The sequence below is a fragment of the Fangia hongkongensis FSC776 = DSM 21703 genome, assembly GCF_000379445.1.
Taxonomy (GTDB): domain Bacteria; phylum Pseudomonadota; class Gammaproteobacteria; order Francisellales; family Francisellaceae; genus Fangia; species Fangia hongkongensis.
In genome coordinates this window covers 115343-173013 of record NZ_KB902251.1, presented here as the reverse complement: position 1 = coordinate 173013, position 57671 = coordinate 115343, and the positions used below count along the sequence as shown (strand labels likewise).

Here is a 57671-nt window from a genome sequence, read left to right as displayed (position 1 = left end):
TAACAGCAATGGTTAAATGGCTTCAACAAGTACTGCTAGAAGATAATAAGGCCTTGCAGAGCTATGATTTCCCTGCGCTTATTGATCTTTTCTCTTTGCCGTCTATTAAACGCAAAGATGCGCTTTTGTTATTAGAGTTAATTGAAATCATCAAAGATGAGCGCTGAGTATCACCAAGCGGTTGTACTGCATACAAGGCCTTATAAAGAATCCTCTTTATTAGTGCATGCATGGCTTCAAGATCATGGTAAAATTTCAGCAATCTATCGTGGTGCAAAATCAAAGAAAAAACCCAATTTATGCCAGAGCTTTGCGCTATTACAGCTTAAAGTTAAATTGCCCACTTCACATGATGGGCTCGCCCTGATTCAAGATATTGAGCAAGAGAGAATCTATCCTCAAGGCAGCTACCTTTCACAGTTATCAAGGCTTTATTTGAATGAGCTTTTATATTGGCTTTTGCCTATTGATCATCATGATGATGCTTTATTTATGCATTATTTAGAGACAATTGATGCTCTTAAAGATGACAATGTTTCAAGGGCACTGCGTTATTTTGAGGTGAGCTTATTATCAAGCCTTGGTTATAGCTTTCAATGTGATCATGATGATAAAGGGCAGCCCATTGAAAAAGAGCATTACTATTTTATGCAGCCGCTATCTGCGTTTTATCTTAGCTCTCATCATCAAGGGATCAAGGGTGAGTTTATTCAAAAGCTGGACGGTGATTTGACTCGGTTATCAGATGATGAGTTTAAAATATTGAAAAAGCTCACCAGAATCAATTTAGATGCTTGTTTGCAAGGAAGAGAAATGAAGACACGGGATTTACTTAGGAATTATTTAAAAGCGTAAAATAATCAGCTTGAGTACTTGTTTAACGCGGTTGCCTTTGTTAAGATTTGCAGCGAGTTAAGTAGCCGTGGCTACTTTTTTCCTGGAGGGGTGTCCGAGTGGTTGAAGGAGCACGCCTGGAAAGCGTGTATACGTTAACACGTATCGAGAGTTCGAATCTCTTCCCCTCCGCCAGATAGATTATTCTTTAGGACTTACATCACACTTTTCAAGCGGAATGACTTTTGATTTTTTAATCAGCTTATAACCAACCAGTAATAGTAAAAAGAGAATAAAACCAATATAGGTTGCAAAGAACTTCTCCCAAGTGATATGACCTGAAAAAATGTCAGTGAACTCTTGCCCAAGGATAATGATGGCAATCACAATCATAGAAATAACAGGCGCTAGAGGGAAAAATTTTGCTTTATAGGGCAAATCGCCTAGGTTTAAGTTTTGTTTCTTGTAAGCGCGTCTAAAGCGATAGTGGCTAAGGGCAATACCAAACCAAGCAATAAATCCTGCTAAAGAGGAGATGTTTACTAGCCAAACAAAAACAGTGCCATTATCTAAAAATGAGGTTAAAAAGAAAAAACAGCCGACTAATGCAGTAATTAAAAGTGCATTGATTGGAACACCGCGTGGGCTGATTTTTGCAAAAACGCGCGGTGCTTGTTTGGTGTTGGCTAAGTGCCACATAATTCGCGTAGCAGAGTACATGCTGGCGTTGCAAGCAGATAAAATAGCGATCAAAATGACGGCGTTCATAATTGTTGCAGCATACGTGAGCCCTGCATTTTTAAAGACGATGGTAAATGGGCTAATGGCAACATCAGAGTTTGCATTAACAAGAATATCGCTGGTGTACGGGATTAAAAAGCTAATAATACCGATGGCAATAATATAAAAAAGCACCAAACGCCAAAATGTGCGCTTAATCGCAAGTGGGATAGATTTTTTAGGATTATCAGCTTCACCGGCAGCAACACCAACAAGTTCAGTGCCTTGAAAGGAAAAGCCAGCGATTAAAAAGACAGCCATAAAGCCAACAAAACCACCGTGAAAAGGCGCATCGCCAATATGCCAGTTTTGAAAGCCAACAGGTCCGCCAACTCCTGTTACTCCAATGATAGTTAAGATACCAACGACAATGAAGATAATGACAAAAGCAACTTTCACAAAGGATAGCCAGTATTCTGTTTCGCCATATACCTTTACAGCAAATAGGTTCAAGCCAAAAATAAGGAGGAAGAATAACACGCTCCAAATAATAACGGGTACATCTGGAAACCAGTACTGCATGATAAGCGCAGCGGCGATAATCTCAGCTGAAATAGTAATCGCCCAGTTAAACCAGTAGTTCCATCCCATGGCAAAGCCAAAATCTTTACTGACATACTTACTGGAGTATTCGCAGAAAGTGCCGGTGGTGGGTGAATGTGCTGCCATCTCTCCAAGTGAGCACATTAAAAAATAGACCATTAATGAAATAATGACGTATGCTAACATCGCACCGCCGGGTCCTGCCTGAGCAATCGCGCTTCCACTTGCGAGAAAAAGCCCCGTTCCAATCGAGCCACCTAAGGCAATCATAATAAGGTGGCGTGTGTATAAGTTGCGTTTTAGATTATTTGACATGTTATCCTCGTTATTCCTTATCCTTTAAATATTCCAAATCTGTGACATAAAAATAAAGCCAAGCTTTTTGCTCATCTAAGCGTACCCCATATAATACTTATTGTTCTTAGGCAGATGTGTATTAATTTTCTAAACTTACTACAAGAGATTTGTTAGAATGATCCGCGCAGCACAAATTAACTGTTTTTTATGCAAATGTAAATGCTGTCAGCTTTGAATATGATATTCTAGAGGCAGATTGGTTTTGAAGTTATATCAAAAAGGGGACTATCGCCGTGGCGGTAAAGGACAAGAAAAACAAAGAAGTGAAAAGTAGAAAATCAACTTCTAGAGTAAAACGAAAGCCAGCTAAAGCTGCCAATGAAAAATTGGTCATTGATGAGGCAGCGAAAAGAGAGATCAATCATCTTTTGTGGGAGCGCATTAAGATTGCGTGGCTTGTAATTGTTGGCGCTGTAGCACTTTTTTTACTGTTATCACTCTTTTCCTATTCACATACAGACCCGGGTTGGACAGTTGCAAACTCAAATGCAACTATCGATAATTATGCAGGGATTGCTGGTGCCTATACGGCTAATTTTGTATTAGCTATTTTGGGGATTTTTGGCTTTTTACTGCCGTTTTTACTGGTTTATGGCATTTGGCTTTTTTTCCTGGAGAAGAAAAATTTTGCTGAAAGCAGTGTGCTTTTAATGCTATGCAGGGTGATCGGTGCTATTTTGCTTTTATGCGCAGGCAGCGGACTTGCCAATATTTCTCTGGCGGTTTTTAACGAGACGATGCCAGAGGGATCAGGCGGTATTTTAGGGCAAGAAATTGCAAAATATACCGTGCTATATTTAAGTACAGCTGGTGGTGTATTTGTTTTATTTGTGGCCTTTTTATTGGGTTTGACTTTATTCTCAGGTGGCTTTTGGATTCGTGCGCTCACAAAGGGCGTGAGCGTTTTTTGTGTCCAGTTAAAAAATATGCTCATTCGATTTTGTTTGAGTATTCAAAGCCTCTTTGCCAGAGATCCAAATAAACCTAAAAAGGAAAAACGAAAAAAAGAAGCGCCAGAGACAGCAAATAAGAGCGATCAATTTCAAGAGCATTTTGATGATGCGCATATAGAGGAGAATGTTGACACGCTGACATTCAATGACGCCTTAGCTGAAAAAATGCAAGATGAAAACACAGTTAAAAAAGCACAAGCCGAAGAGGAGGTTCTGCCAACATCACCAGAGCCATTTAATGAAGTGCTTGATTTTGATGAAATTCCAGATGATCGCATTCAAGGCAGATCAACGGTTGTGATGCCAAAGGAAGAGGATGAGCCTGTTAAAAAGCGGATCTTGCCAATTAAAAAAGCAATAAAGTTTAAAACCAATAAGGCAACGGGATTGCCAGATTTGGATTTGTTAGATGATCCTGAAGAAAAGCAAGAGATTGTCTCCAAGGCGTTTTTGGAAAAAATGGCACTTCTTGTGGAGGAAAAGCTTGCTGATTTTGGTGTGCAGGTGAAAGTGGTTGGTACTTACCCCGGTCCTGTGATCACCCGTTTTGAGGTTGAATTAGCCCCCGGTGTTAAAGTCAGTAAACTCACCGGTCTTGCACAGGATTTAGCCCGTTCTTTGTCCACTACGCGTGTTCGGGTGGTGGAGGTAATTCCTGGGAAGCCTTATGTTGGCTTGGAGCTTCCAAATCAAAAGCGCCAAATGGTGCGATTAAAGGAGGTGTTGTCACATAAGAAGTTCAAAGAGTCAAGCTCACCTTTGACTATGGGGCTTGGTGTTGATATTGCAGGAATGCCAGAGACGGCAAATCTTGCCAAAATGCCACACTTATTGGTTGCAGGAACAACAGGTTCAGGCAAATCAGTTGGTGTGAATGCGATGATCATTAGTATGCTGTATAAGTCTACCCCAGAGGATTTGCGCCTTATTATGATTGATCCTAAGATGCTTGAGCTGTCAATCTATGAAGGGATTCCACATCTTTTAACACCGGTTGTCACCGATATGAATGAGGCGGCAAATGCCCTTCGTTGGTGTGTTAAAGAGATGGATAGACGCTATGAGCTAATGGCTGCAGCAGGGGTGAGAAATATCGCAGGCTTAAATGATAAAATTAAGCAAGCAGAGAAAACAGACACGCCAATGAAAGATCCACTTTGGTTAAAGTTGCATCCGGGCCAAGAAGAAGATGCGCCAGTTCTGGAAAAGCTTCCATTTATTGTTGTAATTGCCGATGAGTTTGCAGATATGATGATGGTGGTGGGTAAGAAAGTAGAAGAGTTGATTGCACGTTTGGCACAAAAGGCTCGTGCAGCGGGAATTCATTTAATTCTCGCCACACAAAGACCATCAGTTGATGTTGTTACAGGGCTGATTAAGGCAAATATTCCAACAAGAATTGCCTTTCAGGTGTCATCAAAAATTGATTCAAGAACCATCTTGGATCAGCAAGGGGCAGAGCAGCTGTTAGGGCATGGTGATATGCTTTATCTGCCACCGGGTTCTGGTGTGCCAGCGCGTGTGCATGGTGCATTTGTTGATGATGATGAAGTCCACCGTGTTGTCGGGGCGTGGAAGGAAATGGGTGCACCTGATTATATTGATGATATTCTTGCAGGTGAATCTGAAGAAGGCGATGGCGCTGATGGCTCTGGCGCAAGCCAAGATCCACTTTATGATGATGCGGTAAAAATTGTACTTGAGACACAAAGAGCCTCGATATCAAATATTCAAAGGCGTCTTCGCATCGGTTATAACCGCTCTGCCAGATTGATTGAAGAGATGGAGGCGGCAGGGCTTGTTAGCGAAATGCAGTCAAATGGTATGCGAGAAGTATTAATTAAACGCTAAAACGTAGGAGTTGTATGAAACGATTGTTTGTAAAGGTTTGTTATTACACTTTGACGCTATTTCTTGTGTCATTGTCCTATGCGCAAAGTGAAAATGGCGTCAAAAGTCATGCGCAGACTGAAAATAAAGCCGCTCAAGCACTTTTTGCAAAAATCAGTGCACTTGATAATATGCACGCAGATTTTACTCAGGTGCTTCGTGATACAAATCAAGGTCAACTGCAAAAAAGCACAGGTCAAATTTGGATTAAAAAACCAAGTTATTTTAAGTGGCAAATTCTCTCACCGAATAAGCAGCTTTTGGTGTCTAATGGCAAAAAGCTTTGGAATTATGATGAAGATTTAGAGCAAGTGACAGTGCAAAGTGTGCCAACAGATGTCTCTCAAGCACCATATTTACTACTCCTGTCGGGGAATGAGTCAGTGCTTACAAAGGTCTTTTCAGTCAGTGCTTTATCAGAGGATAGCTATCGCTTAAAGCCCAAAGATGGCACAAACTCATTGATTCAATATGTTGATATGCGCTTTTCAGGGAAGAAGCTGACAGAGCTTGTGATTCAAAGTGAAACCGCTCAATCAACTGTGATTACATTTGATAATGTGAGTTTTCAGCCGATTTCTAAGCATACTTTTTATTTTACAGCGCCCAAAGGAGTTGATATTTTAGGTGCTTAGTGAAAGAAGACAGCAAAGCATAAAGCTGAAGTCCCTGCTTAAGTGGTGAGCTAAAAGCAAAACTAAAAGGAAAAATATATAAAATCTTCTGTGAGTAGTATATACTCCCACGCATTCTTTTTAAAAATATCATCAGTATAATTATGGCAATTCAACGTTTTGAAATTGAGCTTGTTTCAGCCAAAATGATTGCGCCGAATGTGAAGCATTTGGTGTTAAAAAAAGCAGATAATAGTGCATTTGACTTTGTCGCAGGACAATTTATTACCTTTTTGTTTGATCACGAAGATGGCAAAGTTAGAAGACGAAGCTATAGTGTGGCAACGATTAAAGGGGAATCTCAATATATTGAAATTGCCATTTCCTATGTCGATGGTGGCATTGCGACAGAGCATCTTTTTAATATGAAGCCGGGCGATAAGTTTAATGCGATGGGACCTGCTGGGCGTTTAGTGCTAAAAGAAGATGAAAAAGTGCGAAAGCTTCTTTTGGTCGGAACAGGAACAGGTATTGCGCCTTATCGTGCGATGTTGCCAGAGCTTGAGAAAATTGCAGGAAATGATGCCAAAGAGGTGCACGTTCTTTTAGGGGTTCAGTACCAACAAGATGCGATTTATGCAGAGGATTTTCGTGTTTATGCCAATAAGCTTGAGCATTTACATTTCAAAGCCTGTTTAAGTCGTGAAGAAAATAGCTTGCAGGCAGATGAAACAAAAGGTTATGTTCAACATCAGTTTGATCAGCTTGATTTAGACCCTGAGCAAGATGTGGTTTATTTGTGTGGGAATCCAAATATGATTGATCAGGCATTTGAAGCATTAACAACAGCAGGCTTTAATGCAAAAATGGTGCGCCGCGAGAAATATATCTCATCCAATTGATTAAATTTGATCAAAAAGTTCTTGAGTGTTGCGCGTGTTTTCGCTAAGATTTGTGAGCTTAGAATTGTGAGGTTGCGGTGCTTAAGATGGGCTTAAGTGGCGGCAACGACTAAAAAGAGGTTTTAATTATGAATAATGCGATTCAACCAAAATATGAAGAAATTACAGTAACATGTAGCTGTGGTAATACGTTTCAGACACGCTCAACAAAGAGCGAAGACTTACAGTTGGATGTATGCTCATCTTGCCATCCTTTCTACACTGGTAAGCAGCGTGTTGTTGATACAGCTGGACGTGTTGATAGCTTCCAAAAACGTTTCGGTAATATGAAAAAGCGTAAGCTATAAAACCCTTCCGTTTTAGCGAAATATATTATTCTAAAGGCCACATTTTTGTGGCTTTTTTATTGGTTTTTGGTGTCTTTTGGTGAAAATTTAACTTATTTTGCCGTAATTTTTTTATAGATTAGTTATCTTCTGTTATAATTTCTTCCAAGATGAGAGAGTCAGCATATGTATGGGGTCGTATGTTTATAAGTATTTGTATTCAAAGCAGTAGTATGACTACGCTTTATTGTGAAGCTTAATATTGCTAACTAAAGATAGGAGAAGGTTAATATGTTTGACACAATTACGGTTTATTCAGGCGGAACTTACTTTTTGAGTGAAGTTTAATTCTGTCAGGAGAATATTTGAATTTACGCTATCAACGCCATTATTCTATTATTGGTTTATCAGGACAAAATAAGCTGAGGCAAGCGTCTATCTGTATTGTCGGTTGTGGCGGTGTGGGCTCTCCTTTGGCGCTATATTTGGCAGCGGCAGGGGTCGGCAAGCTTGCGCTTATTGACTCGGATATTGTCTCGCTGTCAAATTTGCAGCGCCAAATTCTTTATTCGGAAAATGACATTGATTGCTCTAAGGTTGAGCGTGCGAAATCACGTTTAAATGCACTTAATTCAGAGATTGAAATCAAGGCCTATCATGAGCGCCTTAGCTTTGAGTGCGCTCAAACGCTTTTTGCTGAGTATGATCTAATTATCGATGGCACAGATAATTACAAGACGCGCTTTTTGATCAATGATGTATGCTGTCAGCTCAGAAAACCGTTTATTAGCGCAAGTGTGTTAAAGGCTGAAGCGCAGCTTGCATTTTTTGATGCTGAGCATGCCTGCTATCGTTGTCTTTATCCTGTAGCGCCGCCAGAGGGTATCTCACCTAGCTGTGCAGAGGCTGGTGTTGTTGGCGCGGTGGTTGGTGTTGTCGGTACAATGGCGGCAAATATGGCAATTAACTTTTGCTTGGGAAAAGAGATCCCACAAAAGCTAATGCGCTATAATAGTGAGAGTTTATCTTGGCAGAGCTTTTCTTTTTCTCAGCGAGAGGCTTGTCCTTCTTGCATATCTCAAGCATATACACCAGTTGAAAAGGCTTGTGAGCTTATGGATTTAGCTAAGCTTGAAATAGCTGAATTTGATCCAAAGGCGCTAGTTGTTGATGTGAGAGAAGATTGGGAGATAGAGCTTCACCCCTATGATCAAAGCTATATTCACATTCGTTTGAGTGATTTGTTGCAAGGCAAATTTGAGCTTAAAACGCTGAGAGAGGCAAAAAAGGTAATTTTTCTATGTAAAGCTGGTATTCGCAGCCTTAAGGCTGCAATATATTGCCAGAAAATTGCGCCTGATTTAGCGGTTTTTTCCTATACTGGTGGCATGCAAGCTTATTTGGCGCGTCAAAACAAGGTGTTATGTTATTAAACTCAGTTCGAGAGAGAAGCTCTGAAGAAACCTTAAAAATTATTCTGCCCTATGCAAAAGAAGCAGGGATTACAAGGCTTGCTGATTTAACGCACTTAGATCAGGCAAGTATTCCGGTTTATACTGCCATTAGACCCATGTCGAAGTCGCTGACAACCAGTCAAGGAAAATCTGAGAACCCTGTCGATGCAGTGGTTGGGGCATATATGGAATCATTAGAGGTTTATTTTGCAGAGAATGTACTTCCAGAGATCCAAGATAAAGCATTTACTAATGAGCCTTTATTTGTTGACCCAAATAAGCTTCCTTCAAATGTGACATATTCCTATGAATATCGCCATAACTGGTGTAAAGGGCAAAGCTTTATAACTGATCAGTCCTATTATATCCCGATGCAGTTTTTAAGTCTTGATACAACAAACCGTGAGGTTTTAATTCAAGCGGTGGATACTACAGGCGTTGCCTCTGGTAATAGTTATAATGAAGCGCTAGTTCATAGTTTGCTTGAGTGTATTGAAAGAAAATTCTGCACTAGCAATGCTAAAGCGCTTGGAGTTGATGCTGATTTTGCTTTATTAACTGAGCTTCAAAAAGCGCACAGAGTAAAGCTTAGTTATCATGCTAATTCTTATGATGTGTGTGTGATTAGTTGTGTTATTCAAAGCAAATATGACTATGATTCACAAATGACCTTTAGTGGTTATGGGGCGCATATGAATAAAGAGATTGCCTTGGCGCGTGCACTAACAGAGGCGATGCAGTCAAAAGTGACCACAGTTGCAGGCTCTCGAGATGATTTGCACAAATTAGTTTATACGCACCAAAATAAAGCGCTTGACGTTTCTGAACCAGAGATTTTATTCTCTGAGATAAGCGGAAATAAGCTCACGAGCGTCGCTGAGTGTGTCGCGCATTTAAAAACCGCGCTCAGTAAAAATAAGCAAGATGCATTTGTCTATTGTTATCATCAAGGGGATTTGACGTTCCTAAAGAGTATTTTGCTTGATTGCAATGTAATAAGCGAGGTGCAAAGATGAGCCAGTTTTCTCCACATAAAACCATTGTCTTTAGCGAAACAACGCTAAGTAAAAAAGAGGTGCACGTATATTTGCCGCAAGCAAAAGTTGTATCTTCAATTAAAACGGGGGATATGATTCAAGCGCTGAATGATGGCTTTAGCCTTGCAATTATTATTGATGGCAATTTTGATTTTGTCAGCTCGGTTTGGCATAAAGAGATTTTATATGCCATTGAAAAGGACATGATAGTTATCGGTGTCTCTTCAATGGGTGCGCTTCGTGCAGCTGAGCTTTACCCTTATGGTATGCTTGGATCTGGTTATGTATTTGAGAGTTATAAAAATAACGTTACAACAGATGATAGTGAGGTGGCAATTAGTTATTATCGGCTTGATGAAACACTCCAATCAACGCTGGCATTGATTAACATTCGCTATAGTTTGTCACAAATAAAAAATGTGGTACCACCTGTTCTAGAGAGCATTTTTAACAAAGCAAAGAGCATTTATTACAAAGGGCGAACATGGGCTGAGTTACAAGCAGCCTTAACTGAAAGTGAGTATGCACTTTTAAAGCAATCCTATGTGGATATTAAAGAGAAGGACGCAAAAGATGCGCTAAGAAATTTGACTAAAATCATTGAGTCATCTGCCTCTTGTGCAATCAAGGTGCCAAAGACCGTATTTCTGAAAAAACTGATACGTGATGTTAGCTATCAAGATGAAATCAAAGGCATTGTGGCAATCTTAAAAGAAAAATACCAACGAGAGGCTTTGGCGCTAAAAGAGACTCGAGTGGAATCAGCTGATGATGTTCAAGCCAATGAGTTGGCTAAGCTCTTGGAGGTGGATAAAGCGATTGCTGCATTTGCAATAAATTTAATTGCAGAGGGAAATATCAGCTTAACAGAGAAAGGGTTTCAGCAAAGTTTGGCGGTAGTGCGTAAAAACTTAGGTTTATTGGATGGTAATCAATTTAAAGAGTGGTGTTTAAACCATAATCTTGATTTCCAAGTGATTGAGCAAACTTTTCGTAGTTATTTATTGCTTCGAAGAGCTATCTATTAAAAATATCGGGATTTTTAAAGCTTAACCCTAACGTTCCGCTGAAGAAACTTGCTCTACTAGGTGTGGTGACATCATAGCCATCATTTTGGAAATCCTCGAGCTGCTGACAAAAACCAGGATCATATTCATCAATATCACTCAGTAGATAGGCTTTTCCTTGTTTATGCAAGCTGCCTTGACGTTCATGAATAATATCAATTTGGATATCTTGTGTAATGTCAAAAAAGAGATTGTTATGAGGGTGTGTTTGTTCACTTTTTTTAAAGGTGTCAGCATAAATTTCAAAAATATATTTGATATCTGAGCATATTTTCAAGGAGTTGTTTACCGAGTTAGGGCGGTAGCTTTCAGTGTGGTGTGAAGTGCTAAAGTAATGTATTTTATGTGCGTTTCGACAGAAGATGGATGGTGCTAAGATAAAAGGGGCTTGCTCTGTTTTGTAGATATCTAAGTAGGCCCGTTGAATATCATGGAGAGGTAAAGAGGTTTCATCTGTTGCTAGGCTGTGTATTGGTGTGTGGTCACATAGCGCTGAAAAAATATGTAAGACCATTTGACTTGTATATGCGCTATGAAATATTGAGTCAGTGTAGCTTCGTCTTATGCTGGATAAGAAGTATTGGTAGTATTCAGTATAGCGTGAGTAAGCTGTTCGCTTGAATGCATATAAGTGAATAAGATCTTTGAAGGGGTGTGCCTTTGACTCGCGAACCTTGGAAGCCCATTTTTTAGGGAAGCAGAGAAACTCTGCTCGCCAGTTGGAGTCAGTAAGTTTAGAAATTTCTCTTATGGTCTCTAAGTGCAAACTATTAGTGTAGGGGCGCGCGATATGCTTGTTGTAATGCTCGTGAAATCTCCTATGCTTTTTATCATCAGCGACACGGCAAGCAAAAATGGGCTGAATGGTGCCAGCACTAATCCAAAAATTAGAGGGAGCAAAGTAAGAAAAGTTATCTTTTGTGATATAGCTGGTATAAATAAAGTCGCCAGCTGTAAATGACATAAATATTTTGATGGGGTTGTTGTTTATATAAAAGTCAAACTGCTTAGATAAAAACATGCCAAAAGGGATGTTTTCTCTTACCCCTGTGCCATCTGGCAAGTAATGTGAGTGGACATCACCAACCATATCACCATATTTATATTGCCAGATCTCAAAATAATGATTTCTAATATCAGGATCATTATCTAAAATCTCAAATGCCTCTGGATTCACTGCTTTTACGCGCTCGGCAATCTCATCCCAGCTTACTTTAATAATGCTCATTACTGTATCGCTTATCTTCTATCCATTCATATTATATCATTGAAAGCCTCATTTGTGGTGAGGTATATCGCTGGCATAAAGGTGCCATGCTTTGAAAAAGCAACACAAAAATATATCAATCGATAGAGTTTGCAATATACCATGCGAATGATGTGGCCATTGTAAAATATGCAGGAGGGGGGTGGAATGGACACATCAAAATAATCGCAGGGGGTAAGTCGAGGATATCCTTGCCTTTGTGGTCCATTCGCAGGGGGGGATAAGTGGCGAATCCAACGGATGTATGCGGGGGAGCGTGAATTTCCGTTGAACCTATCCTCGTCTTACGCTTACTAATCTAACATGGGTAATTCGCGCTGTAAAACACTTTGAAAACGAAATTTTATCGTCATAATTTTCATCTGTTTTCTATCAATCGCCTTCGCTTTGATCGTGGGCTTTTCTTTCGTTTTTTTCTACATTTCTTGCATGCCAGTAAAGAATATCAAACATCATAATAGACCTCCAAAAAGCTTTAGGTTTTGTTCTGTCTACTACTAATTTAGTTGAATTTTGTGAAAAAAGCCGTTTCAGTGATGTTTCAGGGTGTATCTGTTTTGATACACATAAGCAACCATCCAGAGGTTGTCTTTTGAAAATGACGTTATACACTTAGATAAAAGGGTTCAGTAAAAGGAAGCGTCATGTTTGAATACAAAAAAATCGTTTATGCAGTGGATGTTAATGACAAGGGCTTGGATAATAAGATTACAGAAGTTTATGCTTATGCCAAAAGAAAAGGTGCTGAGTTGTCTGTGGTGAGTGTGCATAAAACTATTTTTGACTATGGTTATGGTGCTGGCATTAATTCGCTTTCACCGAATGAAGTGGTGAAAGAGCGTATGCAAAAGGCGCTTGATGCACTTGAAGAGCTGTATGTTGCTGACTCTGAAACTAAATTTTTATTGGTTGAGGCGGATTCTATTTCAGATGGGATTATTGAGCTTATTCATGAAAACGATATCGATCTATTAGTGCTAAATGGGCACCACCATGGGGTTTTGGGTAGAATGGGTTCTGTTGCAACTAAGATTGCCAATAATGCGCCTTGTGATGTTGTCATTCTAAAAAATGAGTAAGTCATTTTACAATAGCTTAATCCAAAAGATTGATGAGCATACACTTGTTATTGCAGCGACCAACCGTTTATCCGAGCACTTATTCACTATTTACTTAGAATATGCTCACGCTACTGGGAGTAAGGTGCTGTTTGATGAGAAAGTGTTTGGCTTTCGTGCTTGGCAGCAGCTGATGTATCAACAAATGTTGATTGAAAACAAGGGTGCTTTAGAGCTTCTTTCAAATGATGAGTCAAGTTATCTTTTTGAGCTGATTATCTCTAAGGATGAATCGGTGTTCTCAATTGGCAAAAAAGAGAGGGCTTTGATTGAGTCTGCCTATCAGATGATGTGCGAATGGAATATGCCATTAAGTTCGTTAAATGACTACACAGAAAATGTGAATGTTGCAAATTTTCTTCGTTGGAGTGAGGAGTTTGACAGGTATTGTCAGCGAAATAATGTTATTCATGAGGCTAAATTAGCTTCTTATTTGCTTGAGATGAATGCACTTGAGTCTTTTGTGGCTACAAAAGAGATCAGACAGGTTTTTTTTGTTGGCTTTGATACCTTTACCCCCATGATGGTTCAGTTGATACAATCACTTGCGAGCCTAGGGGTTTCAGTTAATTATTGGCAGCTTGCTACCGAAGAGAAAAGCTCATCTTACTATTATGCATTTGAGAATGATGAAAAAGAACTTGAAGCTGTCTCTAGAGAGGTCGAAAGACTCCATAAAAATGAACCTGATCTTAGTATTGGGGTTATTGTGCCCGATTTGCAAAGGCAATTTCGCACATTACAGCGCGTATTTGATCAAGCACTTTTGCCTGAGGAAATTAAAGCGCAATTAAGCATTGATAATTCACTTCGCCCTTATGTGATTTCAGGTGGCGTGCCTTTAGCTGAAATCCCTGTCATTTCACAATTGTTACTCTGGTTGCATCTAGATGACATGCAGGATTGTTCAAAGTTTTTTTTGGCGCTTTGTAGTCCGTATATTAAAGGTGCGCCTGAGTATCAAGCGGCGCGCCAGCAGTTGGTCTATCAATTTACCGATAAAATGATGGCGCAATCAGCGCTTAAAGAGGCGCTCTCCATGGATTTGTTTACCAGTGCAATGGATGAATCTCTTTTGATGCTGTTACAAGAATGCTCAGGGCTGTTAATGGCGAATGAGCATAAAAGATATAGCGCCTATGAGTTTATCGCTTTATTGAAAAAATTAATTAAGGTGATTGCATGGCCAGGGGAGATGGTGCTTGATAGCACAGAGTATCAGGCAGTGAATAAGTTTTATTTGGCGATAAATAACTTGATGAAATTTGAGCGGATGGCGCTTAATTTAAGCTATAGAGACTGGGTTTATCGCTTGCAGGCGCTTGTGCAGGCAACTGTGTTCCAAACTGAAAGTAACCTAAAGGCAAAAATTCATATTTTAGGGGTGTTGGAGTCAAGTGAAATTGCATTTGATAGGCTTTATGTTATTCGCATGAGTGATGCTAACTGGCCATCTCTAACGCCAGCGAATCCATTTTTACCTATCGGTTTTCAGCGAGAGCATAATATGCCGCATTCAAGCAGTGAAAAAGAGCTTGAGTTTGCTGAGTCAGTAACAAAAAGGCTGCTTAATCAATCAAAAGATGTTCGCTTTAGCTATGCTATGCTATCTCAAAAAATGCTTCAGTTACCCTCGCCTTTATTATCAGAGATAGCTGTTGAGCAAAAAGAAATAGAGCTAAATAACTCGTTAGTTTCGATTGTGCTAAAAGAGTGCAAAAACAAACTTTCGTCACTTGATGCTGAGGAGAAAACCTCTCTTAAAGGTGGCAGCTCCGTGCTTAAAAATATGGCTGAGTGTCCTTATCGTGCGCAACTGGTGCATAGGCTTTGTATCAAGCCATTTCCAAGTTATAAAAAACAGTTGGACTCCCTTGAAAAAGGGGTGCTGATTCATTATGTGTTGGAGTCAGTGTTTCGAGTGATCAAAGATGCATCCACGTTAAAATCTCTTAATGAAGGTGAACTTGATGCGCTTATTCGTGAGCATGTAGATAGTGCGCTTTTAGTGCACCAAGCTTATCTTCTATTTGTGCCTGATTTTATGCGTGAAGTGGAAAGAAAAAGGCTTATTGAGCTTGTGCGAAACTGGCTTCAGTATGAGAAATTGCGCGAGGTTGATTTTGAGGTTGTTGCGCTTGAGAAGCGTGTTGATGTAAAGATTTTTGGTGTAAATTTATCGCTTCGTGTTGATAGGGTTGACAGGTTAGTCACTGGGCATACGGTGGTGATTGATTATAAAACCTCAAAGAAATTTGAGCTAAAAAGATTACTGGATACGCCTGTTACAGAGCCGCAGTTGCCACTTTATGCAGTGTTTGAAGATGCCGATGCGATTGCTGTTGCGCTCGTTAACGCTGCAAAAGTGGAATTTAAAGCACTTTCAAATACAAGTAGTTGGATTTCTGAAAATGTACCAAAGGCTTTTCCAAGAGGTGTCAGGCATGATTTAGCAAAAGAGCTTGAAGCGTTCAGTGATTTAAAAGCACATTGGCGAGGTAACTTTGAATCTTTGATGCAGGCATTCGCCTCTGGAGATGATATGCTTAAGCCTTCAGCGCACACATGCAGGTATTGTGACTTTGGACGAATTTGCCGCCATAAGTATAACTAAATGTATGGGGTGGCTTTAGCTCTTTTGCATGTGCCTTAGCATAAGCATCGAGTACATCTCGCATAAGTTTCTGATAACCAGAGCGTTCTTTATCTTAAAATTTGAAGTAAAACTATATAGGCAAAAGAGCTGGAGCAAAAAAAGACAAAGGCGATGATGATGCCATTGATAGCAAAGTCACTTCGTTTTCGTAACAGTCCTTTTCTGGCTGAGGTGCGAAACAAGATGCGCGCTGCAATCCAAGCTATCGCAAGTGCAATAATCAAGGCAATCAAAAAAGAGAGAATCATAAGCTTCTAGTGATGCTGTAAAATTAACTTTTTATCGTAATCGGTTTGTTTTTTATAAGCAAGAAGTGATGTGAAATCAATATGTACAAAATGCTGCTAAATAGGTAGAATGTTTGCTCAATTAATCGCAATAAAGCAATGATAATATAATGGAAGTTAATGGTTATAGGGCGCAGCTAAAAGAAATGCGCACACGTCTAGATGCCCTTCGGGGGTATCTTTGACTTTGATCACAAAAAAGAGCGTTTAGCTGAAGTTTTAATGGAGCTGGAAAATCCCGATATTTGGAATGATCCTGATTACGCGCAAAAGCTGGGTAAAGAAAAGGCATCTTTAGAGATTGTCGTTGATAATATCGATGCTATATCAGTGCAGATCGAAGATGCTGATGGCTTGATAGATTTGGCAGTAGAAGAGCAAGATGAAGCAACTTTACTGGAAGTGGTTGAGGATATCTCTTCTTTAGAAAATGCGCTTGAGAAACTTGAATTTATGCGCATGTTTAGCCATGAGATGGATCCCAATGATGCTTTTTTAGATATCCAATCAGGCTCTGGTGGCACGGAGGCGCAAGATTGGGCTGAAATGCTTATGAGGATGTATCTTCGTTGGGGCGAGGCGCACGATTTTAAAACTGAAATTATTGAAGTATCTGATGGTGAAGTCGCGGGAATTAAAAGTGCGACGATACGTTTTCAGGGTGAATATGCTTATGGTTGGCTTAGAACAGAAACAGGTGTGCACCGTTTGGTGAGAAAATCACCGTTTGATTCGGGCAATAGACGCCATACTTCGTTTGCCTCTGTATTTGTTTCGCCTGAGGTCAGCGATGATATTGAGATTGAGATTAATCCAGCTGATTTGCGTATTGACACCTATCGGGCTTCTGGGGCTGGTGGGCAGCATGTTAACAGGACAGATTCCGCAGTTAGAATTACCCATGAACCAACGGGGACTGTGGTGCAGTGTCAAAATGATCGCTCTCAGCATAAAAATAAAGATCAAGCGATGAAGCAGTTGAAATCAAAACTCTATGAGCTTGAAATGCACAAGCGAAATCAAGAAAAACAAGCACTTGAAGAGACAAAATCAGATATTGGCTGGGGCAGTCAAATTCGCTCGTATGTGCTGGATCAGTCGCGTATTAAAGATTTGCGAACAGGTGTTGAAAACACAAACACGCAGGCTGTTTTAGATGGTGATTTGGATCGCTTTATTCAGGCAAGTTTAAAAATGGGTTTATAAGGTTAGATTAAAAAATTCAAGAGTAAGCAGGTAAGATATGTTAGAGAATAAATTAGAGCAGGAAGTGGAAAATACGCCAACCTTTGAAGAGCTGCAACAAGAAGAAAATAAGCAAATAGAAGTGCGTAAAGAAAAGCTAAGTGCGCACATTAAGGAAAATAATGGTGTTGGTTTTGCGAATGATTTTAAACCAACTGCTGTGGCAGCTTGTTTGCAGGCGCGTTATGGTTCGCTGTCAAAAGATGAGCTTGAAGCAATAGAGCAAAAAGAGCAAGTCAAAATATCAGGTCGTGTGATGCTAAGAAGGATCATGGGAAAAGCCTCATTTATTACGCTTCAAGATGTCTCAGGACGTATTCAAGCCTATATCCGTAAGAGTGATTTGCCCGAGGGTGAATATGCAAAATTTAAAGCAAATTGGGATTTGGGTGATATCGTCGCTATTGAAGGGACGCTTTTTAAAACCAATACTGGCGAGCTTTCGGTACATGCAAGTGATATTCGCTTATTGACAAAATCAATTCGTCCACTGCCAGATAAATTCCATGGTCTTGCTGATCAAGAGACACGTTATCGTCAAAGATATGTTGATTTAATGATGAATCAAAAATCACGTGATGTATTTAAAACGCGCTCTAAAATCATCTCCTTTATGCGCCGTTATTTTGATGAGCATCGCTTTATGGAAGTGGAAACGCCAATGATGCATGTGATCCCAGGGGGCGCTTCAGCAAAGCCATTTAACACGCACCATAATGCACTTGATATGCCGCTTTATTTGCGTGTTGCCCCAGAGTTGTACCTTAAACGATTGGTTGTCGGCGGGTTTGATCGTGTGTATGAAATTAATCGCAACTTCCGTAATGAAGGCTTATCAACGCGCCACAATCCTGAATTTACCATGGTTGAGTTTTATCAGGCCTATGCTGACTATAAGGATTTGATGAACCTGACAGAGGATCTTCTTAGAAAGATGTCCAAAGAAGTGCTTGGTGACACAAAACTTAACTATCAAGGTGTGGATTATGATCTCTCAAATCCATTTACACGCATAAGTTTATTTGATTCTATCTTGCACTTTAACGATGATATTGCAAAAGAAGATTTAATGACTCTTGAAAGTGCGAGCAAAATTGCTGAGCGTTTGGGTATTAAAGTTGAGCCGCATTATGGCTTAGGGAAAGTGCAAACAGAGATTTTTGAGGAAACAGTTGAGCATAGGCTGATTCAGCCAACCTTTATTACAGAGTATCCGGCTGAAGTATCACCGCTGGCAAGAAGAAATGATGAAAATCCATTTATTACTGATCGCTTTGAGTTCTTTGTTGGTGGGCGTGAGCTTGCTAATGGGTTTTCAGAGTTGAATGATGCTGAGGATCAAGCTGAGCGCTTTAAGGCGCAAGTTGCCGCAAAAGATGCAGGAGATGATGAGGCGATGTTCTATGATGCTGATTATATTCGCGCATTGGAGTACGGCATGCCGCCAACGGCTGGTGAGGGGATCGGTATTGACCGTTTGGTGATGTTTTTCACAGACAGTCCATCGATTCGTGATGTGATTTTATTTCCACACATGCGTCCAGAGTAGACGCTTATTTAAATCCTTTTATATTATGCGCTTAACACTGAGATTTAGTAGTGGTTATGCGCATTATTAGCCCCTTTTACCCTTCATGTGTTTCTGTTGTATTTGAAGTGGTCTTTTTGTCGTAAACTTTTAAAATGGTGTGAAGTCTTGGCATTAAATGTCTTGAGCAACTTGTTGAAGCTTTTGTAACAAGATGCAAGTTTTGGGTTCTGCTAGATAGTAAAGGTGATTATATGAGTAATGATGTTGTTGTAGAAAAAGAGCTATTTCTGGGTGTTGATTATTATCCTGAGCAGTGGTCTTCAGAGATGATAGAAGAAGATCTGTCTCTTATGGTGAGCTCAAAAGTCAACTATATTCGTATTGCAGAGTTTGCTTGGCATCTAATGGAGCCTAAAGAGGGCGAGTTTTCTTTTGATTATTTTAAGCACATATTAGACAGGGCGCATCACTATGGCTTGAAAGTTATGTTAGGGACGCCAACGGCAACTATGCCTGCATGGTTGGTGAGAAAACATCCTGATGTGTTGTCAGTTGATTATAATCAGCAAGTGCGTGCTTTTGGTGGAAGACGCCAAGCTTGTTTAAATGCGCCAGCGTATTTAAAAGCAGCAAGTGCTATTGTGTATCAAATGGCTAAAGCATATGGTGAACATCCAGCTGTAAATGCGTGGCAGATAGATAATGAACTAGGCCATGAGTTTAGTGATGAGTGTTATTGTCAGCATTGCAAAAAGGCATTTCAGCATTACCTTTTAGAAGTGTTTAATCATGATATTCAAGCGTTTAATGAGGCAATTGGTAGTGTTTTTTGGTCGCAGAGTTACAATAGTTTTGATGAGGTAGACCTTCCCTTAAAAACGATTCCAGCAATGAACCCTGGGCTTCAAATCTATTTTAAACGCTTTCGCTCCTATACGATAAAAAAGTTTATCCAGATGCAAATAGAGATTTTACGCCCTTTGATTTCTTTAAGCAGTATTACGCATAATTTTACAGGGGATTATTTCTCAAAGTCACAAGATCATACTGAATTGGCCGCGCCATTGGATGTGGTCTCTTTAAATAATTACCCTGTATGGGGCGGTTTGAGTAAACCTGTTTCCCCGTATAAACTTGCAATGAAATTAGACCAAACACGAGGCTTTTTGAAGAAGAACTTTTGGATCACTGAGCAAATTATTGGTGCGCAAGCACACACAATTATGGGCTATGTGCCACGACCAAATCAGGCAAGGCTTTGGTCGTGGCAGGCTTTGGCTCATGGCTGTGATCGATTGATTTATTTTCGTTGGAGAACTGCGGTTAAAGGTGCTGAGCAATTTTGTTATGGTGTTTTGGGTCATGATAATAAGCAAGGAAAACGCTATCAGGAGATGCTGACGGTTTTTGATGAAGCAGATGACTATAAAGACTTCCTCATGGGGGATATTCATTCAGATGTGGCGCTTATTTATGATATGGATAATATCTATAGTTGGCAAATCCAACCGCAATCTGAAAAGATGAATACTCAAGATGAGCATGCGCGATTGTATCAAGGGTTTTATAATTGTAACGTCCCTGTTGATGTGATTGATATTGAGCATGATTTCTCTCACTATAAGGTTTTATTGCTTCCCATCCCTTTATTAATTGAGGATAAAGATATGATGAGACTGAGAAGTTTTGTGGAAAGAGGCGGGCACGTTGTTTTTAGTTTCCGTGCTGGTTTGAAAAAATATCACAATGAGGTTCGCTTCGCTGAAGCTAACCCAGTTTTGTCCTTGGCGGGTGTTGAGGCTGAGTATTTTGAGGCGCTAAATGAAAAGGAGTGTCAGATTCGTTTAAATGATGGAGCTCTAGCTCAGGGCGCTGTGTGGCGCGATATGCTTGTAACATCTGATGAAAAAACTGAACTCTTAGCATACTACGAGGGTGAATTTTCAGAATATGGAGCCGTATCTTATCGCGCTATTGGTGATGGTGCAGTTTACTATGTGGGCTCGGGTATTGAAGATGTTCAGTTTTGGAATACGCTTTCAAGTAAAATCTTATCTGATACAGGGGTGGCGCATAACTTAACACAAGAGGGTGTGGAGTGTGTGATAAGAGAGAACGATAAGGGTGAGAAGCTGTATATTGTCATGAATCATAATGATAAGCGTTCAAGCTATATGGATCTTGATTTGGAGCCATATGAAGTTTGCTTTATTCGCGGTTGATAGGTGAGCTTTATGAGATATAATACACGTAAATGGAACCCATTTTTAATTGCTATTCCTGATATTGGTCTTGGTATGTTTTGGTCGCTGTCAGGCACGATTGGATCGTGGATTGCTTATTTGCATACAAACTCTGCGACTGAAGTCGGCATGCTTATCTCTATGTCTGCACTGCTTGGAATATTTGTTCAAGTGCTCTCTGGAATGATTTCAGATCGGACAAATTCACGTTTTGGTAAGCGGACGCCTTGGATTTTGTTGGCGCTTTTCGGCGCTTGTTTTTTTCAAATGTTATGGGCATTTGTCGATAGCTTTTGGATGCTGATGATCGTGGCGTTTTTTACATACTTTTTCGTGAACTTCTATCAGGCGCCTTATTATACTATGATCGTTGAGGTTGTGGATAAAGATCAGATACAGTTTGCAACCATGTTGGCGCGAACAACTGCGCAAGTTGGAACAATTGTTGTTGGCGCTGTTGCAGCAGTTATTTGGGCAGCTGGTGGTGCGCTTCTATCAACAATAGTTATTGTTTCTGTAATGCTTTTGACTACAATTGTAGTGATTCCATTCGTGGTTAAAGAGAAAAAAGATAATTACGCTGTGGCAAACTACCGTTTTAGCTTAAATGTGTTTTCAGATAAGCGTATTAATTTGGTTTTTGCTGCGACATTTTGTGTTTTATTTGCTTTTGGCGCTTATATTCCTTTGATGGCAAGTTATATGAATCATTATCTTTTATTCTCAGAGTCATTTACGAGCTCACTTGTGTTAACTTTCGGTATTTTTTGTGTGATTGCTGGATTTTTAGCGACAGTTTTTCTTTCTAATTACTCGCCCAAGTGGTTGATGTTTGTTGGAATGTTGTTATTTGCATTGGCTTTGTTGTATGCAAGTTTTGTGCATAGTGAAAGTGGCGTTTTTTATGCTATTAGTGCGGTTGTTGCGATTGGGTTTATATTGTGTCAAGTATCGTGTTATACCTTGGTGTCAATACTTGCGCCAAAAGGACGCTTGGGAGAGTATTTGGGGTGGCTGAATTTATTTTTTTCTTTGCCTCAATTTATTATCATGATCGTTGGTGGGCTATTTGTTGATATGGGTTATGGGGGGTGGATTTATCCAATAGCCGTTATTCTGTTATTGTTAGGCGCTTTAATGTTGCTCCGCTTACCATCGGATTCGTTATAGGATATACCACCCGCAAACCAATGACTCAAAACTATCAAAAACTTCTTCAACATTAAACACTGCAAAATGATTCGCGAGTGGTATATTGTTAAGCTGGTTTTTATGAGAGGCAAGGAATTTGCCATGGATAAGTGGTATGATTTCTGGTAGTTTATATCGAGTTTATTGAAATTTCTCTAGTGGATGTTATATGTCAAGAAAGTACTTTGGTACAGACGGTGTGCGTGGCCGAGTTGGTGTTTTTCCTGTGACTGCGGAGTTTGCCTTAAAGCTGGGTAACGCGGCAGGGCAAGTTTTAAAGGCACATGATAAGAGTGCAAAAACGATCGTTTTAGGTCAAGATACGCGTGTTTCGGGTGACATGTTAAAAGCAGCGTTTGTCTCAGGTATTACAGCTACTGGTATGGATGTAATTAATCTTGGAATCGTGCCAACGCCAGTTGTCGCATTTATGGTGAGAGCTTTAGAGGCGTCAGCCGGGGTGGTTTTAAGTGCCTCACATAATCCTTATTATGATAATGGTGTTAAGTTGTTCTCCAGTGAAGGAGAAAAGCTTTCCGATGAAATTGAGCTTGAGATTGAAGCGGCTTTAGACAAGGAGTTTGTCTCTGATGCTGATGGTAATTATGGGCAAATCGTCAGTAAAATTAATGAAATTTCGCCATATATAGGATACTGCGTTTCACTGTTTAAAGAGAAAATTGATTTAAGTGATAAGAAGATTATTGTTGACTGTGCACATGGGGCGATGTTTCGAGTGGCAGAAGAAGTGTTCTCAAGGCTTAAACTTCAATGTGTGAATATTGCATCAAATCCGGATGGGAAAAATATTAATGTTAACTGTGGCGCGGTTCATTTACAAATGCTTAAAGATCGCGTGATTGCAGAAAAAGCGTATCTTGGTATTGCCTTTGATGGTGATGGAGATCGCGTGATGTTTGTTGATGAGCTAGGCAATACAGTCGATGGTGATGATATTTTATACATTCTTTCTAAACATCCGAGTATTACTCAAGAAGTCGGCGGTGTTGTTGGCACCGTGATGACAAATCTTGCGATTGAGCAGGCATTTGATGATGCGAAAATTGCCTTTAAGCGCGCCAAAGTGGGCGATCGTTATGTGCTTGAGCAGTTGAATTTACTTCATTGGAAACTTGGCGGTGAGGCCTCTGGGCATGTGATTAATCTAAATTATAACACAACGGGTGATGGGCTTTTGGCAGCGCTGCAACTTTTAGCTGTATTAAGCCAGAGAGAACAAGCACTCTCAGCGCTTAGCGCGGTTAAAAAAATGCCGCAAGTAATGATTAATGTGCCACTATCTCGTAAAGTTGATGCAGATGATATGAGCTTATTGATTGAGGATGTAAGCTTTAGTGAAAAGGCACTCTCTGATAGCGGGCGTGTTGTATTAAGGCCTTCTGGAACAGAGCCTGTGTTGCGTGTAATGGTGGAAGCAAAAGATAAGAAGCTTGCCAGTAAGTGGGCTGAATATTTAGTGAAAAAAGTACAAGAAAAGCTTGTCAGCGTTTAGGAGTAAAATATGAGAAAACAGGTTATTTTGGGTAATTGGAAAATGAATGGCAATTTTGCTGAAATCAAATCACTGTGCGAGAGTTTAAATCGTGCTGTTAGTGATGATGCTAAAGCTGATGTGGCTGTTTGTGTCCCTTTTGTCTATGTTGATTATGTGCGTGCAAATGTTATTAAAAAAATTGGCTTGGGCGCGCAAAATGTTAGTGAGCATGATAATGGCGCTTACACAGGTGAGATAAGTGCATCAATGCTTAAGGATTTAAGTTGTGAGTATGTGATTGTTGGTCACTCAGAAAGACGCACGCTATTTCAAGAATCTAATCAGTTGGTTGCTAAAAAGGCAAAAAAAGCGATTGCTTCTGGTATGAAAGCGATTGTGTGTGTGGGTGAAACGCTAGCTGAGAGAAATGAAGGTGAGCTTGAGCGTGTGTTAACAGCGCAAGTTGAAATTCTATTTGATGTATTGTCAGAAAAAGAGCTTGAGGAAGTGATTATTGCTTATGAGCCAGTGTGGGCAATAGGAACAGGGCTTGCGGCGACTCCAGAGCAGGTGCAATCTGTACATAAATTTATCCGTTCAGTTGTGACAAAATCCAACGAATTACTTGCTAAAAGCATCAGAATTGTATATGGTGGCAGCCTGAAACCGTCGAATGCCAAGACGCTTCTTGCGCTTGAGGATGTTGATGGTGGATTAATAGGTGGGGCTTCGCTTAAAGGCGAAGACTTTGGTGAAATAATAAATCAGGCAAAATGCATAACATGTTAGCATTGGTGGTAACCGTTCATATTATCGTTGCGATTTTAATTATCGCAGTTGTGCTCCTTCAGCAAGGCAAAGGTGCGAACATGGGCGCATCCTTTGGCGCAGGATCATCTCAGACAGTTTTTGGCAGTCGTGGAGCGGCGCCTTTTCTCTTTAAATTTACTGCTTTTTTGGTGGCGGTTTTCTTTGTAACGAGCGTAGGTTTGAGCTATATTGGAAAGCACGCAGCAGTTGATGCTAAAGTGGCGTCCTCTCAGGGTGTTTCTCAGGCAGATTATCAACAGCAGCAGGCTAAACAACAGGCGCTTTTAGCTGGCGCAGCAGCGCATAGTCAGTCAAGCAAGCCTGTTGGGGTTGATGCAAGCACTCTTTTAGCACCTAAAGTGCCAACGCATAATACAAGTGTTGCAAAAGAAGACAGTAAAAAGGGTTCTGAACCTGCAACCAAAACAACCAAAGAAGCGCAATAACTTTTTTGTAAGTTTATATTTAGCCAAAGTGGTGGAATTGGTAGACACGCCATCTTGAGGGGGTGGTGACCGATAGGTCGTGCGGGTTCGAGTCCCGCCTTTGGCACCATAAAACGAAAGGAAATACAGCATGTTTCAACATAATGTATATCATGATTTTTTGCCTATTTTGATCTTTTTAATCGTTGCGCTTGCGATTGCTGTTGCGATGGCCGTTGGCGGAAAGATGCTTTCTATTATTGTCGGCGTTCATAAACCTTCTCCAGAGAAAAATGCACCATTTGAGTGCGGATTTGAAGAGTTTGAAGATGCGCGTATTAAATTTGATGTGCGCTTTTATTTGGTGGCGATTTTATTCCTTGTATTTGATCTAGAAGTTGCTTTTATGATTCCGTGGGGCGTTTTGGTTCGTGATACTGCTGGGGCAGCTGGGATCTCTTGGGCAGCTTTTATTGCAATGATGATTTTCTTGTTTATTTTACTTGTGGGCTTTATTTATGAGTGGAAAAAAGGAGCATTAGAATGGGAGTAGAAGAAGGCTTAAATGCAAATAAAGGCTTCGTCACTGCCAGTGCAGATGCTTTAGTAAATTGGGTGAGAACAGGCTCTTTGTGGCCGGTTACCTTTGGACTTGCTTGCTGTGCTGTTGAAATGATGCACGCAGGCGCAGCGCGTTATGATTTGGATCGCTTTGGTGTGGTGTTTAGACCAAGCCCAAGGCAATCAGATGTATTAATTGTCGCAGGCACGCTTTGTAATAAAATGGCGCCAGCGCTAAGAAAGGTATATGATCAAATGCCTAACCCTAAATGGGTGATTTCAATGGGCTCTTGTGCGAATGGCGGCGGCTATTATCACTATTCATATTCTGTTGTCAGAGGCTGTGATCGAATTATGCCTGTTGATATATATGTCCCTGGTTGTCCGCCAACAGCTGAGGCGCTGATTTATGGAATTATTCAACTACAAAATAAAATCAAACGTACAAATACAATTGCAAGGAAATAACCATGTCTTTTACAAAAGTTTTTGTTGAAGAGTTAAAAAGCGATTTTGGCGATCGGTTTATTTCAAGCACATTTCAGCACAGTGAATTCACAGTCAATGTTAAAAAAGATGACCTGATTACCGTATTAACGAGACTTAAAGAAGTTTATAAGTTTGAGCAGCTGATTGATGTCTCTGGTGTGGATTATCTTTGCTATGGTGAAGATGAATGGAAAACACACAGCGCCACTTCAAGTGGCTTCTCAAGAGGGGTTGTTCATGGCGAGCTGTTGCATAAAGAACCAAATGCATCAAAAGAGCGTTTTGCGGTGGTTTATCATCTTTTAAGCCTTTCTTTAAATGTTCGGATGCGAGTGAAAGTTCATTTAACTGAAGCAGATATGATGGTGCCAAGTGTTGTTGAAATTTGGCCATCTGCAAACTGGAATGAGCGTGAAGCATTTGATATGTTTGGGATTATTTTTGTCGGTCACCCTGATCTAAGAAGAATCCTGACAGATTATGGTTTTGTTGGCCACCCTTTTAGAAAAGACTTTCCGCAAAGTGGTCATGTTGAAATGCGTTATGATGAAAAACAAAAACGCGTTGTGTATGAACCGGTTGAAATTGATCCGAGAATCAATACTCCAAAGGTTATTCGTCAAGATAATCGCTATTTAAGCGATGATGAGAAGTAGGCTGAGCTATGGCAGAATTTAAAAACTATACCATGAACTTTGGTCCAGTGCATCCAGCAGCGCATGGGGTGTTGCGTTTGGTGCTGGAGCTTGATGGTGAGGTCGTTGTGCGCGCTGATCCGCATGTGGGGCTTTTGCACAGAGGAACAGAGAAACTTGCAGAATCAAAGCCATACAATCAAAGTATTGGCTATATGGATCGCTTGGATTATGTGTCGATGATGTGTAATGAGCATGCCTATGTGCTTGCAATTGAAAAGCTTTTGGATATTGATGTACCAAAACGCGCGCAATATATCCGTGTGATGTTTGCTGAGATTACCCGTATTTTAAATCATTTGTTATGGACGGCGGCAAACTCGCTTGATTTGGGCGCGATGACCATGTTTTTGTATGCGTTTCGTGAGCGTGAGGATTTGTTTGACTGCTATGAAGCTGTCTCCGGCGCTAGAATGCATGCAACTTATTTTAGACCTGGCGGTGTTGCACGTGATTTGCCTTTAGAAATGCCAAAATATGAAGCTTCTCGTTTTAGTTCAAAAAAGAAAACAAAAGCGCGAAATAAAGCACGCCAAGGTTCACTTCTAGATTTTATCTGGGACTTTACCGAGCGGTTCCCAAAATGTGTGGATGAATATGAGGCGCTTTTAACCAATAACCGTATTTGGAAGCAGCGTACCGTTGGTATTGGTGTGGTGACGCCAGAAAGAGCAAAGGCGCTTGGATTTGGTGGGCCGATGCTTAGAGCCTCTGGTATTGCTTGGGATTTGCGTAAAAAACAGCCGTATGATGTTTATGATGAAGTGGATTTTGATGTCCCAATTGGCAAAAATGGCGATTGCTATGATCGCTATTTGGTTAGGATGGCAGAGATGCGTGAATCGAATAAAATCATTCGTCAATGTGTTCAGTGGCTAAGAGAAAATGAAGGTCCGATTATGGCGGAGAATCATAAAGTGACGCCACCAAAGCGTGATGAGATGAAAAATTCGATGGAAGCGCTTATTCATCATTTTAAATTGTTCTCAGAAGGCTATTGTGTCCCTGAGGGTGAAGTTTATGTTGGTACAGAACACCCTAAAGGTGAGTTTGGTATATACTTGGTGTCAGATGGGGCTAATAAGCCATATCGTGTAAAAATTCGTGCGCCAGGGTTTACGCATTTAAGTGCAATGAATGAAATGCTAAGTGGTCATATGCTGTCGGATGTGCCAGCAATTATTGCCACGCAAGATATTGTGTTTGGTGATGTGGATAGATAATTTAGGTTTGTAAGATGTTAGAAAAAAGTGAGTTATTTTCACAAGAGATTATCAAGAAGCTGCAAGCTTGGGAATTAAGATATCCAAAAGATCAAAAACGTTCAGTAATTCTGCCTGGACTTCATGTGCTTCAGGATGAGCATGGCGGGTTTTTGACTACTGAGCTGATGGATAAACTTGCGCTTTATTTAGATGTGCCCGCACCTTCAGTATATGAGGTGGCCACTTTTTACAGCATGTATGATTTAGAAAAAGTCGGGCGACATAAGTTAAATGTATGCACGAATGTCTCTTGCATGTTAAATGGTGCCAAAAAAATTGTTTCCCATATTGAAGACAAGCTTGGCATTAAAGCTGGTGAAACCACTGAAGATGGTCGAATTACATTAAGATCGGTTGAATGCCAAGGGGCGTGTTGTGGCGCACCAATGTTAGAGGTGGATAAAGTCTTTTATGAGAATTTGACCATCGAAAAAGTAGATCAAATTATAGATTCATTGGAGTAGATTTATGGCTAATGAAGTATGTTTTCGTACACTCCATCTTGATAAGCCTTGGTCAATGCAAGCCTATGAATCAGTTGGTGGCTATTCTTATTGGCGTAAAATTTTAGCAGAGAAAATTCCACCAGAAGTCATTATAGAAGAGTTGAAAAAATCAGGTCTTCGTGGTCGAGGTGGTGCTGGTTTTCCAACAGGTTTGAAGTGGAGTTTTATGCCAAGAAATCTCCCGGGACAAAAATATGTTGTTTGTAACTCGGATGAGGGTGAGCCCGGAACGTGTAAAGATCGTGAAATATTACGCAATAATCCGCATCAATTAATTGAAGGCATGGCGATTGCAGGCTATGTCACCGGTTCAACAGTTGGCTATAACTATATTCGCGGTGAGTTTTACGAGCCAATTGCACGTTTTGAAGCCGCTTTAGAAGAAGCAAGAGCGCTTGGGCTACTGGGTAAAAACCTCAAAGGTTCGGGGATAGATTTTGAATTATTCTGCTCAATTGGTGCAGGTGCGTATATTTGTGGTGAAGAAACGGCACTTTTAAATTCACTTGAAGGCAAAAAAGGTCAACCGCGCTTTAAGCCGCCTTTCCCTGCAAACAAAGGCTTGTATGCAAAGCCAACCAATATTAATAATACCGAAACCTATGCATCTGTTCCTCCCATTATGGAGCATGGTGGTGAGTGGTTTCAGAAGTTTGGAACGGAAAAAAGTGGCGGTACAAAGCTTTTTTGTGTCTCTGGGCATGTGAATAACCCCGGCGTGTTTGAAGTTGGTTTGGGTACTCCTTTTACTAAGCTTTTAGAGCTAGCAGGTGGTGTAACAGGTGGCAAAAAAATTAAAGCGGTTATTCCCGGAGGAAGCTCATGTAAGATTCTCACAGGCGATGAGATGCTTGCGCTGACAATGGATTATGAAGCGATTGCAGCAGCAGGCTCAATGCTTGGATCAGGGGCAGTTGTTGTTATTGCTGAGGGAACATGCATGGTGAGTATATTGGCAAGGCTTGCCGAGTTTTACTATGATGAGTCATGTGGTCAGTGTACGCCTTGTCGTGAGGGTACGGGCTGGATGGCCAGAACTTTGGAGCGTATTTTGCATGGTGAAGGCAAAGAAAGTGATTTAGACAACCTTGAGCGTGTTGCTTGTAATATTGAAGGCAATACGATTTGTGGTTTAGGTGATGCTGCAGCTTGGCCTGTGCAAAGTTATATTAGAAAATTTAGAGATGAGTTTGCGTATATGATCAAACATAAGCGCAGTATTGTTTCAAATGAATCTGTTGAATTAAGCGATTGAGTTTAAAAGAGTAAATAATTTTAAGGGTGAGACCCGTGTCAGAAAAAGAAGCACAAAAACAGCTAACCATTGAAATTAATGACAAGGCTTATCATGCAGAGCCTGGTGAAATGGTGATTCAGGTTGCTGATAAACATGGTATTTATATTCCAAGATTCTGCTATCACAAAAAGCTCTCTGTTGCTGCGAATTGTCGCATGTGTCTGGTGGATATTGAAAATGCAAGAAAACCATCTCCAGCCTGTGCTACACCTGTGATGGATGGGATGAAGGTGTATACCAAATCGGCCAAAACACTTTCCTATCAGAAAAAAGTAATGGAGTTTCTATTAATTAACCATCCGCTTGATTGTCCGATATGTGATCAAGGCGGTGAGTGTGAGCTTCAGGATATGTCTGTTGGCTATGGCCCAGATGTCTCTAAGTATAGTGAAACAAAACGTGCATTTGATGATCCTGATTTGGGACCATTGGTTTCAACTGACATGACTCGCTGCATCCAGTGTACAAGATGTGTTCGCTTTGGTGAAGAGATCGCTGGTGAGAAAGAACTCGGTGCTATGGGGCGAGGTGATCATACTGAAATTACAACCTATGTTCAAAAAACGGTGAACTCAGAGCTTTCAGGAAATATTATTGATTTGTGTCCAGTGGGCGCACTGACATCAAAGCCTTTTCGTTTTCAGGCGCGCGCATGGGAGCTTCAGCAGGCTGCTAGCATCTCTCCAGCAGATCCAATCGGAGCGAGCATTTATGCGCACACACGCCGTGGCCAGTTAATGCGTCTTGTGCCAAAAGAAAATGAAAAAGCAAATGAAACTTGGTTGGCAGATAAAGATCGTTTTAGTTATATCGGTGTCAATGCTGAAGATCGCCTAAAGGCGCCAATGATTAAGAAAAATAACGAGTGGCATGAAGTCTCTTGGGAAGAGGCGCTTGATTTTGTTAAGGTTGCAATCGAGCAGACAAAAGCCGAATCTGGCGCTGAGTCAATCGCGGCAGTTGCTTCAGAGTCCCTGACAACAGAGTCACTTTATTTGCTACAAAAGCTGATGCGTCAGGTTGGCTCTAATAATATAGATACGCGCATTAAAGAAGGTGCTGTTGCTTCGGGTGTTTATAGCGGTTATGGAATCGATGGCTCCTTAGAAGATATTGAGAAAGCAGATACCGTTTTGCTTATTGGAAGCTTTTTGCGTAAAGAGGTTCCGCTTTTAAATCATCGTGTGCATAAGGCCGAAAAAAATGGTGCCAATGTATTTGCTATCAATAGCCAAGCTTATGATTTTAACTATCCGGTTCAAAGTGTAGTGGCTGAAGCCAATGAGCTTGTATATGCGCTAGCTGCATTATTAAAAGCACTCTCTCAACGTGTGTCAAAAGAATTGCCGTCAAAAGATATACTAAAAAAATGGCTTGCACCACTTGAAATCAGTGAAGCAATTGAAAATGTGGCGGTTAAACTTGCTGCATCGAATGCGCCGGTTGTGATTACAGGGTTTGATGCAATCTTAAATCCATATTTTGACAAGATCTACTTCTTAGCAAATGCGCTTCGCGAGCTTATTGGTGCTAAAGGTGGCATCTTAAGCTTTAATGCAAATGCAAAAGGCGCTTTATTGGCAGGGGCAACACCTGAGTATGAGGCTCAAGGTGTGAAGCATCCATCTTCTGGTATAACTGCTAAAGAAGTGCTTCAGGGCGTGGGTGACACTAAACTTTTATTATTAGCAGGTGTTGAGCCAGAGAAAGACAGTATTTTAGGTGCTGAATCACTTAAGGCACTTACAAAGACAGATATTGTTGTTTATATGAATGCATATGATAATGAGTATGCTAGAGAGTATGCTGATATTATGCTGCCAATGGCAACGCACTTTGAAACAGAAGGGTCATATTATAATATTGTTGGTGACTGTCAAAGCTTTGGCGCTGTTATTGCGCCTTGTCATGAGTCTAAGCCTTTGTGGAAAGTATTACGTGTGCTTGGTAACTTGTTATCACTTGAAGGCTTTGAGTACCAAACAAATAAAGAAGTCTTTGATGAGTTAGATGCGTTAGAAAAAGGTGAGTTTGAAGCCCCTTTAATTACTGTTTTAGGTGATGCTTTGCCAGAGCTCGATGATGAAATTAATTTGCTGTCTGTAGTTTCTATGTATCGCACGGACGCTCTTTTAAGGCGATCAAATGCACTTCAAAATACACAAGATGCCAAAGATGCCATGATTGTTAGAATCTCTCCTGAGATGGCAAAAAAACATCAAATCAAGCATGATGCATTGCAAGTGGAGATCTCCTTTGAGGATGGATCTTATCAATTTGATGTTAAGATTGATGAGAATATTGCAAATAGCACGATTGCAGTGCCTTTTGAGCTTCTTTCACCTTGTGCTTATCGTGGGGCTAGTGTTAAAATTAAGCCGGTTGAAGTAGAGGTGACAGTATCATGATTTTAAACATTATCTGGATCGTTTTAAAAATCTTATTGATTGTTATTCCTCTGATATTGGTCGTGGCATATTACACATATGCTGAGCGCAAAGTAATTGGCTATATGCAAGATAGGGTGGGACCAAACCGAGTTGGCTCATTTGGATTATTGCAGCCAATTGTTGATGCGGTAAAGCTATTATTAAAAGAGATTATCATCCCAACTAAATCAAATCGCTATTTGTTTTTTATTGCACCGATGTTGGCCTTTGCACCAGCTTATGCTGCATGGGCGGTGGTTCCTTTTGGGCAAGGGCTTGCGCTGTCTGATTTAAATTCAGGGGTGCTATATATTTTAGCCATGACTTCTATCGCTGTATACGGTGTGGTTATTGCGGGATGGGCGTCTAATTCAAAGTATGCTATGTTTGGTGCGCTTCGTGCTGCGGCGCAGGTTGTCTCTTATGAACTAGCAATGGGTTTTGCAATTGTCGGCGTGTTAATTGCAGCGGGTTCACTTAATTTGTCACATATAGTAGAAACGCAGCAAGGTGGAATTTGGCATTGGTATTTCATTCCGCTATTTCCTTTGTTTGTTGTTTATTTTATTTCAGGTGTTGCCGAGACGAACCGTGCACCATTTGATGTGGTTGAAGGGGAATCTGAGATTATTGCCGGTCACCATGTTGAATATTCAGGGGCGCGTTTTGCCTTATTCTTTTTGGCAGAATATGCCAATATGATTTTAATTAGCCTTTTAACGGCTGTGTTTTTCTTGGGTGGTTGGCTGTCTCCTTTTTCACATATTCCTGTTTTAGAGGATATTTTTTCATTTGTGCCGGGGATGATTTGGCTATTTATTAAAACCGGAATTTTCATGTTTATGTTTTTGTGGATTCGAGCAACTTTCCCACGCTATCGTTATGATCAATTGATGCGTCTTGGTTGGAAGGTGTTTATTCCATTAACATTGGTTTGGGTGATTGTCGTTGCCTTCATGGTCAAGTTGGGTCTTGGACCTTGGTGGTAGGTTAGGAGCGAATATGTTTAAAGCGATAAAACGCTATTGTAAGACCTTTTTATTATGGGAATTATTAAAAGGGTTGAAAATCACAGGAAAGCACTTTTTCACACGCAAGGTGACAGTGCAATATCCAGATGAAAAAACACCGCAGTCGGGGCGCTTTAGAGGGCTTCATGCACTAAGGCGTTATGAGAATGGCGAAGAGCGTTGTATTGCATGCAAGTTGTGTGAGGTGGTATGTCCTGCGCTGGCAATTACGATTGAAGCCGGTCCGCGCCAAGAAGATGGCTCTAGGCGAACAACAAAATATGAAATTGATCTCTTTAAATGTATTTTTTGTGGTTTTTGTGAAGAGTCATGTCCAGTTGACTCAATTGTTGAGACGCGTGTTTTTGAATACCATTTTGAAAATCGTGGTGAAAATATAATGACCAAGGCAAAGCTTCTGGCAATGGGTGATAAGTATGAACAAGAAATTGCGCATGACCGAGCAATGGATAAAGCATTTAGATAGGGGCGAAGATGACAGTTAATATTGTATTTTATATTTTTGCTGCCCTGACCATCATTGGTGCGCTATTGGTTGTCAGCTCAAGAAACCCCGTGCGAGCGGTCATTGCAAAAGTATTCACTTTCTTTGCAGCAGCTGGTGTTTGGATTACGATGCAGCAGGAGTATTTGGCTCTTTTGCTAATTGTAATTTATGTTGGCGCCGTGCTTGTGATGTTTTTATTTGTGGTGATGATGATAGATATCGATGTCGCGACAAAACAAAAGAAGCTGGTTTTTTATTGGCCAGTGGTGATTTTGTTATGTGCTGTTTTGGCGGTGCTTATTTCGATATTAGTGAGCCACACATTCGCCGGTAGTATGCTTTCAGGCGGTCATGGAACTGTTCGGGCGCTTGGAGAGGAGATGTTCTCTGATGGCTATTTGTATGCCTTTGAGCTTGCTGCAATGGTGCTTTTAGCTGCAATGGTAGCGGCAATCACATTGACTTTTCGAGGCAAAAAACCTGGCAATAAATCAATTAATCCTGCGATACAAATTAAGACAGATCCAAATGAGCGTTTAACCATGATTAAGATGAATGCTGAGAAAAAGCAAAACAAGCAAGATAAAGGAGCATCGAATGATGACTAGTATTCCTGTTCCAGCAACACACTATCTGATTTTTAGTGCCATTATCTTTTGTATTAGTATTGCTGGGATTATTATGAATCGACGCAATCTTTTGGTGCTGCTCATGTCAATTGAGCTCATGCTATTAGCAGTTAACACCAACTTTGTGACCTTCTCAAGCATGTTAAAGCAGAGCACAGGTGATGTGTTTGTCTTTTTCATATTAACTGTTGCAGCGGCAGAGGCGGCAATTGGACTTGCGATTGTAGTGGTTCTATTTAGAACGCGTAAAACAATTGATGTTAGTAAACTGAATACACTTAAGGGCTAGGCATGGATACTGATTTTATTATAGCTGTTATTCTTCTAGCACCAGCTTTAGGCGCGATTCTAGCAGGGTTTTTTCCAAAGAAGATTAAACTCTCAGGTGTCAATTTTGTTACGATTATTCTGGTTGGGCTTTCCTTTGTTTTGAGCTTGATGCTTGCCTATGGCGTATTTTTCCAAAATCAAACATTCACAGCGACCTATTTTGACTGGGCAATGTTTCCAAGCATTGGGATGAAAGTATCCTTTACAGTTGATCGTTTAAGTGTGTTTATGATGCTGATTGTGACCTTCGTTTCCATGCTGGTTCATATCTACTCTATGGGGTATATGCGTGGTGAAGAGGGTTATGCACGCTTTTTTGCATATATCTCAGGCTTTACTTTTGCGATGCTTTGCTTGGTGATGGGCAATAACTTCCTGCTGTTATTTTTCGGCTGGGAAGGTGTAGGGTTATTTTCATATCTATTAATTGGGTTTTACTTTAATAAAGACTCTGCAAATGAAGCAAGCCTTCGTGCTTTTATTATCAACCGCGTTGGTGATTTGGGCTTTTTATTAGGAATCGGAGCAGTCATCTACTATACAGGTTCAATTGATTACAATACGGTTTTCACAGCAGTTGCCAATCTTGATAATACGCATATGATCTCATTCTTGGGTATGGAGTTTAGCCCAATTACTTTGATGTGCGTGCTGTTATTTATTGGTGCAATGGGTAAATCGGCACAGTTTCCACTTCATACATGGCTTGAGGGTTCAATGGAAGGCCCGACACCTATTTCCGCATTGATCCACGCAGCGACGATGGTGACAGCTGGGGTCTTTATGGTTGCAAGACTCTCACCTATGTTTATCCATTCAGCAACTGCGCTTAGCTTTGTGATGATTATTGGTGCGATCACCTGTTTATTTATGGGCTTGATTGCGATTGTGCAAATGGACATCAAACGTGTGATCGCTTATTGTACGCTCTCGCAGCTTGGTTATATGATGGTGGCGCAAGGTGCATCAGGTTTTTCAATCGGTATGTTCCATTTAATGACACACGCAATGTTCAAGGCGCTTTTATTCTTGGCGGCAGGTTCGGTTATTGTTGCTATGCATCATGAGCAAGATATGCGTAAGATGGGTGGTCTTAGAAAATATATGCCAATTACTTATCTATGTATGATTATTGGCGGTTGGGCGCTTGCAGCTATTCCGCCGTTATCAGGCTTCTTTTCTAAGGATTTAATTATTGAAGCGGCGCAAATAACAACGCTTCCGGGGCATGAATTTGCCTATTACCTTGTGCTTGCTTGTGCCTTTGTCACTTCTTTTTATACGTTCAGAATGATTTTTATGACCTTTCATGGTAAGCCAAGAATGGATGCGCATACGCGCTCGCATTTAAAAGAGTCACCAATGAGTATTTTGATTCCGCTTATTGTGCTTGCGATCGCTTCTATTTTTGCAGGAATGCTATTTTTTGAAGCGGCGCTTACGCCAAACTTAAATGTGCATCAGGGTATTTTTGGTGATACGGTTGCGCAGTACATTCAACCTGCGCTTGGTAATATGACCGTTGTGTCAGCATTGGCAAGTGAGCCCTTTACAAAAACACCATGGGATTATATTGCACACTCAGTGCAAACGGTACCATTTTGGCTTGCGATCATTGCGCTTGTGATGGCTTATATATTCTATGTCGTTGCGCCAAGCATTCCAAAATACTTAAGTGAAGTCAGATCAGGCTTTGGTATTTTGCATCATATCCTTGTTAAGAAATACTTTATCGATGGTCTTTATGAGCTTGTATTTGTTAAAGGCGTTATTCTTTTAGCGAAGTTCTTTTGGGTTGTTATTGATATATTCTTAATTGATAAGGTTATTGTTCATGGTAGTGCTGGTGCGATTTATCTGACAGGTAAAAAGCTTCGCAAAGTACAGCGTGGGTATATTTATGATTATGCGTTGGTCTTGTTAATTGGTGTCATTGCACTGATTATATGGCTAATTTTTTGGGTAAACTAACAAGGTCGGTTAGAGGAAATTTAATACTATGTTTATAACCCACCACTTATTAAGCTTATTGATATGGGTGCCTATTATTGGTGGTTTTGCTGTATTGGCGGCGAAATCTTCAGATGGTAAAAAAGAAGCAGCGCGCTGGAGTGCACTTGCTGTCTCTATCGTGACCCTTTTGTTATGTATCCCGCTTTATCTTGATTTTAACTCCTCAAGTGCGAGTATGCAATTTGTCGAGCAATATCGTTGGTTTAGCTTATTTGGTACAGGAGATGCTGTCTACTATCATCTAGGTGTCGATGGTTTCTCAGTGCTTTTTATTATTCTGACCTGCTTTACAAATCTTGTTATTATCCTTGCAGCATGGAATAGCATTAGCTTTAGACTTCGCCAGCATATGGCTATATTCTTGATTACCACAGGTCTTACAAATGGTGTATTTGCTGCGCAAGATACCATGTTGTTTTACTTTTTCTGGGAGGCGCTCCTTATTCCAACTACGCTTGGTATTGGTATCTGGGGTGGCAAGAAAAAAGCATATGCAGCGCTTAAGTACTTCTTATATACCTTCGCAGGCTCAGTATTTCTGCTTTTGGCATTATTATACATTCAACACGAAGTGGCGCTAATGCCAGCCAATGAGCTTGTTAATAGTGGCACTTTCTCAATTGCAAACTTTATTCATTGGGCGACGCAAGTAAACGATACAGGTCAGCTGGTTAATTTAACCTTGACAGCGCAGTGGCTACTATTTGGTGCATTTTTCTTGGCGTTTGCTGTTAAAATTCCAATGTGGCCGTTTCACTCATGGCTTCCAGATGCGCACTCTGAGGCGCCAGCTGGTGGTTCTGTTGTGCTGGCAGCTTTGATGTTAAAGCTAGGGGCATATGGTTTTTTACGTTTTGTATTACCGCTTATTCCAGCAATTACAGCAACGCTTGATTGGTTTTTGGTTGGTATTTCATTAATTGCTATTGTCTATGTCGGTATCGTTGCAATTGCCCAGACTGACTTTAAGCGTTTGATTGCTTATTCATCCATTTCACATATGGGTCTTGTAACTTTAGCACTATTTTCAATTTTCTTATTGGTTAAAAACAATCCTAACTATAGCCTTGGGGTTGCTGATGCGCATATGGCAGTGCAAGGTGCGGTGTTCCAGATGATTGCCCATGCATTCTCCTCAGGCGGGATGTTTATAGGCTGTGGCTTTTTGTATCTTAGGATGCAAACAAGGATGATTGCTGATTTTCAAGGTGTGGCTAGATCGATGCCGATTTTTGCAACGTTCTTTATGTTATTTGCGCTTGCTAATATTGGCCTTCCGGGAACAAGTGGCTTTGTGGGTGAGTTTTTAATTATCCTCGCGGTATTTAAATATGCGCCGTGGGTTGCGCTTCTTGCTGGTTTAACCTTAATTCTAGCGCCAGCATATACGCTTTGGATGTATAGACGTATTTTCTTTGGTAAAGTCGTATCACATCAAGTGGCAAACTTAAAAGATATTTCAGGGGTGGAAATTGTTATTTTTGTTCTGTTGGCAATCCCAACCGTGCTATTTGGTTTTTACCCTGAACCAATACTCCAACTTTCTTCGGCGGCTTCAACGCATATCATTCAAGCTGCACATGCGATAACAATAGGATAAGATGAGATATGATGTTAGCAAATATTATCACCGTATTGCCTGAAATCACAATTGCTATTGCAGCTATTGTTGTGATGTTATCGGATTTGTTTTTGGGCAAATACATCAAAAGCCTTGCATACATTTTAACGCAAGTATTTTTAATTATCGCGGCTTGGGTGACCTTTAAACAGTACATTACACCGGTATTTGTTGGATTCGATGGTCATACTACTTCAAACGCATTTACCTTTATTTTGCAAGAGTTTATTTTTCTTGCTGCATTTTTGGTGTTTATTTATGGCAAAGACTACCTGCAAGATCGAAATCTACCAAAGGGTGAGTTTTATGTATTATCACTTTTATCGATTCTAGGTGCGATTACCCTTGTTTCAGCGCACAGCCTTTTGACTATCTACATTGGTCTTGAGTTACTATCTTTGCCGCTTTATGCATTATTGGCAATTCGCCGTGGCTTTGCTATTGGGGCTGAGGCTGCAATTAAATATTTTATTCTAGGTGCAATCACTTCTGGAATACTCTTATATGGTATGTCTTTTATCTATGGGATTACAGGAAGCTTAAACCTAAGTGATATTGGAACTTATTTGGCAACGCCAGATGCAGCACATTTAAACATTGTGCTTGTGGCAATGGTGCTAATGATCGCAACGGCAACCTTTAAACTTGGCGCTGTTCCATTTCATATGTGGGTGCCAGATGTTTATGAAGGCTCGCCAAATGCAGTAACTGCTTATTTGGGTTCTGTGCCGAAACTTGCAGCCTTTGCTATGCTGGTGAATATTTTAATGATAGGCATGCCAGCGCAAGCTTTTGCATGGACAAAAGTGCTAACAGTCCTTGCTGTGCTTTCTATATTCTTTGGTAATCTTTTGGCATTAGCACAAACAAATATGAAGCGTCTTTTAGGTTATTCGACGGTTTCTCATGTTGGCTTTGTTTTGTTGGCGCTTATGTTGTCACCTCATTCACTGGCGGTATCAACCGCGCTTTATTACATTATCGTTTATGTATTAATGGCAACTGCGTCATTTGGTGTGTTGATTGTGCTGAGTGTGAAGGGTAATGATGTTGAAAACCTTTCTGATTTTGCAGGGCTTAATAGAAGAAACCCATGGGTTGCTTTTTTGATCTTGATTAATATGTTTTCAATGGCAGGAGTGCCTCCATTCTCAGGCTTTGTTGCAAAACTATTTGTTATTATGGGGCTTGTGGATCATCAGCACTATGTGCTTGCAGGTTATGCCTTAGTAATGTCTGTGATTGCAGCTTATTACTATTTGCGCGTTGTTAAAGTAATGTACTTTGATGAGCCAAAAGAAATGACGCGTATTCATGCAAATAAAAACACATTGCTGGGCCTTAGTGTCAATTCAATTTTAATTTTGCTTCTAGGCGTGTTCCCAGCGTTACTTGTTAATTTGATACATCCAGTTTATGTGCTTCTTTAAGAAGCATTAGAAGTTGAAGTTGCGCTTTAAATTATAATAAGCCATCAGATTGTAATTCAGTTGGATCCAGTTCTAAAGGCTCTGAAGAAAGCTCAAGTAGTGGTAGCTTATTGGCTCTAGCAATTTTTTGTGCATGAGCCATTTCTTGTGAATCTGCTTTATCTTTATAAATCACGACACCGTTTATCTGTAGCGTACCAAGAGGGTTTGTATCTTGTTTGTTTTGTTTGTCTCCACGAATTAAAATTTCATTCCAGTTAGTTCCGTGCTCTAACTGCTTTCTCACAGCTAAGATAGGAGAGTCCATGGTAGCTCTTGTTAAGCTCTGTACCTCAGAGATTGCAACATGTTTTTGTCTGGTTTGAAGATTGAATGATAAATCACAATAGCTAGAAATCAGAACACGTCTTGGATCAATAGCGAGGGAGAAGCCATAGTTTCCCCATTGTGTATAGTTTCGTTGGGTAACCACAGATGTGGATAACACTCTTACATTGCCGAGCCAGTCCTCTTCTTTAATCTTATAGTCAGGCAAAGAGACGACTCTTTCAAGAGAGCGCACAATATGAATGAGCAGCATATAGTTTGTCGGATCAAAATCCAAGGGATCTGTAAAGTTAGTTCGGTCGAATTGATATTGATTTTTGTGTTCTTCTAATAACTCCCTTCCTTGTGCTCGTGGATTTTTAGATAGTCCTCGTGTCAGTGTTCGTGAAACATCACTAAGGTCATAACACCCAGAGGGCTCAATAACTCTTTGCCCAATAAAGGAAGAAAGACTCTCTTGTGATGTTAAAGGTGATAATGGTATTTCAATAGGTCTAATATCAAAGTTTGAAATCACATCGATAGTGGCATCCACCATTTCTCTGGCCTTGCCATAATAAGTTAAATTAATAACTTCATTTCGTAGTATTTCAAGAGAGTTGGTTTTTAAAGTCAGATGCTCAGTAGGGGATTTATATTTTTTGTATTCTTCCTCTACAGATGTGATTATGCGCTCGATACAGTCAATATTAGCTTGTGTTGCTTTTGGGCGAAATAGTTTAGATCCAAGTGTGCTACCTCTCCAACCAAGCCCGCTACTATTTCCTGAGTTTTTTAGGAAAGCCCTTCTTTTGTCGACGTAAATTTCAAATATGATTGCAATCTCTTCCAGTAAGGCTGGAAGAGAATAGGCATCTATGGTAGTGATTTTTTCAGCATAATTTGTGGGCATGGTTCCGTCTCCTTGACAGTTATATTTGTATTGTTCCTAGTGAAATGTCACATGCTAAGCTCACATGCAGCTTAAATATTTCAACATACTTTTTTGACTTTGAAAATAGTAGTAGATACGGTTTTAGTGCTGGGGTGTTGGGGTAATAGATACTGTTAAAACCAATAAACTATTTGCGCATGATTTTTGAAGCCGTTATGATGCTAGTTTTTATCAAGATGAGTTCTAGATGATGATAGCGCAAAGCATTGATCGCTCTGTATCACATTCTAAAAAAGTAGGTGGGGTGCTCTTAATTGCAGGAACATCCATTGGCGCAGGGATGCTGGGTATTCCCGCTGCCGTTGCGGCTGTTGGTTTTGAGTCGGCTGTGGTGTTGTTATTTATCAACTGGATCATCATGATGATCACGGCGCTTTTGATTGTAGAGGTGAATATTCGCCAGCCACTTCATACAGACCTTAATACAATGGCAAAGGCGACGCTAGGGCGCGCAGGGCAAATTGTTAACTGGATTGCATATCTATTGCTTCTTTATGCGTTAACGACAGCCTATATCTCAATGGGCGGCGGACTTATTGATCAATATGTTTTTCATATTTCCTCCTTAGCACCCACTTGGTATGGGGCGCTGATTTTTTGTGGTGTTTTGGGTGTGATTGTCTATGTTGGAACGCAGGCGGTAGATAATTTAAATAAACTTTTCTTTTCATTAAAAGGGCTTTGCTTTATAGGGTTGATTGTTTTTGTTGTTCCGCATGTGCAAGGGGCGCTTTTATCTACTCAAAGCATGGGGATAAGCTATGTTTGGTTCTCTTTTCCTATTTTAATTACCTCATTTGGTTTTCATATTGTGATTCCAACTATTAGAAATTATTTTCAAAATGATCAGGTGTTGAAGAAGGTTGTTGTTACTGGGGCTAGCGTACCATTTATCGTGTATATTGTTTGGCTTGTTGTAACACTTGGGGTCATTCCGGTGGCGGGGAGTTATGGTTTTAAATCTATGATGAATCATGGTGGAGATTTGGGCTCTGCTTATCATTATTTAATTGGTGCTAATGCGGCAAGTGGATTTATCATTGCATTTTCTAATATTGCGGTGACGACTTCATTTCTTGGTGTGACGCTTGCACTTTTTCACTTTAACCAAGATGCCTATCGCTTAAAAAGCTCAACCAAAGCAAGGCTTTTAAATGCGGCAATAACCTATCTGCCACCCCTTATTTTTGCGGTGTTCTTTATTAATGGATTTTTGGCGGCGCTTGGTTACGCCAGTATATTTGTTTGTGTGTTATTAATTGTATTACCTGTGATGATGGCATGGTCGCTGAGAAATAAAGAAAATAGAAATACGATGCGAAGTAAGCTGTTTTTGACGCTGGTTTTACTTGCAGGCGTGTTTATTATTCTTTTACAGTTTTTTGCAAGCTTTGGTATGTTGGCAATGTTATAGAAGTTTTTACTTGAATTTATCAGCAATGTTGGCGATAATTCACAGTAAGCCTATGTCTTTTAAGTTATCTTTTGAATTAGTTTTATATGCAATTTTATTCAAAGTGTATCACTTCCTTTCGTGACTATTTTTTAAAGAGTGTGTGCTTGGTGTAGATAGGGTGCTAATAAGGTTTTGGTTTGTTTTGTGAAAATACAGATGTATTAGCTGTATTGAATAAGAATGAACGTGTTCTGGAATATGCGTTTTCATTGAAAGATTTTCAAAAGGTAAAAAACGATCAGATCACGTTTGATAAATAGATGAATAAATGTTGAGGAAAAAATGCCTGATAGCAAAGATATAACCTATGATGAAGTTGCAGCTATAGCTGATAGACTCATGCTTGAGGGGAAACGTGTTACGCTGGAGTATATGCGCCGTGAGTTAGGTAAAGGAACACATGCGCAAATTGCAGTACTTTTAGGCCGCTGGCAAAAAGCACAGAAAAAATCAGGGGCTTCAAAACATCAAGCATCTTCTTATGATAAAGGAAGAGGAGCGCAGGAACATAAACGATTTAAAGGCGACAATGGCAAAAAAAATGGACTTCGTCGACCGGATATGAGTTTTCGTGATAAAAAACAAACCTCTGGAAAAGAATATAGAAATCCACCTCAATACCTTAATCAAAGATCATCAAATGGACCCGCTCGATCAAGTATGGGGAACTTTTCTTTGGAGCGCTTGAAAAAAGAGCATGCGCTTGTTGAAAAGCTTTTCTTGTCATTAATGTTGGTAAGAGAGCGAAGAGTTAAAGCATTGGAAGCATATCAACTGGCTCATAATGAAGCATTAAATGCGCGTATGGACAGTGAAAAGGAAATTCGAGAGATTAAAAAAGAAAATGCAAAGAGGCTTGCTTCACTCACAGCCGAGTTTAGTAAGTTGAAGATTTTAAATGAAAGAGAGATGGCTTCACTAAGACAAAAGTTGAAGCGTTGAGTTTTGCAAGTTGGCCAAACAGTCGCGCTTAATTTATTAGGCGAGGAAAGTCCGGGCTTCATAGAGCAAGGCGCCAGATAACATCTGGGGGGCGTGAGCCTACGGAAAGTGCAGCAGAAAGTAAACCGCCTGCTTATGTAGGTAAGGGTGAAAGGGTGTGGTAAGAGCGCACCGCGCCTGTGGTAACATAGGTGGCATGGTAAACCCCGTCTGAAGCAAGGCCAAATAGAATTGTAATCGTGTTGCTCGCACGGCAATCGGGTAGGCTGCTTGAGCTTAGTGGTGACATTAAGCCTAGATAAATGACTGTTCATGACAGAACCCGGCTTATCGGCTAACTTGCAATGATTTATGAAAATTTATATTTATCATAAGCATTTTTGTGCTTTATGTGGAGTTGAGGCTTGTAAGGATAACCTTTTTAAAACCGAATATTCAAAATATTGTCAAAATGCATAACATTCGCGATTAAGACTATGTTTATTGTTGTGATTTCGTTATTCTAAGAATATGTAGAAGCTCTATATACCTAGAAATACCATGGTAAAAGTGACGGACAAGTTTGCATTAAGCGCTGATGGAAAAATTGATTTTAATCAATGGTTGCCGCTCGTTGAACACTTTTACTCAAAAGAACGTCTTCAGGTTATTGCTGGAGCGCTGGATCTTTTGGCGGAATTTGGCGTGGATGAGCCCTCTGCGCATGGTGGTAGTTGTTTTGATTACGGTGTTGAGATGGCTGCGGTGCTCTTTGATCTTCAAGCAGATGAGGATGCAATCGCCGCTGCGCTTTTATTTGAGCTTCACTATAATCAGCGCCTTGATGTTGACGAGGTGCAAAAAACATGTGGTAGTGATGTTGTTAAAATTTTAAATGGCGCGCGTGATATGTCAGCTGTGAGGGCGCTGCAAAATCCAGATCCTGATAGTAATCAAGTTGATACGTTTCGTAAGATGCTATTAACCATTGTTGAAGATGTGCGTATTGTCTTGGTGAAGCTTGCTGACAGAGTTTGCGCAATGAGAACCTCCAAGCATTGGACCGCACAATATAAACGCACCATTTCAAAAGAGATTTTAGAGATTTATGCGCCGCTTGCAAGTCGCCTTGGGCTGTCAAAAACCAAGTGGGAGCTTGAAGATAGAGCCTTTTATTGCTTATATCCTGTAGAGTATAAAAAAATTGCAAAGTCTTTGAAAAAGAAAAGGCTTGAGCGTGAGCATTATATTAGAGATGTAATTGCTACTTTAAATAAAGCGCTTAAAGAAGAAAAAATTGATGCAGATGTCGCTGGGCGCGTTAAGCATATATATAGTATTTGGCGCAAGTTGCAGAAGAAAAACCGTGATATCGATGCGTTGTACGATATAAGGGCTGTGCGTGTGCTTGTGGGTTCTATTGATGATTGCTATAAGTCATTAAGTGTGGTTAATGATCTATGGGAACCCATCGTTAGCGAGTTTGCTGATTATATCGCAACACCAAAACCAAATGGCTATCGCTCGGTACATACGGTGGTATATGGTCCAGAAGATTTAACTTTGGAAGTGCAAATTAGAACCCATAAGATGCATGAAGAGTCAGAGATGGGTGTTGCTGCACATTGGCGTTATAAAGATGGTGTGAAGCATGATCCAAGTTATGAAGCTAAGGTTAACTGGCTAAGATCTCTTTTAGACTGGGAGAGTAAACTCTCAGAAGAGTTTGAAGGGAATAAGCTTTTACAGAATGATAGTGCAAACCGTGTATATGTTTTCACACCTAATGGGGATGTGATTGATCTTGAAGCGGGTGCAACTGTACTTGATTTTGCCTACATGGTGCACACGATGGTGGGTCATAGAACAAGAGGTGCTAAGATTAATGGTCGTATTGTCCCGTTAACAACTAAACTTTCAACGGGAGATCGTGTTGAGGTATTAACACAAAAAGAGCCGCAACCAAGTTTGGACTGGGCAAATGCCGGAAGTGGGTTTATCCATTCAGCAAAAATAAGAGCGCGCGTATCAAGATGGTTTAAACAGCAAAATAAAGAGCAAAATGCGCTTTTGGGTAAAGAGCGCCTTCATGAAGAGCTAAAGAGTTATCGCCTATCGGGGATTGATTATTTAGAAGTTGCTCGGCATTTTAATATGACGGATGAGGAAACTTTTTTCTCAAGCATTGAAACGGGTGCGCTACGTTTTAATCAAGTATTAAATTATATTCTTGAGCATTATAAGAAAGAAGAAAAGCTTGAGAGTCAATCTAAGCTGGAAGCAGGCTATGCAAAAACGCACTTTCAAGCCCCTTCTACCAAATCGGATTTAACCATATATGGTGTGGATAATCTTTTGTCACATATGGCAGGTTGCTGTAAGCCTGTGCAGGGAGATGAAATTGTTGGTTATCTGACGCATGGTAGAGGTGTCAGTGTGCATAGGCAGGGTTGCCCCAATGCTAAAAGACTGCAAAAATCTCACCCAGAGCGAGTGATTGAAGTGCAGTGGGGAAAGAAGGACTCGCAGTTATATCAGGTTGAATTTGTACTAAATTGTATTGATCTTTCTAAGGCAATTGCTGAAGTAACGAGTATTCTTAATATTGAAAAGGTGACGATGACGCATTTATACCCAAGCTCAGAAAAAGGGACTTCTGTTAGAATGGGGATTGCTGTCTCTCATATGGATCGTTTGGAAGTGTTGATGAAGAAGATAAGTAGCAGTGCCAATGTTGAAAGAGTCACAAGGGCTTTTCATTGATGATGCTTTATTATAAGCAAAGTTGCGCTAGATTGTTTAATTATGAACATAAATAGTAATGGGGTTTGATTTGAAACCATCCCCGTTGGCAAAGTGACCTGCTAAGATAATTTCATTTTTACCTGGGTAAGGTCTTAACATATGCCATAACCCGTCTTTATATATAGCGCTGGTCGAGCGATTGTTTGCAAGCACATAAACATGTGCCTTTTCACTTAAAACAGGAGAGGTCTTAAGTGCAATGGTGCTTTCAAATGTGTGAATGTGAGAATTGTTGCGTGGAGAGGTGATGGTGAGTGATTTCTTGGGGCTAAGTACCAATACAGACTCGCCATCTTGTTTTGCATTAAGATAAGAAGCACCTGATCCCACCGTTTGACTATTGGTGTTGTCCTTCTTTTCAATAGGGGTGCTTGGAACAATGTTGATATTATCCAGAGTCATTTTTTTTGCCTTAACATTCTCTGGTGGCGTTGAGGTGAAAACCATCTCGCCATTTTCATTTTCATATTGATAAATTGTGGCGTAGAGAGTGCTATAACAAAAAGTGAAAATTAGGCAAAAAAAACACTGGCATATTCGTTTAAGTTTGGGATATACTGTCACGCGTTAAACATCCTATATTGTCTCAATTCTGGCACTAATTAGTATAGGCAAAAAATCTACGAAAAAAAGTTGATTTTTAAAAACTAAAGCCCTATGATTGTTGCCAGCATACTGGGAGGGGTTCCCGAGTGGCCAAAGGGATCAGACTGTAAATCTGACGGCTCAGCCTTCGCAGGTTCGAATCCTGCCCCCTCCACCACGATTTAGCTTAAATCGCGGGCGTAGTTCAATGGTAGAACTTCGGCCTTCCAAGCCGATAGTGTGGGTTCGATTCCCATCGCCCGCTCCATTTAAGTAACTTTGTTTTTGCGTAATTTATAAAAAAAGTAAGAATACGGGCTCGCATAGCTCAGTAGGTAGAGCACTCCCTTGGTAAGGGAGAGGTCACCAGTTCAAATCTGGTTGTGAGCACCAGATAAAGAGTTTATTAATAAAAACTTGGAGTTAATAATGGCTAAAGAAAAATTTGAACGTAATAAGCCGCATTTGAATGTCGGCACAATTGGTCACGTTGATCATGGTAAAACTACGTTAACTGCTGCAATCACTAAAGTGCTTTCAGAAGCATACGGTGGTGCTGCTAGAGCGTTTGATGAGATTGATAATGCGCCAGAAGAAAAAGCGCGTGGTATCACCATTTCAACATCTCACGTTGAATATGAAACACCAACTCGTCACTATGCGCACGTAGACTGCCCAGGGCACGCGGATTATGTTAAAAACATGATTACTGGTGCTGCTCAAATGGACGGCGCTATTTTGGTATGTTCTGCAGCTGATGGCCCTATGCCACAAACACGTGAGCACATCCTTCTTTCACGTCAGGTAGGTGTTCCATATATTATTGTTTTCTTGAACAAGTGTGACATGGTTGATGATGAAGAGCTTTTAGAGTTGGTTGAAATGGAGGTTCGTGAGCTTCTTGACCAGTACGAGTTCCCTGGTGACGATACGCCAATCATTAAAGGTTCTGCAACAGGTGCTTTAGAAGGTAAGCAAGAGTACGTTGACGCTGTTCTTGAGTTAGGTAAAGCTTTAGATGAGTATATTCCTGAGCCAGAGCGTGATATCGAGAAGCCTTTCATTCTTCCAATTGAAGATGTATTCTCAATTTCAGGTCGTGGTACAGTTGTTACTGGTCGTGTTGAGCGTGGTATCGTTAAAGTTGGTGACGAAGTTGAAATCGTCGGTATTAAAGATACACAAAAAACAACAGTTACTGGTGTTGAAATGTTCCGTAAGCTTCTTGATGAAGGTAAAGCCGGTGAGAACGTTGGTGTTCTAATCCGTGGCGTTAAGCGTGACGAAGTTGAGCGTGGACAAGTTCTTTGTAAGCCAGGTTCAATCACTCCTCACACTAAATTTGAAGCTGAAGTATATGTATTATCAAAAGAAGAAGGTGGACGTCATACACCATTCTTTAAAGGATACAGACCTCAGTTCTACTTCCGTACAACTGACGTAACTGGTTCAGTTGAGCTTCCTGAAGGTGTTGAAATGGTTATGCCTGGTGACAACATCAAAATGGTTGTAACTTTGATCAACTCAATTGCGATGGAAGACGGTCTTCGTTTCGCGATTCGTGAAGGTGGTCGTACAGTTGGTGCAGGTGTTGTAGCTAAAATTCTTGCCTAATTGGAAAGCTATTTTGTAGGCCAGTAGTTCAATTGGTAGAGCAGCGGTCTCCAAAACCGCAAGTTGGGGGTTCGAGTCCCTCCTGGCCTGCCAAATAAATTGCTTGAACGGCGTGTTAATCTATGTTAAGATTACGCGCCGTTTTTGTTTGTAACCTAAAGAGATGCTTGAATGAAGAGTACTGGAAATAAAAAAGTTTGGACAACGACCACGACAAAAAAAGTGGAAACAAAAACAGTTGCCGGTGGATTAAACAAGCTGTTATGGTTGGCTGTGATTGTTGTTGGTGCAATTGTTGTTTTTGCCAGCATGTATTTCCCCATTTTTAAGAATTCATCTCCTTTAATGGCTGCATTTATTATTGTGGGCATTGTGGTGATGCTTGCTATTGCACGTTTCACTAATCAGGGTGCCAAAGGTTGGCAGTTTGTGTTAGATGCAAGACTGGAAATGAGAAAGGTCGTGTGGCCGACAAGACAAGAGACGATAAATTCAACCTTGATTGTGCTAGCAATTGTGATTGTTGCATCACTGATTATTTATTTTGTAGGTTTGTTGTTTATGCACTTGATTCAGTGGATTTTAAGTTAAGAGGTCATTATGTCTGAAGATAAAAACATATCAAATGATGATGAGAGTGTAGAGAACACTGAAAAGACAGAGCCAGAGTCAAAAGAAACCTCTGCTGGTAAAAAGCGCTGGTATGTGATTCAAGCTTACTCAGGCTATGAAAAACGTGTCAAAACACAGATAGAAGAGCGAATTAAACTTGCAGGTCTTGAAGACCTGTTTGGTGACATTTTGGTGCCTACTGAGGAAGTTGTTGAAATGAAATCAGGGCAAAAAAGAAAAAGTGAGCGTAAATTCTTTCCAGGATATGTGTTAATACAGATGGAAATGAATGAGGCCGCTTGGCAGCTTGTGCGTCGTATTCCAAGAGTGAGTGGCTTTATTGGCGGAACCTCTGAGAGACCGTTGCCGATTACGCAGAAAGAAGCAGATAGAATTCTAGGCGCAATTAAATCAGACGATACTGCTGCGCCAAGACCAAGAACAACCTTTCAAGTTGGTCAAGTTGTACGTGTATTGGAAGGCCCGTTTGCAGATTTCACAGGCACAGTTGAAGAGATTAACTATGAGAAATCTCGCGTTCAGGTTGCTGTATCGATCTTCGGGCGTTCAACGCCAGTTGAGCTTGAGTTTTCTCAAGTGGAAAAAGATGCCTAATTTTAGGTGTTGAGTAAGCTAAAGCAAAAGCAAAAGCAAAAGCTTTGGTAATATTAACCGGGAAGCTGAAAGGCGTTATACCCAAATAGGAGTTAGAAATGGCTAAGAAAGTACAAGCTTATATTAAGCTTCAAGTAAAAGCGGGTCAAGCAAACCCGTCTCCACCGATTGGTCCAGCTTTGGGTCAGCATGGTGTGAATATTATGGAATTTTGTAAAGCGTTTAATGCGCAAACACAATCAATGGAGCCAGGTGCGCCAATTCCAGTTGTGATCACAGTATATAGTGATCGAAGTTTTACTTTTACAATGAAAACACCGCCAGCTTCTTTCTTGTTGAAAAAAGCAGCGAAAATTAAATCAGGTAGTTCAAACCCTTCTAAAGAAGTTGCAGGTACAGTAAACCGTGCGCAGTTAGAAGAGATTGCAAAAATAAAAGAACCTGATTTAACTGCAGCGGATATGGATGCTGCAGTAAGAACAATTGCGGGCAGTGCTCGTAGTATGGGTCTTAATGTGGAGGGTGTTGAATAATGGCTAAGCTATCTAAAAGAATGCAGCTTTTGGCTGAGAAAGTAAATAAGACTGAGGCTTATGCAGCAACTGAAGCATTTGATTTATTAAAAGAGCTTTCAAAAGTTAAATTTAAAGAGTCTATTGACGTATCGGTTAACCTTGGCGTTGATCCGCGTAAATCTGATCAGGTTGTTCGTGGTGCATCTGTATTACCAAATGGTACAGGTAAAAGCGTTCGTGTTGCTGTTTTCACGCAAGGTGAAAATGCTGATAAAGCACAGGCAGCGGGTGCTGACATTGTTGGTATGGACGATTTGGCTGCAGAAGTTAAAAAAGGCAATATGGATTTTGATGTTGTTATTGCAACGCCAGATGCTATGCGTGTTGTTGGTCAGTTAGGTCAAATTTTAGGCCCTAAAGGTTTAATGCCGAACCCTAAAGTTGGTACAGTGGCAACTGATGTTGAGCAAGCTGTTAAAAACGCAAAAGCAGGTCAAGTACGTTACCGTGTTGACAAGGCAGGTATCATTCATACAACAATTGGTAAGGCTGATTTTGAGTCAAATGCATTACAGCAAAACTTAGAAACGTTGCTTGTTGATTTGAAAAAATTAAAGCCAGCAAATGCTAAAGGTGTATACATTAAGAAAGTTACTGTTTCAAGCACAATGGGTCCTGGACTTATGCTTGACACGGCAACTTTAGAGGTGTAATATAAGCCACCTTTTGAATTGAGTTTCTTTGGGTCACTGGTATATTTAGCGATATATCAAGTGATGTCAAAGACCGTAGGTGTGCCACTTGGTGCTTAATTTCCTACGCAGACGGTGAATGTGACCTGAGAGTAAAATTGATTGGTTCCAAACATCGTATTAAATAACGTAGACAAAAAAAACAAGAGGACTTAGCACATGGCGCTAAAGCTTGAAGACAAGAAAGCGATTGTGGCAGAAGTAGCTGAACAAGCATCCTCAGCGTTGTCTGCGGCGGTAGCTGATTATCGTGGTTTGACTGTGAACCAGATGAGTGAACTACGCAAACAAGCACGTGAAACAGGTGTTTACTTAAAGGTTGTTCGCAACAACTTAGCAAAAATTGCAGTTAAAGGAACTGAGTTTGAATGCATGACTGGTGCATTTGTTGGTCCTTTAGTGTTGGCTTTTTCTAAAGAAGAGCCAGGCGCTTCTGCTAAATTGTTCAAAAACTTTATGAAAGATAATAAAGATTTTGAAGTGAAGAATCTTGCGATGAGCGGTGAGCTTTTCGGTGCGGATAAATTAGAAGAAATGTCTAAATTACCAAGCCGTCAAGATGCACTTGGCTTATTGTGCAATGTGCTTAATGCACCTGTTACGAAGTTTGTTCGTACACTTAACGAAGTTCCAGCTCAGGCAGTACGTGTATTTGCCGCTGTTGGTGAAGCGAAATAAAGCCCACTTTTCGTTTTTTTTGAATTACAAATACTATTTAATAGGAGTAAATAAAAATGGCTATCACTAAAGAAGACATTCTAAATGCTGTTGCTGATATGAGCGTTATGGATGTTTGCGAATTAGTTAAAATGATGGAAGAAAAATTCGGTGTTTCTGCGCAAGCTGCTGTTGCAGTTGCAGGTCCAGCTGCTGATGCAGGTGCTGCTGCTGAAGAAAAAACTGAGTTTGACGTTGTCCTAGTTGAAGCTGGTTCAAACAAAGTTGCATCAATTAAAGCAGTTCGCGCAGCGACTGGTTTAGGTCTTAAAGAAGCTAAAGATGCTGTTGAAGGCGTGCCTTTCACAGTTAAAGAAGCAGCTTCTAAAGATGAAGCAGAAGAACTTAAGAAACAGCTTGAAGAGGCTGGTGCTAAAGTTGAGCTTAAATAATCACCTGATTATTTAAACTAAAAGCAAAAGGCTAACAGGTATTGACCTGTTGGCCTTTTCTGCTATGTAATATTTATGTTTTATATGGCTTTCTTCTTATGCCATTGAAAAATAAGAAGCTGTACAAAGAATAAAGTTTTTTCAAACTTTTGGCATGATTTAGTGGTTAAAATGAATGTAATCAGAGGAAATGCCTGATGCCTTACTCATACGCTGAGAAAAAAAGAATTCGTAAAGAATTTGGGAACCTTCCTAATATTCTTGATGTCCCATATTTGCTTGCTATTCAAGTAAATTCATATAAAGAGTTTTTGCAAAGAGACGCAAAAGTCAAAGATCGCAAAGACATTGGCCTTGAAGCCGCATTTAAATCCGTATTCCCTATTGTGAGCTTGTCCGGATACTCTGAGCTTCATTATGTTAGTTATCGCTTAGGTGAGCCAGTATTTGATGAAAATGAATGCCATATTCGTGGTGTCACTTATGCTGCGCCTTTGCGTGTGAAGTTGCGTCTTGTTATTTATGATAAGGACGCCCCAGCAGAAGATAAAGTCATTAAAGATATTCGTGAGCAAGAAGTCTACATGGGTGAAATCCCATTAATGACAGGTAACGGTACGTTTGTTATTAACGGTACTGAGCGTGTGGTTGTTTCCCAGTTACACCGCTCTCCAGGTGTGTTTTTTGACCATGATCGTGGCAAAACGCACTCATCAGGCAAAATTTTACATTCAGCACGTGTTATTCCTTATCGTGGATCATGGCTTGATTTTGAGTTTGATCCTAAAGATTTGCTTTACGTTCGTATTGATAGACGACGTAAGTTGCCAGCAACAGTTCTATTAAAGGCGTTAGGTTATTCCGATGCCGAGCTTATCAAAACATTCTATGAGCCAGTGACATTTGAAGTCAAAGATGGTGCGCTTATGATGAGCTTTGACCCTGATTCATTAAAAGGGACAACTGCCTCTTTTGATATTCTTGATAAATCAGGAAAAGTTCTTGTCTCAGAAGGCAAAAGAATTACTGCAAGACACACTAAAAAGATGAAAGAAGAGAACCTCTCTCTAATGGAAGTTCCTTTTTCATATGTGATTGGTAAAGCGGCTTATGAGCAAATTGTTGATGAAACATCAGGTGAAGTTCTACTTCAAGCAAATGAAGAGATTACACCGCAAATTTTAGAAAAATTGCATGCTTATGGCATCAATAAGTTTACAACGATTGATACAAATGATCTAGATCGTGGTTCTTATATCTCAGATACGTTACGTAATGATATTTGTAATACGCGTGAAGATGCGCTTGTAGAGATTTATCGCATGATGCGCCCTGGTGAGCCGCCGACAAAAGAGTCAGCAGAAAGCTTGTTCAAAGGTTTGTTCTTTAGCTCTGATCGTTATGATCTATCAGCAGTTGGACGCATGAAGTTTAATAATCGTTTAGGACGCAAGAGTGAAAAAGGCGAAGGCATTCTAAGCAAAGAAGATATTATCGATGTGGTTAAAACACTGATTGATATTCGCGATGGTCGCGGTGAAGTGGATGATATCGATCATTTGGGTAACCGTCGTATTCGTGCTGTTGGTGAGATGACTGAAAACCAATTTAGAATTGGTCTTGTGCGTGTTGAGCGTTCTGTTCGTGAGCGTTTATCAATGGTTGATCGTGAAAATGCGATGCCACAAGATTTAGTGAACGCAAAACCAATCACAGCTTCGATTAAAGAGTTTTTTGGTTCAGGTGCATTATCTCAATTTATGGATCAGGACAACCCATTATCAGAAGTGACACATAAAAGACGTATCTCAGCGTTAGGCCCAGGTGGTTTATCTAGAGATCGTGCTGGTTTTGAGGTGCGTGATGTACATACAACACACTATGGACGCTTATGTCCAATTGAAACGCCAGAGGGACCAAATATTGGTTTGATTAACTCATTGGCTTGTTATGCACGCACTAATTCATATGGTTTCCTAGAGGCACCTTACAGAAAAGTAATTGATGGTGTTGCTACCGATGAGATTGAATATCTTTCAGCGATCGATGAAGGCAACTATGTTATTGCGCAGGCATCTGCAGCGATGGATAAAGATGGCCGTTTAACTGATGAGCTAATCCAGTGTCGCTCTAAAGGTGAGGCGATGTTTACCAGTGCTGACAAAATCCAATATATGGATGTTTCAGCAAAACAGATGGTGTCAGTTGCCGCAGCATTGATTCCATTTTTGGAGCACGATGATGCAAACCGTGCACTTATGGGATCGAACATGCAGCGCCAAGCAGTTCCAACACTTCGTGCTGAAAAGCCATTAGTTGGTACTGGGATGGAGCGTATTGTTGCTAGCGATTCAGGTACTTGTATCGTGGCAAAACGCTCAGGTGTTGTGGATGCAGTTGATGGTGGGCGTATCGTTGTTTGTGTCAACTCAGATGAAGTGGAAGAAAACAGCTCTGTTGTTGATATCTATAACTTAACAAAGTTCCGTCGTTCAAACAAAAACACTTGTATTAACCAAAGACCTATTGTTAAGCCGGGCGATGTTGTTGCTAAAGGTGATATTTTAGCAGATGGTTCATCTACTGATATGGGTGAGCTGGCATTAGGACAAAACTTGCTTGTTGCCTTTATGCCGTGGAATGGTTTTAACTTTGAGGATTCAATATTACTTTCTGAGCGTGTTGTTGAAGAAGACAGATATACCTCTATTCATATTGAAGAGTTAACTTGTATTGCCCGTGATACGAAGCTTGGTTCAGAAGAGATTACAGCGGATATTCCAAATGTCAGTGAAAATGCATTGAATAAGCTTGATACTTCCGGGATTGTGCATATTGGCGCCAATGTTGCCCCTGGTGATATTTTGGTGGCTAAAATCACACCAAAAGCAGAGCAGCAATTAACGCCAGAAGAAAAGCTACTAAGAGCTATTTTTGGTGAGAAGGCATCTGATGTAAAAGACAGCTCACTTCGCATGCCAACAGGTATGTACGGTACTGTTATCAATGTTCAAGTATTCACTCGTGATGGCATTGAAAAAGACGAACGTTCAGCTGAGATTGAAAAAGAAGAGCTTGATCGTGCGCGTAAAGATTTACGTGATGAGTTTCGTATTATTGAAGGCGCGGTTCGCTCTTATTTATTTGAGTTATTGCCGGGTGTTAAAGCAGCAGCAGGTCCTCAAGGCTTGAAGCGTGGCCAAGAAATCACAAAAGAGTACTTAAATGCACTTGAGCTTCAGCAATGGCTAGAAATTCGTGTTCAAGATGAAGCGGTAACTGAGGCAATTTCGCGCGCTAAAGCACAAATTGCTGCGGCACGTAAAGACTTTGAAGCGAAATTTGAGCTGAAGCGTAAAAAGCTTGCACAGGGTGATGATTTGTCTCCTGGTGTATTGAAAATCGTTAAAGTATTCGTTGCTGTTAAACGCCGTATTCAGCCGGGTGATAAGATGGCTGGACGTCATGGTAACAAAGGTGTGGTATCTCGTATATTGCCAATTGAAGATATGCCTTATCTGGAAGATGGTACACCGATGGATATCGTTTTAAACCCACTTGGGGTTCCATCTCGTATGAACATCGGTCAGGTGCTTGAGACACATATGGGTATGGCAGCAAGAGGATTGGGTTCTCTTGTGAGCGATGCACTGGAGTCAAGTGAAAAAGCCAGTGATTTGCGTAAAACACTTGAGAAAGTATATAACACTATTGGTAACAAAAAAGTTGACCTATCAGCGTTTGATGATGATCAAATTATTGAGATGAGTTATAACTTAAAATCAGGCGTTCCTATTGCAACACCTGTATTTGATGGGGCTAAAGAGAAAGATATTAAAGATCTTTTGAACCTGTGTAACATTCCAGAAAGTGGTCAGATGACCTTATATGATGGTAGAACAGGTCAGGCCTTTGATCGTAGTGTAACGGTTGGATGTATGTATATGCTGAAACTTGACCATTTGGTTGATGATAAGATGCATGCACGTTCAACAGGCTCTTACTCACTTGTTACTCAGCAGCCGCTTGGTGGTAAAGCACAATTCGGTGGTCAGCGTTTCGGTGAGATGGAGGTATGGGCGCTTCAGGCTTATGGTGCTGCTTATACATTACGTGAAATGTTAACTGTTAAATCAGATGATGTTAACGGTCGTACCAGAATGTATAAGAATATTGTTGATGGTAACTTTAAAATGGATGCAAGTATTCCGGAATCATTTAACGTATTGATGAAAGAAGTGCGTGCATTGGGTATTGATATCGATCTTGAATCTGATATCGAGCCATAATCCATTACTTACAAACACAACATAACTTGTAATATACAACTTCGTAGAGAATAGGAGTAGAGCCTTGAAGAACTTACTAGGCGGCATGAAACAGCAAGGTAAAGATTTAGAGTTCGACCGAATTAAGGTTGGTCTTGCTTCTCCAGAGATGATTCACTCATGGTCATATGGAGAAGTTAAAAAGCCTGAAACAATTAACTATCGTACATTTAAGCCGGAGCGTGATGGCTTATTTTGTGCGAAAATCTTTGGTCCGATCAAAGATTATGAGTGCTTATGTGGTAAATATAAGCGTTTAAAACACCGCGGTATTATCTGTGAGAAGTGTGGTGTGGAAGTGACACAATCACGTGTTCGTCGTGAACGCATGGGGCACATTGATTTGGCTTGTCCAGTGGCACATATTTGGTATTTGAAGTCTCTGCCATCACGCATTGGTCTTCTTTTGGATATGACACTTAGGGATATTGAAAGAATTTTATATTTTGAGGCCTATGTGGTTACCGATGCCGGCATGACATCATTTGAAGTGGGTCAGCTTTTAAATGAAGAAGCGTATCTTGATGCGTTGGAAGAATATGGTGATGAGTTTGAAGCACAAATGGGTGCTGAGGCAATTCAGCGTCTATTAATTGATGTTGATCTTGATCATGAAATTGAAACTATTCGTGAAGAAATTCCAACAACTAACTCAGAGACAAAGCTTAAAAAACTGACAAAACGTTTGAAATTATTGGAATCATTTCGTGACTCAGGGAATAAGCCTGAGTGGATGATTATGACCGTTTTACCGGTGCTTCCACCAGATCTTCGCCCGCTTGTTCCATTGGATGGTGGACGTTTTGCGACTTCAGATTTGAATGATTTATATCGCCGTGTTATTAACCGTAATAATCGTCTAAAGCGTTTGTTAGAGTTAAATGCACCTGACATTATTGTCAGAAACGAAAAGCGTATGCTTCAAGAGTCAGTTGATGCACTTTTAGACAACGGTAGACGTGGTCGTGCAGTAACAGGATCAAACAAGCGTGCACTTAAATCACTTGCTGATATGATTAAAGGTAAGCAAGGTCGTTTCCGTCAAAACCTTTTAGGTAAGCGTGTGGATTATTCAGGTCGTTCAGTGATTACTGTTGGACCAACACTTCGCTTGCATCAATGCGGTTTGCCGAAGAAAATGGCACTTGAGCTATTCAAACCATTTGTTTATTCAAAACTTGAGCACTATGAGCATGCCTCTACCATTAAAGCTGCTAAGAAAATGGTTGAGCGTGAAGAAGCGGTCGTTTGGGATATTCTAGAAGAAGTGATTCGTGAACATCCAGTTTT

At 40.4% G+C, this 57671-nt stretch carries 48 protein-coding genes, 6 tRNA genes, 1 other RNA gene and 1 pseudogene (2 of these 56 running past the window's edge); 51 read left to right on the top strand and 5 right to left on the bottom strand.

Annotated features, from left to right (window positions below):
- From A37Q_RS0106945 to A37Q_RS0106935, 3 genes are all read left to right on the top strand, one after another.
- Positions 1-167, top strand: the 3' portion of a protein-coding gene (locus A37Q_RS0106945; protein ID WP_018299557.1) for a hypothetical protein. The gene continues 166 nt to the left of window position 1, outside the view; only the last 167 of its 333 coding nucleotides appear in the window; the start codon falls outside the window, past its left edge; the stop codon is at positions 165-167.
- The gene (gene recO / locus A37Q_RS0106940) at positions 157-855 is read left to right on the top strand and encodes a DNA repair protein RecO (RefSeq protein ID WP_018299556.1); all 699 of its coding nucleotides are present in this window, start codon (positions 157-159) and stop codon (positions 853-855) included. Before A37Q_RS0106945 ends, recO begins: the two co-directional genes overlap by 11 nt.
- Positions 856-939: 84 nt before the next feature.
- Positions 940-1029, top strand: a tRNA-Ser gene (locus A37Q_RS0106935).
- Positions 1030-1035: 6 nt separating this feature from the next.
- Here A37Q_RS0106935 and A37Q_RS0106930 read toward each other — a convergent pair.
- Positions 1036-2472 carry an amino acid permease gene (locus tag A37Q_RS0106930; protein WP_018299555.1) on the bottom strand — a complete coding sequence of 479 codons (1437 nt, stop codon included), beginning with the start codon at positions 2470-2472 and terminating at the stop codon, positions 1036-1038.
- 398 nt (positions 2473-2870) lie between these two features.
- Between A37Q_RS0106930 and A37Q_RS0106925 the strand changes: the two genes are divergently transcribed.
- The 7 genes from A37Q_RS0106925 to A37Q_RS14855 all read left to right on the top strand — a co-directional run bounded on the left by A37Q_RS0106925 (position 2871) and on the right by A37Q_RS14855 (position 10718).
- Complete coding sequence (locus tag A37Q_RS0106925; RefSeq protein ID WP_411763049.1) at positions 2871-5318, top strand: DNA translocase FtsK; 2448 nt, start codon at positions 2871-2873, stop codon at positions 5316-5318.
- A 14-nt stretch (positions 5319-5332) separates the two neighbouring features.
- The gene (gene lolA, locus A37Q_RS14860; protein ID WP_018299553.1) at positions 5333-5992 is read left to right on the top strand and encodes an outer membrane lipoprotein periplasmic chaperone LolA; all 660 of its coding nucleotides are present in this window, start codon (positions 5333-5335) and stop codon (positions 5990-5992) included.
- A 143-nt stretch (positions 5993-6135) separates the two neighbouring features.
- Positions 6136-6873, top strand: coding sequence for an FAD-binding oxidoreductase (locus A37Q_RS0106915; protein WP_018299552.1), 738 nt, complete (start codon positions 6136-6138; stop codon positions 6871-6873).
- Between the two features lie 128 nt (positions 6874-7001).
- Positions 7002-7220 carry a 50S ribosomal protein L31 gene (gene rpmE / locus A37Q_RS0106910; protein ID WP_018299551.1) on the top strand — a complete coding sequence of 73 codons (219 nt, stop codon included), beginning with the start codon at positions 7002-7004 and terminating at the stop codon, positions 7218-7220.
- Positions 7221-7564: 344 nt separating this feature from the next.
- Positions 7565-8632, top strand: a complete 1068-nt coding sequence (locus A37Q_RS0106905; RefSeq protein ID WP_018299550.1) for a HesA/MoeB/ThiF family protein — start codon at positions 7565-7567, stop codon at positions 8630-8632.
- Positions 8623-9669 carry a YcaO-like family protein gene (locus A37Q_RS0106900; RefSeq protein ID WP_018299549.1) on the top strand — a complete coding sequence of 349 codons (1047 nt, stop codon included), beginning with the start codon at positions 8623-8625 and terminating at the stop codon, positions 9667-9669. Before A37Q_RS0106905 ends, A37Q_RS0106900 begins: the two co-directional genes overlap by 10 nt.
- Positions 9666-10718, top strand: coding sequence for a TfuA-like protein (locus A37Q_RS14855; protein WP_018299548.1), 1053 nt, complete (start codon positions 9666-9668; stop codon positions 10716-10718). Before A37Q_RS0106900 ends, A37Q_RS14855 begins: the two co-directional genes overlap by 4 nt.
- Here the strand turns inward: A37Q_RS14855 and A37Q_RS0106890 are convergent.
- Positions 10708-11985 carry a hypothetical protein gene (locus tag A37Q_RS0106890; protein ID WP_018299547.1) on the bottom strand — a complete coding sequence of 426 codons (1278 nt, stop codon included), beginning with the start codon at positions 11983-11985 and terminating at the stop codon, positions 10708-10710. The two genes, A37Q_RS14855 and A37Q_RS0106890, sit on opposite strands and share 11 nt — an antisense overlap.
- Before the next feature lie 683 nt (positions 11986-12668).
- Here A37Q_RS0106890 and A37Q_RS0106880 point away from each other — a divergent pair.
- The gene (locus A37Q_RS0106880) at positions 12669-13103 is read left to right on the top strand and encodes a universal stress protein (protein ID WP_018299546.1); all 435 of its coding nucleotides are present in this window, start codon (positions 12669-12671) and stop codon (positions 13101-13103) included.
- Entirely contained in the window at positions 13096-15756 is a 2661-nt protein-coding gene (locus A37Q_RS0106875; RefSeq protein ID WP_018299545.1) for a PD-(D/E)XK nuclease family protein, read from the top strand. The genes A37Q_RS0106880 and A37Q_RS0106875 overlap by 8 nt, the downstream gene beginning before the upstream one ends.
- A gap of 89 nt (positions 15757-15845) precedes the next feature.
- On the opposite strand, the gene A37Q_RS0106870 is transcribed toward A37Q_RS0106875, so the two are convergent.
- A complete protein-coding gene (locus A37Q_RS0106870) occupies positions 15846-16046 on the bottom strand; it encodes a hypothetical protein (protein ID WP_018299544.1) in 201 nt (66 codons plus the stop codon).
- A gap of 149 nt (positions 16047-16195) precedes the next feature.
- Here A37Q_RS0106870 and prfB point away from each other — a divergent pair.
- The 22 genes and pseudogenes from prfB to nuoN all read left to right on the top strand — a co-directional run bounded on the left by prfB (position 16196) and on the right by nuoN (position 39808).
- Positions 16196-17291, top strand: a protein-coding gene (gene prfB, locus A37Q_RS0106865) for a peptide chain release factor 2 (RefSeq protein WP_154648640.1) whose coding sequence is annotated in 2 segments (ribosomal slippage) — positions 16196-16267 and positions 16269-17291 — 1095 coding nt in all. Because the reading frame shifts where the segments join, the coding sequence is not laid out codon by codon here.
- Positions 17292-17328: 37 nt separating this feature from the next.
- Positions 17329-18879 carry a lysine--tRNA ligase gene (gene lysS, locus A37Q_RS0106860; protein WP_018299542.1) on the top strand — a complete coding sequence of 517 codons (1551 nt, stop codon included), beginning with the start codon at positions 17329-17331 and terminating at the stop codon, positions 18877-18879.
- A 233-nt stretch (positions 18880-19112) separates the two neighbouring features.
- Positions 19113-21083 carry a beta-galactosidase gene (locus tag A37Q_RS0106855; protein ID WP_018299541.1) on the top strand — a complete coding sequence of 657 codons (1971 nt, stop codon included), beginning with the start codon at positions 19113-19115 and terminating at the stop codon, positions 21081-21083.
- 12 nt (positions 21084-21095) lie between these two features.
- Positions 21096-22274: an MFS transporter gene (locus tag A37Q_RS0106850; RefSeq protein ID WP_018299540.1), complete on the top strand. Its 1179-nt coding sequence runs from the start codon at positions 21096-21098 to the stop codon at positions 22272-22274.
- A 190-nt stretch (positions 22275-22464) separates the two neighbouring features.
- A complete protein-coding gene (glmM, locus tag A37Q_RS0106845) occupies positions 22465-23808 on the top strand; it encodes a phosphoglucosamine mutase (RefSeq protein WP_018299539.1) in 1344 nt (447 codons plus the stop codon).
- A gap of 9 nt (positions 23809-23817) precedes the next feature.
- Positions 23818-24579: a triose-phosphate isomerase gene (gene tpiA / locus A37Q_RS0106840; RefSeq protein WP_018299538.1), complete on the top strand. Its 762-nt coding sequence runs from the start codon at positions 23818-23820 to the stop codon at positions 24577-24579.
- Positions 24573-24807 (top strand): annotated as a pseudogene (gene secG / locus A37Q_RS16560) (preprotein translocase subunit SecG); the annotation flags it as partial. The gene tpiA and the pseudogene secG, both read left to right, overlap by 7 nt.
- 261 nt (positions 24808-25068) lie before the next feature.
- Positions 25069-25155, top strand: a tRNA-Leu gene (locus A37Q_RS0106830).
- A 21-nt stretch (positions 25156-25176) separates the two neighbouring features.
- Positions 25177-25578, top strand: a complete 402-nt coding sequence (gene ndhC, locus A37Q_RS0106825; RefSeq protein ID WP_018299536.1) for an NADH-quinone oxidoreductase subunit A — start codon at positions 25177-25179, stop codon at positions 25576-25578.
- Positions 25569-26054 carry a NuoB/complex I 20 kDa subunit family protein gene (locus A37Q_RS0106820; RefSeq protein ID WP_018299535.1) on the top strand — a complete coding sequence of 162 codons (486 nt, stop codon included), beginning with the start codon at positions 25569-25571 and terminating at the stop codon, positions 26052-26054. Before ndhC ends, A37Q_RS0106820 begins: the two co-directional genes overlap by 10 nt.
- Before the next feature lie 2 nt (positions 26055-26056).
- Positions 26057-26731, top strand: coding sequence for an NADH-quinone oxidoreductase subunit C (locus A37Q_RS0106815; protein ID WP_018299534.1), 675 nt, complete (start codon positions 26057-26059; stop codon positions 26729-26731).
- An 8-nt stretch (positions 26732-26739) separates the two neighbouring features.
- Entirely contained in the window at positions 26740-27993 is a 1254-nt protein-coding gene (locus tag A37Q_RS0106810; RefSeq protein ID WP_018299533.1) for an NADH-quinone oxidoreductase subunit D, read from the top strand.
- Between the two features lie 14 nt (positions 27994-28007).
- Complete coding sequence (locus A37Q_RS0106805; RefSeq protein ID WP_018299532.1) at positions 28008-28499, top strand: NADH-quinone oxidoreductase subunit NuoE family protein; 492 nt, start codon at positions 28008-28010, stop codon at positions 28497-28499.
- A gap of 4 nt (positions 28500-28503) precedes the next feature.
- Entirely contained in the window at positions 28504-29796 is a 1293-nt protein-coding gene (gene nuoF, locus A37Q_RS0106800; RefSeq protein ID WP_018299531.1) for an NADH-quinone oxidoreductase subunit NuoF, read from the top strand.
- A gap of 35 nt (positions 29797-29831) precedes the next feature.
- The gene (gene nuoG, locus A37Q_RS0106795) at positions 29832-32246 is read left to right on the top strand and encodes an NADH-quinone oxidoreductase subunit NuoG (protein ID WP_018299530.1); all 2415 of its coding nucleotides are present in this window, start codon (positions 29832-29834) and stop codon (positions 32244-32246) included.
- Positions 32243-33256, top strand: a complete 1014-nt coding sequence (gene nuoH / locus A37Q_RS0106790) for an NADH-quinone oxidoreductase subunit NuoH (protein ID WP_018299529.1) — start codon at positions 32243-32245, stop codon at positions 33254-33256. Before nuoG ends, nuoH begins: the two co-directional genes overlap by 4 nt.
- A 13-nt stretch (positions 33257-33269) precedes the next feature.
- Entirely contained in the window at positions 33270-33764 is a 495-nt protein-coding gene (nuoI, locus tag A37Q_RS0106785) for an NADH-quinone oxidoreductase subunit NuoI (protein ID WP_018299528.1), read from the top strand.
- Between the two features lie 8 nt (positions 33765-33772).
- On the top strand, positions 33773-34393 hold the full coding sequence (locus A37Q_RS0106780; protein WP_018299527.1) for an NADH-quinone oxidoreductase subunit J: 621 nt from the start codon (positions 33773-33775) through the stop codon (positions 34391-34393).
- Complete coding sequence (gene nuoK, locus A37Q_RS0106775) at positions 34386-34703, top strand: NADH-quinone oxidoreductase subunit NuoK (protein WP_026196571.1); 318 nt, start codon at positions 34386-34388, stop codon at positions 34701-34703. The genes A37Q_RS0106780 and nuoK overlap by 8 nt, the downstream gene beginning before the upstream one ends.
- A 2-nt stretch (positions 34704-34705) precedes the next feature.
- Positions 34706-36715, top strand: a complete 2010-nt coding sequence (gene nuoL, locus A37Q_RS0106770; RefSeq protein WP_018299525.1) for an NADH-quinone oxidoreductase subunit L — start codon at positions 34706-34708, stop codon at positions 36713-36715.
- Between the two features lie 28 nt (positions 36716-36743).
- Entirely contained in the window at positions 36744-38357 is a 1614-nt protein-coding gene (locus A37Q_RS0106765; RefSeq protein ID WP_018299524.1) for a complex I subunit 4 family protein, read from the top strand.
- Between the two features lie 8 nt (positions 38358-38365).
- On the top strand, positions 38366-39808 hold the full coding sequence (gene nuoN, locus A37Q_RS0106760) for an NADH-quinone oxidoreductase subunit NuoN (RefSeq protein ID WP_234393866.1): 1443 nt from the start codon (positions 38366-38368) through the stop codon (positions 39806-39808).
- 31 nt (positions 39809-39839) lie between these two features.
- Here the strand turns inward: nuoN and A37Q_RS0106755 are convergent, their stop codons facing one another.
- Complete coding sequence (locus A37Q_RS0106755) at positions 39840-41027, bottom strand: hypothetical protein (protein ID WP_018299522.1); 1188 nt, start codon at positions 41025-41027, stop codon at positions 39840-39842.
- 229 nt (positions 41028-41256) lie between these two features.
- Between A37Q_RS0106755 and A37Q_RS0106750 the strand changes: the two genes are divergently transcribed.
- The 4 genes from A37Q_RS0106750 (at position 41257) to A37Q_RS14845 (ending at position 46209) form a co-directional block, all read left to right on the top strand.
- Entirely contained in the window at positions 41257-42483 is a 1227-nt protein-coding gene (locus tag A37Q_RS0106750; protein ID WP_018299521.1) for an amino acid permease, read from the top strand.
- A gap of 324 nt (positions 42484-42807) precedes the next feature.
- Positions 42808-43467, top strand: a complete 660-nt coding sequence (locus tag A37Q_RS0106745) for a DNA-binding protein (protein ID WP_018299520.1) — start codon at positions 42808-42810, stop codon at positions 43465-43467.
- Positions 43468-43473: 6 nt separating this feature from the next.
- An RNA gene (gene rnpB / locus A37Q_RS15855) (RNase P RNA component class A) lies at positions 43474-43813 on the top strand.
- Positions 43814-44007: 194 nt separating this feature from the next.
- Positions 44008-46209: a RelA/SpoT family protein gene (locus A37Q_RS14845; RefSeq protein ID WP_018299519.1), complete on the top strand. Its 2202-nt coding sequence runs from the start codon at positions 44008-44010 to the stop codon at positions 46207-46209.
- Positions 46210-46245: 36 nt separating this feature from the next.
- Here A37Q_RS14845 and A37Q_RS0106735 read toward each other — a convergent pair whose 3' ends face one another.
- Positions 46246-46815: a DUF4124 domain-containing protein gene (locus A37Q_RS0106735; protein WP_154648639.1), complete on the bottom strand. Its 570-nt coding sequence runs from the start codon at positions 46813-46815 to the stop codon at positions 46246-46248.
- A 114-nt stretch (positions 46816-46929) separates the two neighbouring features.
- Between A37Q_RS0106735 and A37Q_RS0106730 the strand changes: the two genes are divergently transcribed.
- The 13 genes from A37Q_RS0106730 to rpoC form a co-directional block, all read left to right on the top strand.
- Positions 46930-47014: transfer RNA gene (locus A37Q_RS0106730), tRNA-Tyr, on the top strand.
- Positions 47015-47030: 16 nt separating this feature from the next.
- A tRNA-Gly gene (locus A37Q_RS0106725) sits at positions 47031-47104 on the top strand.
- A gap of 49 nt (positions 47105-47153) precedes the next feature.
- Positions 47154-47229: transfer RNA gene (locus A37Q_RS0106720), tRNA-Thr, on the top strand.
- Between the two features lie 36 nt (positions 47230-47265).
- Positions 47266-48450, top strand: a complete 1185-nt coding sequence (gene tuf, locus A37Q_RS0106715) for an elongation factor Tu (protein ID WP_026196570.1) — start codon at positions 47266-47268, stop codon at positions 48448-48450.
- A gap of 17 nt (positions 48451-48467) precedes the next feature.
- Positions 48468-48543: transfer RNA gene (locus tag A37Q_RS0106710), tRNA-Trp, on the top strand.
- A gap of 78 nt (positions 48544-48621) precedes the next feature.
- Positions 48622-49041: a preprotein translocase subunit SecE gene (secE, locus tag A37Q_RS14840; protein ID WP_018299517.1), complete on the top strand. Its 420-nt coding sequence runs from the start codon at positions 48622-48624 to the stop codon at positions 49039-49041.
- Between the two features lie 9 nt (positions 49042-49050).
- The gene (nusG, locus tag A37Q_RS0106700; protein ID WP_018299516.1) at positions 49051-49677 is read left to right on the top strand and encodes a transcription termination/antitermination protein NusG; all 627 of its coding nucleotides are present in this window, start codon (positions 49051-49053) and stop codon (positions 49675-49677) included.
- Between the two features lie 98 nt (positions 49678-49775).
- Positions 49776-50210 carry a 50S ribosomal protein L11 gene (gene rplK / locus A37Q_RS0106695; RefSeq protein WP_018299515.1) on the top strand — a complete coding sequence of 145 codons (435 nt, stop codon included), beginning with the start codon at positions 49776-49778 and terminating at the stop codon, positions 50208-50210.
- Positions 50210-50905 (top strand): 50S ribosomal protein L1, encoded by a 696-nt coding sequence (gene rplA, locus A37Q_RS0106690; protein WP_018299514.1) that lies wholly within the window; start codon positions 50210-50212, stop codon positions 50903-50905. Before rplK ends, rplA begins: the two co-directional genes overlap by 1 nt.
- Before the next feature lie 198 nt (positions 50906-51103).
- A complete protein-coding gene (gene rplJ, locus A37Q_RS0106685) occupies positions 51104-51622 on the top strand; it encodes a 50S ribosomal protein L10 (RefSeq protein WP_018299513.1) in 519 nt (172 codons plus the stop codon).
- A gap of 56 nt (positions 51623-51678) precedes the next feature.
- A complete protein-coding gene (gene rplL / locus A37Q_RS0106680; protein ID WP_018299512.1) occupies positions 51679-52053 on the top strand; it encodes a 50S ribosomal protein L7/L12 in 375 nt (124 codons plus the stop codon).
- 197 nt (positions 52054-52250) lie between these two features.
- Positions 52251-56342 carry a DNA-directed RNA polymerase subunit beta gene (gene rpoB / locus A37Q_RS0106675; protein WP_018299511.1) on the top strand — a complete coding sequence of 1364 codons (4092 nt, stop codon included), beginning with the start codon at positions 52251-52253 and terminating at the stop codon, positions 56340-56342.
- 85 nt (positions 56343-56427) lie between these two features.
- Positions 56428-57671 carry the start of a DNA-directed RNA polymerase subunit beta' gene (gene rpoC, locus A37Q_RS14835; RefSeq protein WP_018299510.1) on the top strand. The gene runs 3010 nt beyond the window's last position, so the window shows 1244 of its 4254 coding nt (coding positions 1-1244); the start codon lies at positions 56428-56430; its stop codon lies beyond the right edge, outside the window.

Bases quoted from the DNA above. Each gene is read 5' to 3' on its own strand.
- recO (WP_018299556.1), top strand. From the start codon at position 157: ATGAGCGCTGAGTATCACCAAGCGGTTGTACTGCATACAAGGCCTTAT.
- A37Q_RS0106930 (WP_018299555.1), bottom strand. From the start codon at position 2,472: ATGTCAAATAATCTAAAACGCAACTTATACACACGCCACCTTATTATG.
- lolA (WP_018299553.1), top strand. From the start codon at position 5,333: ATGAAACGATTGTTTGTAAAGGTTTGTTATTACACTTTGACGCTATTT.
- A37Q_RS0106915 (WP_018299552.1), top strand. From the start codon at position 6,136: ATGGCAATTCAACGTTTTGAAATTGAGCTTGTTTCAGCCAAAATGATT.
- rpmE (WP_018299551.1), top strand. From the start codon at position 7,002: ATGAATAATGCGATTCAACCAAAATATGAAGAAATTACAGTAACATGT.
- A37Q_RS0106900 (WP_018299549.1), top strand. From the start codon at position 8,623: ATGTTATTAAACTCAGTTCGAGAGAGAAGCTCTGAAGAAACCTTAAAA.
- A37Q_RS14855 (WP_018299548.1), top strand. From the start codon at position 9,666: ATGAGCCAGTTTTCTCCACATAAAACCATTGTCTTTAGCGAAACAACG.
- A37Q_RS0106890 (WP_018299547.1), bottom strand. From the start codon at position 11,985: ATGAGCATTATTAAAGTAAGCTGGGATGAGATTGCCGAGCGCGTAAAA.
- A37Q_RS0106880 (WP_018299546.1), top strand. From the start codon at position 12,669: ATGTTTGAATACAAAAAAATCGTTTATGCAGTGGATGTTAATGACAAG.
- A37Q_RS0106875 (WP_018299545.1), top strand. From the start codon at position 13,096: ATGAGTAAGTCATTTTACAATAGCTTAATCCAAAAGATTGATGAGCAT.
- A37Q_RS0106870 (WP_018299544.1), bottom strand. From the start codon at position 16,046: ATGATTCTCTCTTTTTTGATTGCCTTGATTATTGCACTTGCGATAGCT.
- lysS (WP_018299542.1), top strand. From the start codon at position 17,329: ATGTTAGAGAATAAATTAGAGCAGGAAGTGGAAAATACGCCAACCTTT.
- A37Q_RS0106855 (WP_018299541.1), top strand. From the start codon at position 19,113: ATGAGTAATGATGTTGTTGTAGAAAAAGAGCTATTTCTGGGTGTTGAT.
- A37Q_RS0106850 (WP_018299540.1), top strand. From the start codon at position 21,096: ATGAGATATAATACACGTAAATGGAACCCATTTTTAATTGCTATTCCT.
- glmM (WP_018299539.1), top strand. From the start codon at position 22,465: ATGTCAAGAAAGTACTTTGGTACAGACGGTGTGCGTGGCCGAGTTGGT.
- tpiA (WP_018299538.1), top strand. From the start codon at position 23,818: ATGAGAAAACAGGTTATTTTGGGTAATTGGAAAATGAATGGCAATTTT.
- ndhC (WP_018299536.1), top strand. From the start codon at position 25,177: ATGTTTCAACATAATGTATATCATGATTTTTTGCCTATTTTGATCTTT.
- A37Q_RS0106820 (WP_018299535.1), top strand. From the start codon at position 25,569: ATGGGAGTAGAAGAAGGCTTAAATGCAAATAAAGGCTTCGTCACTGCC.
- A37Q_RS0106815 (WP_018299534.1), top strand. From the start codon at position 26,057: ATGTCTTTTACAAAAGTTTTTGTTGAAGAGTTAAAAAGCGATTTTGGC.
- A37Q_RS0106810 (WP_018299533.1), top strand. From the start codon at position 26,740: ATGGCAGAATTTAAAAACTATACCATGAACTTTGGTCCAGTGCATCCA.
- A37Q_RS0106805 (WP_018299532.1), top strand. From the start codon at position 28,008: ATGTTAGAAAAAAGTGAGTTATTTTCACAAGAGATTATCAAGAAGCTG.
- nuoF (WP_018299531.1), top strand. From the start codon at position 28,504: ATGGCTAATGAAGTATGTTTTCGTACACTCCATCTTGATAAGCCTTGG.
- nuoH (WP_018299529.1), top strand. From the start codon at position 32,243: ATGATTTTAAACATTATCTGGATCGTTTTAAAAATCTTATTGATTGTT.
- nuoI (WP_018299528.1), top strand. From the start codon at position 33,270: ATGTTTAAAGCGATAAAACGCTATTGTAAGACCTTTTTATTATGGGAA.
- A37Q_RS0106780 (WP_018299527.1), top strand. From the start codon at position 33,773: ATGACAGTTAATATTGTATTTTATATTTTTGCTGCCCTGACCATCATT.
- nuoK (WP_026196571.1), top strand. From the start codon at position 34,386: ATGACTAGTATTCCTGTTCCAGCAACACACTATCTGATTTTTAGTGCC.
- nuoL (WP_018299525.1), top strand. From the start codon at position 34,706: ATGGATACTGATTTTATTATAGCTGTTATTCTTCTAGCACCAGCTTTA.
- A37Q_RS0106765 (WP_018299524.1), top strand. From the start codon at position 36,744: ATGTTTATAACCCACCACTTATTAAGCTTATTGATATGGGTGCCTATT.
- nuoN (WP_234393866.1), top strand. From the start codon at position 38,366: ATGATGTTAGCAAATATTATCACCGTATTGCCTGAAATCACAATTGCT.
- A37Q_RS0106755 (WP_018299522.1), bottom strand. From the start codon at position 41,027: ATGCCCACAAATTATGCTGAAAAAATCACTACCATAGATGCCTATTCT.
- A37Q_RS0106750 (WP_018299521.1), top strand. From the start codon at position 41,257: ATGATGATAGCGCAAAGCATTGATCGCTCTGTATCACATTCTAAAAAA.
- A37Q_RS0106745 (WP_018299520.1), top strand. From the start codon at position 42,808: ATGCCTGATAGCAAAGATATAACCTATGATGAAGTTGCAGCTATAGCT.
- A37Q_RS14845 (WP_018299519.1), top strand. From the start codon at position 44,008: ATGGTAAAAGTGACGGACAAGTTTGCATTAAGCGCTGATGGAAAAATT.
- tuf (WP_026196570.1), top strand. From the start codon at position 47,266: ATGGCTAAAGAAAAATTTGAACGTAATAAGCCGCATTTGAATGTCGGC.
- secE (WP_018299517.1), top strand. From the start codon at position 48,622: ATGAAGAGTACTGGAAATAAAAAAGTTTGGACAACGACCACGACAAAA.
- nusG (WP_018299516.1), top strand. From the start codon at position 49,051: ATGTCTGAAGATAAAAACATATCAAATGATGATGAGAGTGTAGAGAAC.
- rplK (WP_018299515.1), top strand. From the start codon at position 49,776: ATGGCTAAGAAAGTACAAGCTTATATTAAGCTTCAAGTAAAAGCGGGT.
- rplA (WP_018299514.1), top strand. From the start codon at position 50,210: ATGGCTAAGCTATCTAAAAGAATGCAGCTTTTGGCTGAGAAAGTAAAT.
- rplJ (WP_018299513.1), top strand. From the start codon at position 51,104: ATGGCGCTAAAGCTTGAAGACAAGAAAGCGATTGTGGCAGAAGTAGCT.
- rplL (WP_018299512.1), top strand. From the start codon at position 51,679: ATGGCTATCACTAAAGAAGACATTCTAAATGCTGTTGCTGATATGAGC.
- rpoB (WP_018299511.1), top strand. From the start codon at position 52,251: ATGCCTTACTCATACGCTGAGAAAAAAAGAATTCGTAAAGAATTTGGG.